59 protein-coding genes (1 of these 59 only partly in view) are annotated in these 57671 nt (G+C 48.3%); 7 read left to right on the top strand and 52 right to left on the bottom strand.

Features of this window, described 5'->3' with window-relative positions; genetic code table 11:
* Positions 1–259: 259 nt before the first annotated feature.
* From hslU to ABIA61_RS01625, 8 genes are all read right to left on the bottom strand, one after another.
* Positions 260–1660 carry an ATP-dependent protease ATPase subunit HslU gene (gene hslU / locus ABIA61_RS01660; protein ID WP_283655623.1) on the bottom strand — a complete coding sequence of 467 codons (1401 nt, stop codon included), beginning with the start codon at positions 1658–1660 and terminating at the stop codon, positions 260–262.
* Between the two features lie 36 nt (positions 1661–1696).
* Positions 1697–2239: an ATP-dependent protease subunit HslV gene (hslV, locus tag ABIA61_RS01655; protein WP_283655622.1), complete on the bottom strand. Its 543-nt coding sequence runs from the start codon at positions 2237–2239 to the stop codon at positions 1697–1699.
* 26 nt (positions 2240–2265) lie between these two features.
* Positions 2266–3606 carry an FADH(2)-oxidizing methylenetetrahydrofolate--tRNA-(uracil(54)-C(5))-methyltransferase TrmFO gene (trmFO, locus tag ABIA61_RS01650; RefSeq protein WP_283655621.1) on the bottom strand — a complete coding sequence of 447 codons (1341 nt, stop codon included), beginning with the start codon at positions 3604–3606 and terminating at the stop codon, positions 2266–2268.
* Positions 3607–3633: 27 nt separating this feature from the next.
* Complete coding sequence (gene topA, locus ABIA61_RS01645; RefSeq protein ID WP_283655620.1) at positions 3634–5736, bottom strand: type I DNA topoisomerase; 2103 nt, start codon at positions 5734–5736, stop codon at positions 3634–3636.
* Between the two features lie 217 nt (positions 5737–5953).
* On the bottom strand, positions 5954–7072 hold the full coding sequence (gene dprA, locus ABIA61_RS01640; protein ID WP_283655619.1) for a DNA-processing protein DprA: 1119 nt from the start codon (positions 7070–7072) through the stop codon (positions 5954–5956).
* A 228-nt stretch (positions 7073–7300) separates the two neighbouring features.
* On the bottom strand, positions 7301–8230 hold the full coding sequence (gene sucD, locus ABIA61_RS01635; protein WP_283655618.1) for a succinate--CoA ligase subunit alpha: 930 nt from the start codon (positions 8228–8230) through the stop codon (positions 7301–7303).
* Positions 8231–8279: 49 nt separating this feature from the next.
* On the bottom strand, positions 8280–9440 hold the full coding sequence (sucC, locus tag ABIA61_RS01630) for an ADP-forming succinate--CoA ligase subunit beta (protein WP_137062710.1): 1161 nt from the start codon (positions 9438–9440) through the stop codon (positions 8280–8282).
* Between the two features lie 325 nt (positions 9441–9765).
* Positions 9766–10239: a MarR family winged helix-turn-helix transcriptional regulator gene (locus ABIA61_RS01625; protein WP_044644881.1), complete on the bottom strand. Its 474-nt coding sequence runs from the start codon at positions 10237–10239 to the stop codon at positions 9766–9768.
* A gap of 147 nt (positions 10240–10386) precedes the next feature.
* Between ABIA61_RS01625 and ABIA61_RS01620 the strand changes: the two genes are divergently transcribed.
* Positions 10387–10815 (top strand): organic hydroperoxide resistance protein, encoded by a 429-nt coding sequence (locus tag ABIA61_RS01620; RefSeq protein ID WP_283655617.1) that lies wholly within the window; start codon positions 10387–10389, stop codon positions 10813–10815.
* A gap of 289 nt (positions 10816–11104) precedes the next feature.
* On the opposite strand, the gene ABIA61_RS01615 is transcribed toward ABIA61_RS01620, so the two are convergent.
* The 28 genes from ABIA61_RS01615 to ABIA61_RS01480 all read right to left on the bottom strand — a co-directional run bounded on the left by ABIA61_RS01615 (position 11105) and on the right by ABIA61_RS01480 (position 37508).
* Entirely contained in the window at positions 11105–12868 is a 1764-nt protein-coding gene (locus ABIA61_RS01615; protein WP_404580228.1) for a YifB family Mg chelatase-like AAA ATPase, read from the bottom strand.
* Positions 12869–13020: 152 nt separating this feature from the next.
* Positions 13021–13572, bottom strand: coding sequence for a nitroreductase family protein (locus ABIA61_RS01610; RefSeq protein WP_404580227.1), 552 nt, complete (start codon positions 13570–13572; stop codon positions 13021–13023).
* A gap of 147 nt (positions 13573–13719) precedes the next feature.
* Entirely contained in the window at positions 13720–14103 is a 384-nt protein-coding gene (locus tag ABIA61_RS01605; RefSeq protein ID WP_404580226.1) for a YraN family protein, read from the bottom strand.
* Entirely contained in the window at positions 14103–14402 is a 300-nt protein-coding gene (locus ABIA61_RS01600; RefSeq protein ID WP_044644886.1) for an EscU/YscU/HrcU family type III secretion system export apparatus switch protein, read from the bottom strand. The genes ABIA61_RS01605 and ABIA61_RS01600 overlap by 1 nt, the downstream gene beginning before the upstream one ends.
* On the bottom strand, positions 14399–16531 hold the full coding sequence (locus ABIA61_RS01595; RefSeq protein ID WP_404580225.1) for a DNA ligase: 2133 nt from the start codon (positions 16529–16531) through the stop codon (positions 14399–14401). Before ABIA61_RS01595 ends, ABIA61_RS01600 begins: the two co-directional genes overlap by 4 nt.
* 115 nt (positions 16532–16646) lie before the next feature.
* On the bottom strand, positions 16647–17315 hold the full coding sequence (locus ABIA61_RS01590; protein WP_404580405.1) for a ribonuclease HII: 669 nt from the start codon (positions 17313–17315) through the stop codon (positions 16647–16649).
* Between the two features lie 173 nt (positions 17316–17488).
* Positions 17489–18349 (bottom strand): ribosome biogenesis GTPase YlqF, encoded by an 861-nt coding sequence (ylqF, locus tag ABIA61_RS01585; RefSeq protein WP_134910182.1) that lies wholly within the window; start codon positions 18347–18349, stop codon positions 17489–17491.
* An 87-nt stretch (positions 18350–18436) separates the two neighbouring features.
* Positions 18437–19060: a signal peptidase I gene (gene lepB, locus ABIA61_RS01580; RefSeq protein ID WP_404580224.1), complete on the bottom strand. Its 624-nt coding sequence runs from the start codon at positions 19058–19060 to the stop codon at positions 18437–18439.
* A 101-nt stretch (positions 19061–19161) separates the two neighbouring features.
* Positions 19162–19506 carry a 50S ribosomal protein L19 gene (gene rplS / locus ABIA61_RS01575; RefSeq protein ID WP_010346403.1) on the bottom strand — a complete coding sequence of 115 codons (345 nt, stop codon included), beginning with the start codon at positions 19504–19506 and terminating at the stop codon, positions 19162–19164.
* A gap of 245 nt (positions 19507–19751) precedes the next feature.
* The gene (gene trmD, locus ABIA61_RS01570; RefSeq protein WP_404580223.1) at positions 19752–20555 is read right to left on the bottom strand and encodes a tRNA (guanosine(37)-N1)-methyltransferase TrmD; all 804 of its coding nucleotides are present in this window, start codon (positions 20553–20555) and stop codon (positions 19752–19754) included.
* Positions 20555–21070, bottom strand: coding sequence for a ribosome maturation factor RimM (gene rimM / locus ABIA61_RS01565; protein ID WP_283655611.1), 516 nt, complete (start codon positions 21068–21070; stop codon positions 20555–20557). The genes trmD and rimM overlap by 1 nt, the downstream gene beginning before the upstream one ends.
* Positions 21071–21167: 97 nt before the next feature.
* Positions 21168–21398, bottom strand: a complete 231-nt coding sequence (locus ABIA61_RS01560; protein WP_013309863.1) for a KH domain-containing protein — start codon at positions 21396–21398, stop codon at positions 21168–21170.
* A 23-nt stretch (positions 21399–21421) separates the two neighbouring features.
* Positions 21422–21694 carry a 30S ribosomal protein S16 gene (gene rpsP / locus ABIA61_RS01555; RefSeq protein ID WP_014281051.1) on the bottom strand — a complete coding sequence of 91 codons (273 nt, stop codon included), beginning with the start codon at positions 21692–21694 and terminating at the stop codon, positions 21422–21424.
* Positions 21695–21761: 67 nt separating this feature from the next.
* Positions 21762–23138 (bottom strand): signal recognition particle protein, encoded by a 1377-nt coding sequence (gene ffh, locus ABIA61_RS01550; RefSeq protein ID WP_404519259.1) that lies wholly within the window; start codon positions 23136–23138, stop codon positions 21762–21764.
* Positions 23139–23190: 52 nt separating this feature from the next.
* Positions 23191–23559: a putative DNA-binding protein gene (locus tag ABIA61_RS01545; protein ID WP_283655609.1), complete on the bottom strand. Its 369-nt coding sequence runs from the start codon at positions 23557–23559 to the stop codon at positions 23191–23193.
* A 166-nt stretch (positions 23560–23725) separates the two neighbouring features.
* Positions 23726–24376 carry a PAQR family membrane homeostasis protein TrhA gene (trhA, locus tag ABIA61_RS01540; RefSeq protein WP_044644895.1) on the bottom strand — a complete coding sequence of 217 codons (651 nt, stop codon included), beginning with the start codon at positions 24374–24376 and terminating at the stop codon, positions 23726–23728.
* 185 nt (positions 24377–24561) lie between these two features.
* Entirely contained in the window at positions 24562–25578 is a 1017-nt protein-coding gene (gene ftsY / locus ABIA61_RS01535) for a signal recognition particle-docking protein FtsY (RefSeq protein ID WP_283655608.1), read from the bottom strand.
* Between the two features lie 38 nt (positions 25579–25616).
* The gene (gene smc, locus ABIA61_RS01530; protein ID WP_283655607.1) at positions 25617–29186 is read right to left on the bottom strand and encodes a chromosome segregation protein SMC; all 3570 of its coding nucleotides are present in this window, start codon (positions 29184–29186) and stop codon (positions 25617–25619) included.
* A 257-nt stretch (positions 29187–29443) separates the two neighbouring features.
* Entirely contained in the window at positions 29444–30142 is a 699-nt protein-coding gene (gene rnc, locus ABIA61_RS01525; RefSeq protein WP_283655606.1) for a ribonuclease III, read from the bottom strand.
* Positions 30143–30154: 12 nt separating this feature from the next.
* Positions 30155–31393, bottom strand: coding sequence for a beta-ketoacyl-ACP synthase II (gene fabF / locus ABIA61_RS01520; protein ID WP_044644899.1), 1239 nt, complete (start codon positions 31391–31393; stop codon positions 30155–30157).
* A 225-nt stretch (positions 31394–31618) separates the two neighbouring features.
* On the bottom strand, positions 31619–31852 hold the full coding sequence (locus ABIA61_RS01515) for an acyl carrier protein (RefSeq protein WP_007429985.1): 234 nt from the start codon (positions 31850–31852) through the stop codon (positions 31619–31621).
* 109 nt (positions 31853–31961) lie between these two features.
* Entirely contained in the window at positions 31962–32711 is a 750-nt protein-coding gene (gene fabG / locus ABIA61_RS01510; RefSeq protein WP_404580222.1) for a 3-oxoacyl-[acyl-carrier-protein] reductase, read from the bottom strand.
* A gap of 52 nt (positions 32712–32763) precedes the next feature.
* On the bottom strand, positions 32764–33705 hold the full coding sequence (gene fabD, locus ABIA61_RS01505; RefSeq protein WP_404580221.1) for an ACP S-malonyltransferase: 942 nt from the start codon (positions 33703–33705) through the stop codon (positions 32764–32766).
* An 81-nt stretch (positions 33706–33786) separates the two neighbouring features.
* Positions 33787–34776: a beta-ketoacyl-ACP synthase III gene (locus ABIA61_RS01500; RefSeq protein ID WP_044644902.1), complete on the bottom strand. Its 990-nt coding sequence runs from the start codon at positions 34774–34776 to the stop codon at positions 33787–33789.
* Positions 34777–34784: 8 nt separating this feature from the next.
* Positions 34785–35777 carry a phosphate acyltransferase PlsX gene (gene plsX / locus ABIA61_RS01495; RefSeq protein WP_044644903.1) on the bottom strand — a complete coding sequence of 331 codons (993 nt, stop codon included), beginning with the start codon at positions 35775–35777 and terminating at the stop codon, positions 34785–34787.
* Positions 35761–36357: a transcription factor FapR gene (gene fapR / locus ABIA61_RS01490; RefSeq protein WP_044644904.1), complete on the bottom strand. Its 597-nt coding sequence runs from the start codon at positions 36355–36357 to the stop codon at positions 35761–35763. The genes plsX and fapR overlap by 17 nt, the downstream gene beginning before the upstream one ends.
* Positions 36358–36633: 276 nt before the next feature.
* On the bottom strand, positions 36634–36807 hold the full coding sequence (gene rpmF / locus ABIA61_RS01485; protein ID WP_007429979.1) for a 50S ribosomal protein L32: 174 nt from the start codon (positions 36805–36807) through the stop codon (positions 36634–36636).
* Positions 36808–36989: 182 nt separating this feature from the next.
* On the bottom strand, positions 36990–37508 hold the full coding sequence (locus ABIA61_RS01480; RefSeq protein WP_404519263.1) for a YceD family protein: 519 nt from the start codon (positions 37506–37508) through the stop codon (positions 36990–36992).
* A 356-nt stretch (positions 37509–37864) separates the two neighbouring features.
* Here ABIA61_RS01480 and ABIA61_RS01475 point away from each other — a divergent pair, with 356 nt between their 5' ends.
* Positions 37865–39100, top strand: coding sequence for a nucleotidyltransferase (locus ABIA61_RS01475; RefSeq protein ID WP_283655601.1), 1236 nt, complete (start codon positions 37865–37867; stop codon positions 39098–39100).
* Here ABIA61_RS01475 and ABIA61_RS01470 read toward each other — a convergent pair.
* Positions 39090–40121: a YlbL family protein gene (locus ABIA61_RS01470; RefSeq protein WP_283655600.1), complete on the bottom strand. Its 1032-nt coding sequence runs from the start codon at positions 40119–40121 to the stop codon at positions 39090–39092. The genes ABIA61_RS01475 and ABIA61_RS01470 overlap by 11 nt on opposite strands.
* Positions 40122–40325: 204 nt before the next feature.
* Between ABIA61_RS01470 and ABIA61_RS01465 the strand changes: the two genes are divergently transcribed.
* A complete protein-coding gene (locus ABIA61_RS01465) occupies positions 40326–41648 on the top strand; it encodes a nucleoside recognition protein (protein WP_404580220.1) in 1323 nt (440 codons plus the stop codon).
* Here the strand turns inward: ABIA61_RS01465 and coaD are convergent.
* From coaD to ABIA61_RS01425, 8 genes are all read right to left on the bottom strand, one after another.
* The gene (gene coaD, locus ABIA61_RS01460; RefSeq protein WP_283655599.1) at positions 41611–42132 is read right to left on the bottom strand and encodes a pantetheine-phosphate adenylyltransferase; all 522 of its coding nucleotides are present in this window, start codon (positions 42130–42132) and stop codon (positions 41611–41613) included. The genes ABIA61_RS01465 and coaD overlap by 38 nt on opposite strands.
* Positions 42125–42763 carry a 16S rRNA (guanine(966)-N(2))-methyltransferase RsmD gene (gene rsmD, locus ABIA61_RS01455; RefSeq protein WP_404519268.1) on the bottom strand — a complete coding sequence of 213 codons (639 nt, stop codon included), beginning with the start codon at positions 42761–42763 and terminating at the stop codon, positions 42125–42127. Before rsmD ends, coaD begins: the two co-directional genes overlap by 8 nt.
* Before the next feature lie 311 nt (positions 42764–43074).
* Entirely contained in the window at positions 43075–43197 is a 123-nt protein-coding gene (locus ABIA61_RS01450) for a cyclic lactone autoinducer peptide (RefSeq protein ID WP_014281032.1), read from the bottom strand.
* Positions 43198–43202: 5 nt separating this feature from the next.
* Positions 43203–43718, bottom strand: coding sequence for an accessory gene regulator ArgB-like protein (locus ABIA61_RS01445; RefSeq protein WP_404519269.1), 516 nt, complete (start codon positions 43716–43718; stop codon positions 43203–43205).
* Complete coding sequence (locus tag ABIA61_RS01440; RefSeq protein WP_404580219.1) at positions 43711–44343, bottom strand: hypothetical protein; 633 nt, start codon at positions 44341–44343, stop codon at positions 43711–43713. Before ABIA61_RS01440 ends, ABIA61_RS01445 begins: the two co-directional genes overlap by 8 nt.
* Before the next feature lie 172 nt (positions 44344–44515).
* Positions 44516–45634 carry an acyltransferase family protein gene (locus tag ABIA61_RS01435; RefSeq protein WP_404519272.1) on the bottom strand — a complete coding sequence of 373 codons (1119 nt, stop codon included), beginning with the start codon at positions 45632–45634 and terminating at the stop codon, positions 44516–44518.
* Positions 45635–45822: 188 nt separating this feature from the next.
* A complete protein-coding gene (locus ABIA61_RS01430; protein ID WP_404519273.1) occupies positions 45823–47640 on the bottom strand; it encodes an APC family permease in 1818 nt (605 codons plus the stop codon).
* Positions 47641–47832: 192 nt separating this feature from the next.
* Complete coding sequence (locus ABIA61_RS01425; RefSeq protein WP_404580218.1) at positions 47833–48669, bottom strand: AraC family transcriptional regulator; 837 nt, start codon at positions 48667–48669, stop codon at positions 47833–47835.
* A 139-nt stretch (positions 48670–48808) separates the two neighbouring features.
* Here ABIA61_RS01425 and ABIA61_RS01420 point away from each other — a divergent pair, with 139 nt between their 5' ends.
* The 3 genes from ABIA61_RS01420 to ABIA61_RS01410 all read left to right on the top strand — a co-directional run bounded on the left by ABIA61_RS01420 (position 48809) and on the right by ABIA61_RS01410 (position 53321).
* A complete protein-coding gene (locus ABIA61_RS01420) occupies positions 48809–50836 on the top strand; it encodes a beta-galactosidase (RefSeq protein ID WP_404580217.1) in 2028 nt (675 codons plus the stop codon).
* Between the two features lie 70 nt (positions 50837–50906).
* Positions 50907–52130, top strand: a complete 1224-nt coding sequence (locus ABIA61_RS01415; RefSeq protein WP_404580216.1) for an MFS transporter — start codon at positions 50907–50909, stop codon at positions 52128–52130.
* A 393-nt stretch (positions 52131–52523) separates the two neighbouring features.
* On the top strand, positions 52524–53321 hold the full coding sequence (locus ABIA61_RS01410; RefSeq protein WP_404519306.1) for a BclA C-terminal domain-containing protein: 798 nt from the start codon (positions 52524–52526) through the stop codon (positions 53319–53321).
* Here the strand turns inward: ABIA61_RS01410 and ABIA61_RS01405 are convergent.
* From ABIA61_RS01405 to ABIA61_RS01390, 4 genes are all read right to left on the bottom strand, one after another.
* Positions 53305–53475, bottom strand: coding sequence for a hypothetical protein (locus tag ABIA61_RS01405; RefSeq protein ID WP_404559545.1), 171 nt, complete (start codon positions 53473–53475; stop codon positions 53305–53307). The genes ABIA61_RS01410 and ABIA61_RS01405 overlap by 17 nt on opposite strands.
* Entirely contained in the window at positions 53465–53692 is a 228-nt protein-coding gene (locus ABIA61_RS01400) for a VOC family protein (protein WP_283655593.1), read from the bottom strand. The genes ABIA61_RS01405 and ABIA61_RS01400 overlap by 11 nt, the downstream gene beginning before the upstream one ends.
* A gap of 133 nt (positions 53693–53825) precedes the next feature.
* Positions 53826–54656 carry a DegV family protein gene (locus tag ABIA61_RS01395; protein ID WP_283655592.1) on the bottom strand — a complete coding sequence of 277 codons (831 nt, stop codon included), beginning with the start codon at positions 54654–54656 and terminating at the stop codon, positions 53826–53828.
* 16 nt (positions 54657–54672) lie between these two features.
* Positions 54673–55119 (bottom strand): MarR family winged helix-turn-helix transcriptional regulator, encoded by a 447-nt coding sequence (locus ABIA61_RS01390; protein ID WP_283655591.1) that lies wholly within the window; start codon positions 55117–55119, stop codon positions 54673–54675.
* A 127-nt stretch (positions 55120–55246) separates the two neighbouring features.
* Between ABIA61_RS01390 and ABIA61_RS01385 the strand changes: the two genes are divergently transcribed.
* Complete coding sequence (locus ABIA61_RS01385) at positions 55247–55714, top strand: GNAT family N-acetyltransferase (RefSeq protein WP_404580215.1); 468 nt, start codon at positions 55247–55249, stop codon at positions 55712–55714.
* Between the two features lie 170 nt (positions 55715–55884).
* Here ABIA61_RS01385 and ABIA61_RS01380 read toward each other — a convergent pair whose 3' ends face one another.
* From ABIA61_RS01380 to ABIA61_RS01370, 3 genes are all read right to left on the bottom strand, one after another.
* A complete protein-coding gene (locus ABIA61_RS01380) occupies positions 55885–56466 on the bottom strand; it encodes an NAD(P)H-dependent oxidoreductase (protein ID WP_404519280.1) in 582 nt (193 codons plus the stop codon).
* Positions 56467–56538: 72 nt separating this feature from the next.
* On the bottom strand, positions 56539–56961 hold the full coding sequence (locus ABIA61_RS01375; protein WP_404580214.1) for a MarR family winged helix-turn-helix transcriptional regulator: 423 nt from the start codon (positions 56959–56961) through the stop codon (positions 56539–56541).
* Positions 56962–57154: 193 nt separating this feature from the next.
* Positions 57155–57671: the 3' end of an NADH:flavin oxidoreductase gene (locus ABIA61_RS01370; protein WP_404580213.1), read on the bottom strand. The gene runs 557 nt beyond the window's last position; only the last 517 of its 1074 coding nucleotides appear in the window; its start codon lies off the right edge, out of view — the gene reads right to left on this strand; it ends in the stop codon at positions 57155–57157.

Genomic DNA, 57671 nt, shown 5'->3' with positions numbered 1-57671 from the left:
GTAGAGTTGGGACCTAATTACAATAAGAAAAAAGCCCTATCTTTTTTAAAAAAGAGGGCTTTCGATGCATAAAATGTTAAATTTTTCAGGTTTTTTTCAATGAAATGAATGTTTTCTTAGCACTTTGCACCTGTAAAAGATTATACGTCCTACTTTTGGAATAGACAGAAAAATCATCTAAGGGACACTCATCTAGGTCTATGTGACGGTGCAAGATAGTGTTATTCTAGACAACGCATCCTATTTTAAAAGCTCCCGCTCATAAAATATACTGACTAAGGTCCCTGTTTTGGGCAATATCACCCAGCTTCTCCCGAACATATTCCGGGGTAATGATCATGCGGTCCAAAGTAAGCTCCGGAGCCTCGAAGGACAAATCCTCCAACAACTTCTCCAAAATCGTATGCAATCGGCGCGCACCGATGTTTTCCGTGTTCCGGTTTACAGACTCGGCAATGCTGGCAATTTCACGGATGGCTTCCGCCGAAAATTCTACTTCAATCTCTTCGGTACGAAGCAAATCCGTGTATTGCTTGGTCAACGCATTTTTAGGCTCTGTCAGTATGGACACAAATTCATCCAATGTGAGACTGCTCAGTTCAACACGGATTGGAAAACGTCCCTGCAGCTCAGGGATCAGATCAGAAGGCTTAGCAACATGAAAAGCTCCAGCGGCGATAAAAAGAATATAATCTGTCCTTACCGGGCCGTATTTAGTCATAATGGTAGAACCCTCGACAATAGGCAAAATATCGCGCTGGACACCTTCTCTAGATACATCAGGACCACTGCCCTTGCCCTGGCTGGCAATTTTGTCGATTTCATCAATAAAAATGATACCGGATTGTTCAGCACGTTTCACGGACTCCTGAATGACATCATCCATGTCGATCAGCTTGGCAGCCTCATCCTGAATTAGCACCTTGCGGGCTTCCTTCACCGGCAACTTGCGCTTTTTGGTCCGCTTTGGCAGAAAGCTTCCGAACATTTCCTGCATGTTCATGCCCATTTGCTCATTTCCCTGCCCAGCAAACATATCCAGCATATTTGGTGCGGTATCCTCCACATCAATCTCAATAACTTCATCCTCAAGCTTGCCGGACAACAGATCGAATTTAGCCTTACGCCGTTTCTCTGCCAAGGATGCGTCCTGTTGTGGGGGTTCTTCCTCTACCGAATTCCCAGTGTTATTGCCAAACAGCATTTCAAAAGGGTTACGTTGGGATTTATTCGATTTCTCCGCAGGTACAAGAATGCTGACAATCCGTTCATTCGCCATGTCCTCGGCTTTGTCCTTCACATTCTCCGTCCGCTCCGCTTTAACGATGCGAATCGAGGTTTCCATCAAGTCACGCACCATGGATTCCACATCCCGGCCGACATAACCCACTTCTGTGAATTTAGTCGCCTCTACCTTAACAAAAGGAGCTCCCACGAGCCGGGCCAGTCTGCGTGCAATTTCGGTTTTACCCACGCCCGTCGGACCGATCATCAAAATATTTTTGGGCACAATTTCATCCCGGATATCGTCCGGCAGCTTGCTGCGCCGATAACGGTTGCGCAAGGCAACGGCAACGGATTTTTTAGCCTGCTTTTGTCCGACAATATATTTATCCAGCTCGGATACAACTTGTCTGGGCGTCAACGATTGATTATTCATTTTGCACTCCTCCACCCTTGAATACTCAGAGCCGATTTACAGTTCTTCCACGATAATCTGATTGTTCGTATACACGCATATCTCCGAGGCAACCTCCAGCGCTTCCCGGGCCATATCCTTTGCCTCCATACCGGAGCCATGACGCTTGAATGCGCGCGCCGCCGCCAATGCAAAATTACCGCCTGAGCCGATCGCAAGCACATCATCGTCCGGCTCAATAATTTCACCGCCCCCGGAAATGAGTAGCATTCCGGATTGATCCATAACAATCATCAAAGCCTCCAGCTTACGCAGGATACGGTCCTGCCGCCAGTCCTTAGCCAGCTCCACCGCAGCCCGCTGAAGGTTGCCGTGATGTTCCTCCAGCTTGTTTTCAAACTTTTCAAACAATGTGATGGCATCCGCCACTGAGCCGGCAAAACCTGCAACCACCTGACCACGGTATAATCTGCGTACTTTTTTTGCCGTCTGCTTCATGACGACACTGTTACCAAACGTTACCTGACCATCACCGGCAATAGCTCCCTTGCCATTGTGGCGTACAGCACAGATGGTGGTAGCATGAAAGGATATATCCATAACGCGCTCCTCCTTTTCCTTCATCCTTATGCCTGTACTTCGGCTGACATAACTTCCGCTTCGTTGATGTAACCACGCAAGCTTTCCAGCGCACGGTTAGCAAGCGCTTCGTTCTTTTCCTTCTTGTTGCGAATACGCGTTTCCAGCTTTGGCAGCAGACCGAAGTTCGCATTCATCGGCTGAAAATGTTTGAAATCAGCGGTTGTGATGTAACGAGCCATACTGCCGAGTGTCGTTTCCGCAGGGAACACAAACATTTCTTGTCCACGCGCCGCACGCGCTGCATTCATTCCCGCCAGCAATCCTGAGGCCGCGGATTCCACGTACCCTTCTACTCCAGTCATTTGTCCGGCAAAGAACAGATTACTTCTGCCTTTGAACTGATAGGTCGGATGAAGCTGCTGTGGAGAATTAATAAAGGTGTTGCGATGCATTACACCATAACGTACAAACTCTGCATTCTCCAGGCCCGGTATCATGGAAAATACGCGCTTTTGCTCTCCCCATTTCAGATGAGTCTGGAAGCCAACCAGGTTGTACAGTGTACCCGCCGCATTATCCTGACGAAGCTGCACAACGGCATATGGCAACTCTCCTGTATGTGGGTTCACGAGACCGACTGGTTTCATCGGCCCAAACAATGCCGTCTGCTTACCGCGCTGCATCATCACTTCAATGGGCATACAGCCTTCGAAATAAATTTCTTTTTCGAATTCCTTAACTTGTGCCACCTCAGCCGTAATCAGCGCCTCATAAAAAGCGTCAAATTCCGCTTCATTCATCGGACAGTTCAAGTAGGCTGCTTCTCCCTTATCATAACGGGAAGCCAGATAAACCTTACTCATGTCGATAGAGTCCTTCTCCACAATCGGGGCCGCCGCATCGTAAAAGTAAAAATACTCTTCTCCCATCAGCGATTTAATCTGTTCCGACAAAGCCGGAGAAGTTAAAGGCCCGGTAGCAATGACCACGATCCCATCCTGTGGAATTTCCTGAAGTTCCTCATTGACAACCTCAATAAGCGGATGTTGATGAAGGGTATCTGTAATATGGCCGGAAAATCCATCTCGATCCACCGCCAGCGCACCACCAGCCGGAACAGCATGACGATCTGCGGCATTCAAAATCAAGGAGTTCAATATTCTCATTTCTTCCTTCAGCACACCTACCGCGTTAGTCAAGCCGTTAGCCCGTAAAGAATTGCTGCACACCAGCTCGGCAAATTTATCTGTATGATGTGCCGGTGTTTTAACAACCGGTCTCATTTCATATAACTTCACAGGCACACCACGGCTTGCAATCTGCCAGGCAGCTTCGCTGCCCGCCAAACCTGCTCCGATGACCGTTACCTTTAGTGGTTCACTCACGTTTAAATCCCCCTGCTATTGTTGTTCTTATGAAGTCTCTACGCCCTCGTCGCTATCTTCCAGCATTTCACTGTGATCACAGACGGTACAGTTGAGCTTCGTTCCCTGTTTTGTACGTTTTTCAACCATTAGGCCATCACAGCTTGGACAAGGCTTAATGGATGGTTTATCCCAGGATACAAAATCGCATTCCGGATAACGGTCACACCCATAAAAGATACGTCCTTTTTTACTCCGCCGTTCCACAACATGGCCCTCACCACATGTAGGACAATTGATCCCGATATCCTTGACAATCGGCTTCGTATTGCGACAATCTGGGAACGCAGAGCAGGCTAGAAATTTACCAAAGCGGCCGAGCTTATACACCATCGGGCTGCCACATTTGTCACAAATGACATCGGATTCTTCATCCTTTATCTCAATTTCCTTCATTTCTTCCTCTGCCACTTCCAGACGTTTCTCAAACGACTCATAAAAGTCACTCAAGACCTTGACCCAGTCTCCTTCGCCTTCTTCTACGTGATCAAGGTCACCTTCCATATTGGCCGTGAATTCCACGTTCAGAATTTCAGGAAAGAATTCCTCCATCTGCTCGATGACCAGTTCTCCCAGCTCTGTAGGGAAGAACTTCTTCTCTTCAATGGCGACATAGCCACGCTTCTGAATAGTTTCCAGTGTCGGTGCATACGTACTCGGACGTCCGATACCCAGTTCTTCCAACGTTTTCACCAGCCGTGCTTCTGTATAACGAGGAGGCGGTTGCGTGAAATGCTGCTTCGGCTCAACCGATTCCTTTTTCAGCTTGTCGCCCGGTTTAAGCGGCGGCAGCAGCTTATCTTCTTCGGTTTTGCCGTCGTCATTCCCCTCCACATACACTTTCATGAAGCCTGAAAAACGAACCTTCGAGCCAGCTGCACGGAATATGGTCTCACCCGCTTCAATATCAACGGACAAGGTATCCATAATAGCTGAAGCCATCTGACTGGCCATAAAACGCTCCCATACCAGTTTGTACAAACGGAACTGGTCCCGACTCATAAACGGCTTAACCGTTTCCGGATCACGCAGCGCAGAGGTTGGACGAATCGCTTCATGTGCATCCTGGGCGTTGGCCGCTTTTTTGGAATATTGACGAGGACTTTCAGGTACAAAAGCTTCACCATATTTCTGAATAATGAATTCCTTCGCTTCCTCTTGGGCCGAGACGGCGATTCGTGTGGAATCCGTACGCATATACGTAATCAGACCCACGGTTCCTTCCTTGCCCAAGTCCACACCCTCATACAGCTGCTGGGCCACGGACATTGTTTTGGATGCACGGAAGTTGAGTTTCCGAGCCGCCTCTTGCTGCAAGGAGCTAGTCGTGAATGGTGGAGAAGGATTGCGCAAACGCTCTTTCTCTTTCACATCACGGACCTTGTAAGACGACTTGCCGATAGCCTCCAGCACTTCTTGTACATCCGCTTCGCTGGAGAGCTCTTTCTTTTCGCCACGAAGCTGATGGAATTTCGCTTCAAAGGTACTGTCCTTAATCGCTAGTTTAGCTGTGATCGTCCAATACTCTTCAGGCACAAACTCATTAATCTCGTTTTCCCGGTCTAGGATAATTTTCACGGCAACCGACTGCACGCGCCCTGCAGACAAGCCCTTCTTTACCTTTTTCCAAAGCAATGGACTGATTTTGTAGCCGACAAGCCGATCAAGAATCCGCCGTGCTTGTTGGGCATTGACCAAATCCATATTGATTTTGCGTGGTGTTTTAAAAGCATCCTTGACGGCCTGCTTTGTGATCTCATTAAATACAACGCGGCAGTCTGCTGTATCGTCCAAATCCAGCGCATGCGCCAAATGCCAAGCAATAGCTTCGCCTTCGCGATCCGGGTCAGCCGCCAGATATACTTTTTTCACTTTTTTTCTGGCATCCTTTAATTCTTTCAAAATCGAGCCTTTACCTCGAATGGTAATGTATTTGGGATTAAAATCATTTTCGACCTCTACGCCGATCTGACTCTTTGGCAAATCCCTGATATGACCCATGGAAGCCTTGACGATATATTTGCTGCCCAAGTATTTGCCGATCGTCTTCGCCTTGGAAGGCGATTCCACGATGACGAGTGAATCCGCCATAGGCTCTTCCTCCTCTCAATTACGTACAATTAGGATAGACTTCCTGAAATGTGGTGAGTTATAGCGCGGAGGCGCTCCGAGCTATAAAGTCAACACATTTCAGGAAGTGGGGAGGGAGCAGGAATCCGCTGTGCGGATAAATATCTAAACTCCCATCCCTGGATGTTTAATACTGAATTTATACAATTACTACATTAAGGATTTGCAAAATCAACTATTAAATAAGTTTGTATTTTGTACCCGCAAGCTGGGTGATCCTTTTTTTTATGATTAACGATAACAGAACTGAGTGTAAAAGTCCAAAATCCCATGCAGTCGCTTCAAGCAGTTCATCCAGTGTAAGTGTTCCCTGCTCCAGTAACAGCACGACATGTTTTTCCTCGGCAGTCTCACTCACTGGTACTTTGGAGACACCATTCACATCCAGACTCTGCTCTCTATTGTATGAAGAAACATCCCTTGTACGCAAATTAGCTACGTACTCCTCTACAATATCCGAAGCTTCGGTGACCGTTTTAGCCCCTTGCTTAATCAAACTTAACGTACCTCTGCTCTTCGGTGATGTAATCGGTCCGGGAACGGCGAACACATCTCGATCCGCCTCCAACGCAGCATCAGCTGTAATTAGGGAACCGCTTCTTACATCTGCTTCCACCACAACGGTTCCCTGTGTCAGACCAGCAATGATCCGGTTACGCTGCGGAAACATTCCCGGATGCGATCTGGTGCCAGGTGGATATTCCGATACAATCAAGCCTTTGCTCGCCATCTCTGCAAATAAAGATGCATTTTGGGGCGGGTAAATTTGATCAATCGCCGTTCCAAGAACCCCTATCGTATTGCCTCCCCGGCGCAGGGCAGCTTCGTGGCAAATACTGTCGATCCCTCTCGCCAATCCACTGACTACTGTAATGCCCGCATCACACAATCCCTCTGTCAGCATTTCGGCCGCTCTGCGTCCATAAGCCGTAGGAATGCGAGTCCCCACCATAGCTATAGAGCATGTATGCAAAAGTGAAATGTCCCCTTTCGTATACAATACCCAAGGCGCGTCAACCGTTTCTTTCATTAATAGGGGATAATCCTCATCCACATAAGTAATCACTCCGATATCGCCGGATCGAACCCGCTCATATCTTTCATGTACCCAATCTTCATCGTAACACTGCGCCGCTATACGGGCCTGAGTGGGATTTAATCCTACCTCAAGCCATTTCTGCTCGCTAAAATGCAGCAGTTCATGCAGTCGGTAGTCACTCGACCAAATACGCTGAATTGTTTTTCTACCGATACCCTCTAATTCATGCAAACCCAGCAAAAGCCATCTTTCTTCCAAACTGCGGTTCCCCCATTCTCGGGGAGAGTGAACCCTCCCTTATTTTGTGGCACAACGTATCATTTTGCAAGCGTTTCCCTGATAAGCCTGTCCTAACGCAAAAAAAGCAACCTTTTCATCCCCTGTTTAAGAAGACAAAAAGGTTGCTTACCTTTCTTTCATTATACACTAGCAAGCGGCAAATTTCGATGCCATTTTACAGCTTGTATATTAATGAAGAAACACGATTTAATGTGTTGTACATAAATTCAAAATACCACGCGCTTCCAGCACACTGACCAGCGTCGAGCCCATCTCCGAAGGAGTCGGTGCCACCTTGATACCACAGGCTTCAAGCGTAGCGATTTTTTCCTTGGCTGTTCCTTTTCCGCCGGAAATGATGGCGCCTGCATGCCCCATCCGTTTGCCCGGAGGCGCAGTCACACCGCCGATAAAACCGACCACCGGTTTCGTCATATTGTCCCGAATCCACTCTGCTGCTTCCTCCTCGGCTGTACCGCCGATTTCTCCGATCAGAATGACAGCATGCGTGTTAGAATCTTCATTGAAGCGATGCAAAATATCAATAAATTCCGAACCTTTAACTGGGTCCCCTCCGATACCAACCGCGGAAGATTGTCCGATGCCCCGGGTAGTCAGCTGATGTACCGCTTCATAGGTTAGCGTGCCGCTACGCGACACAACGCCTACATGGCCCGGCAGATGAATGTAACCTGGCATGATGCCAATTTTGCACTCTCCCGGTGTAATTACGCCTGGACAGTTAGGACCGATCAGAACGGTCTTTTTACCTTCCATAAAACGCTTTACCCTGATCATATCAAGCACCGGAATGCCCTCGGTTATACAAATCACGAGGTCTAACTCTGCATCCACAGCCTCCAAAATGGAATCCGCAGCAAAAGCAGGCGGCACATAAATAACACTCGCTGTCGCGCCTGTAGCAGTCTTCGCTTCGCTGACTGTATTAAACACGGGCAACTTGACCTGCTGTCCGTTCTCCAGCGTAATTTCCACCTCGGTGCCGCCCTTGCCTGGAGAGGTGCCTCCTACCATCTGTGTGCCATAATCAAGCGCACCCTTGGCGTGGAATAACGCCGTTTTTCCCGTAATCCCCTGTGTAATCACCTTTGTATGCTTATCGACCAAAATACTCACGATCTTCACATCCCCTATCGTTTATTCGGCATATCGGAATGCAAACAGGCTATTGAACAAGTTCGACGATTTTCTGGGCACCATCCGCCATGGAATCAGCCGCCACGATGTTCAAACCGGATTCCGCCAAAATCTGTTTACCCAACTCGACATTCGTACCTTCGAGACGGACAACAAGCGGACGTGTCAGCCCCAATTGCTTGGCAGCCTCCACCACACCGTTCGCAATGATGTCACACTGCATAATTCCGCCGAAAATGTTCACAAAAATGCCCTTTACCTTCGGATCGGACAAAATGATTTTGAACGCTTCGGTTACCTTTTCTGTCGTCGCACCGCCCCCTACGTCCAGGAAGTTGGCCGGATCGCCACCGTAATATTTGATAATGTCCATCGTCGCCATTGCAAGACCTGCGCCGTTGACCATACACCCAATATTTCCGTCCAATGCAATGTAGCTCAGATCGTATTTGGAAGCTTCGATTTCTTTCTCGTCCTCTTCGTCCAAATCACGCAGCTCCAAAATATCCTTGTGGCGGAACAACGCATTAGAGTCAAAATTCAGTTTGGCATCCAACGCCAGCACATTCCCGTCACCTGTGACGACCAACGGATTGATCTCTGCAATCGAACAATCCTTGTCCACAAAAGCTTCATAGAGCGCCTGCATGAACTTAACCGCCTTGTTTACCAGCTCATTCGGGATGTTAATGTCATACGCCAGTTTGCGCGCCTGATATACCTGAAGCCCAATCGCCGGATCAACAACCGCTTTAAAAATTTTCTCCGGAGTAGCCGCAGCTACCTCTTCGATTTCCGTACCGCCTTCTTCCGAGGCCATGATCACGACACGTCCGGTCGCACGATCCACGACAACACCGACGTAATACTCTTTACGAATATCGCAGCCTTCCTCTACCAAAAGGCGTTTAACCTCTTTGCCTTCAGGCCCGGTCTGATGTGTCACCAGCACCTTACCCAAAATTTCAGAAGCATAGGTACGCACTTCATCCAAGCTTTTGGCCACCTTCACACCGCCCGCTTTACCACGTCCACCGGCATGAATTTGCGCCTTGACCACCGTAACAGCGCTTCCAAGCGATTCTGCTGCAGCAACGGCTTCCTCCACCGTATAGGCAACCTTACCGTTCGGTACAGCCACTCCGTACTGCTTCAATACTTCTTTACCCTGATATTCATGGATATTCATTCTGGAATCCTCCTATCAACATGACTGCAACAAGGGCGGTTCACAAGGAAATCTATACTAAACCTACATCATTGTAACATGTTTTTAAAACGCTTTCCTTATAATTTAACCTTATGAATTACAGTATTTTGATATCATTATCATTCCCAAAATCGAATGCTTGGATATTAATGGATATTCATTTTAATAGAATACAAAAAAAAGCACCTCTTCAAGTTCGGGATTTATTAAATCCGTATGAGAGGTACTTTACATTGGGGCATTCCTTCATCCAGCTACGGGCGGCTACATAACAAGAGATTCGTAATGTAGCCGGAAATACCGATTATGATTTTTCAACCTGCACATTCGCTTCATGAACTCGATCCAGCAGATCGTTGAACTGAAACAGGAGCGAGCCGAATTGATCGTGGGTCATGCTTGTTTTTTCCTGAATACATCCCGGTACAGATTGCGCTTTTTCCCGCAATGCACTTCCTTCAGGAGTCAAAGAAATCAGCACCTTACGTTCATCCTGAGTCGAACGCTTCCGGTCAATGAGTCCGGCATTCTGCAATCTTTTCAATAACGGGGTCAGTGTGCCTGAGTCCAGATACAACGCCTCGCCTAATTCCTTCACTGTACATTCCTCGCGCTCCCACAACACAATGAGTACCAAATACTGTGAGTATGTCACACCAAGCTTTTCCAGATAAGGCTGGTATAGCTTCGTAATCTCTCTGGAGCACGCATATATGGCAAAGCATAACTGATTATCAAGTTTTAATGCTGTACCTTCATTATGTTTGTTGTTGTCCATGCTGTCAGATCACCTACTTTCGTCATTATTTTATCACATTATATAACAAAAAGCATGCTAATTGCACAAAATACTTTACAAATAATAATTATTTTGATAAATTAAATTGTGTAAAATACAAATTGAACGAGAGGCAGTGATTGAATTATGATGACCATTCAACAAAAAATGTATGAAACAACAGTGAAAGCAGTTGGAGGACGTAATGGTTATGTCGAGTCTTCTTCCCCTGAACTTCGTTTAAATATTGATACACCCAAAGAAATGGGAGGTGCAGGTGGCGCGGGTACGAATCCGGAGCAATTGTTCGCAGCAGGCTATTCAGCGTGTTTTGACAGTGCTTTGAATATGGTTGCCCGCATGCAACGTATTAAACATGAAGGTACCGAAGTAACAGCAACGGTCAATTTCGGTAAAGTTGAAGACGGCGGCTTTGGAATCGGAGTAAACCTCGATGTAGTGGTGAAAGGCGTTGACCATGAAACAGCGGTAAAACTGGTAGAAGGCGCACATGAACAGTGTCCTTACTCCCGCGCTACCCGCGGCAACATTGAAGTCAAGTTGAACGTGCTCTAATCCGAATTTTACAATAAAGCCTCCGAGCTGTTTCTGGTTCGGAGGCTTTGTATACTTTCAGCTACACCTTCTCAACAAAGGATTGATAGATGGTTTTTCTTCCATCAAGTAACATGGGAGATGATGCATAATCGTATATACGAAATTGATATACTTATTGTATAATAACGTTGTCATAATCTTTTTTCTTCTCCAGAACTTAAGCGTCTGGAGCTTTTTTTGTCTTACATGAGGATTTTGCAAAATCCTGACATAAAAAATATGGACATGGAGTTACTTCTATGCCGCTTTATTCTTCTGAAATATTGGCATGTGCCCTGTCCATATTCCGATATTGAATGGCTTCAGCTACATGCGACACGGTGATCTTCTCTGATTGACTCAAGTCTGCAATGGTGCGTGACAGCTTGAGAATTCGATCATACGCACGCATGCTTAAACCGAGCGCATCCATCGTCTGATCAAGCAGTTCTGCCGCATTGAGTTCTAGTACCGCATATTTCCGGAGCATTTGACCGGATAGTTCGCTATTCCATGAAAAAAGAAGCTTGCTGTACCTATCGATTTGTATCGCTTGAGCAGCTAGTACCTGTCTTCGCATTTCAGCGGACGACAGTGACTCCTTTTCCTCACGCCAGTCCTTCGGTTGCGATACCTCAAGCTGAAGATCGATCCGGTCCAGTAATGGACCAGAAATACGCGAACGATAGCGAGCTACCGCAGCAGGTGAACAGGTACAGCGCTGATGTTGCGTATCACTTCCGAAAAAGCCGCAGTGACACGGGTTCATAGAAGCTGCGAGTAAAAAGTGTGCCGGGTACTTAAAAACTGCACGTGAACGGCTAATTGTTACATTGCGATCTTCCAACGGCTGCCTCAGCACCTCTAGCACATGACGACTAAACTCAGGCAACTCATCCAGAAATAAAATCCCCCGATGGGCAAGGCTAATTTCTCCCGGCTTGGGAATGCCGCCGCCGCCCACCAATCCAGCAGCGGAAATCGTATGATGAGGTGAACGGAAGGGGCGAATGTTCATCAAATGAGGCGACGACTCCTTCCACTTCCCGGCGGCGCTGTAAATTTTGGTAACCTCCAGTGCCTCTTTTTCGGTCAAGGGCGGCAGAATGGATGGCAGCCTGCGGATAAGCATCGTTTTTCCGGCACCTGGCGGCCCGATAAGGATGATATTGTGCATTCCGGCAGCAGCGATAACCAGCGCTCGTTTGGCGTGTAGCTGGCCCAATACATCGCTGTAATCCTCCATAACGTCAATCATCTCTTTGACCTCACACATGGGTATCTGATCTGCCGAAAGCAAATGCTCATAAGAATGGATAATGACCTGCTGTCTAGCAGTAATACGCATACCATGGTCATGATTTTCGACTTGATTCGAGACGGGGTTAGGATCTGGATCAATAGCTTGCTTAATATCTTGATTAATTATTTGATTACCTGTTTGATTAGTTCCTTCACCATCCGTTGGATCAGGTAAGTAGTTAGAATTTCGATCTTTTGATTGTCCTTCAATAATGTATTGTGCGTGATCTTTTGCTGGAATGAGATCCATCAGATGGCGAACAGCGTAAATACGTATACCCGTGATCAGGCGTGCTTCCCCTGCATTTTCCTCAGGAAGCAGCACCGAATGAAATCCTTCTCGCTTGGCCAAATCAACCATAGACAATACCCCGTTCACGGGCCGAATACTGCCGTCCAACGCTAGTTCACCGATGAATAACGTCCGTTTCCCCGCAGGTAAAACGACTTGTCCGCTGGTTGTCAGCAGTCCCAAAGCGATTGCAAAGTCAAAGGATGAGCCTTCCTTACGTAAATCAGCAGGAGCCAAATTTATGGTTACACGCTGGGACGGATATTTGAAACCGCAGTTTTTGATCGCTGCTCTTACGCGCTCTACGGCTTCTCGAATTGCTGAATCCGGCAATCCGATGATCGCAGTTTGAGGTAACCCATTAGACAAATCAGTTTCCACTTCAATCAGAACACCGTCTATTCCATAAAGACAAGCTCCATGTAGTTTTCCATACATAACAAAAAAACACCTCTCCTCATATTGAAATGTCTCCTCTCGGGGAGCATTGCATATATGAAAAAAGGTGCTTCCAAATTTTCATCCGCTGCAAATATCATGTTACATTTTTAATTCATAAAGCTGTCTAATCAAGGTTATTCGACAAAAGATTATTTGTCAAACAGGGTTAGCTTATCCGTTGCTGGAATACGTGGTCTTGGTTCTGGAATGACTTCAGGATAACCCGCATACACCATGCCGATGATCTTCTCACCAGGCTGAATTCCCAAATACTTGCGGAATTTCGGTGAATAAAGAAAAGGCTTTGTGACCCAAAACGTTCCGATTCCTTTACTCCATGCGGCAAGCATAAAGTTTTGTACAAGGGCACTAACCGCTGCAAAGTCCTCATCCCAAACTGCCTGACGCGGATCTTCCTCCAAAACAACTAAAAGCTGAATCGGATTGTGCAAAATGCCGCTTTCGAACTTGTTATCCTTGCCAATATCGGCTTCAATAGCTTCAGCGAGCTTTCTCCGCCCGTCACCAGCAAACAAGAGAAAACGCCATGGCTCGCGCATTTTATGATTAGGAGCCCATACAGCAACGTCCAGCAGTTCTTTAATGGTATCTACCGAAATGGGGTCGGATTTGAAGCGTTTAATGGTCCGTCGTTCCTGAATTACATCTATGACATGTTCACTAAAGGTATGCTCTGTCACGTATATCCTCCTTCACAGGTATAGCTCGTGGATATCACTATAACTATATATTCAAAATGATAACCATTCTCAATAAAATATACCTTTAGCGTTCCTTCCTGTCAACCTATACATATGAAATTCAATCCAGTGTACTTTACTGCTCTTTTAAAATGCCTCAATTATATGCTCCGTGACGACTGCGGTTTCGTCAATCAATCGTACAGAAATCATATCAAAACGGATTGGAACATCTCCAATCCCGTTCATATGCAAATAAACAGCAGCTGTCTGGCGAACCTGGGTTATTTTACGTGCAGTGATTGATTCTGCGGGCGTTCCATAATTGGAGCTACTTCGGCTGCGTACTTCAATAAACACGAGAATATCCTCCCGGGAGGCAATCAGATCCATTTCACCACTACGACATCGCCAGTTACGCTCTATGATACGATACCCCAGATTTTCCAAAAACGAAGCCGCCGCCTGTTCACCCAAAGCTCCTTTGGCTTTTCGTTGATCCTTGCTTCCGGTCCTCACATCGTTCCTCATCAGCTATCATCCCTTGGAGCAAGCTTATCCATCTGATATATATAGGTGAGCACCTCTGCCACTAACTGATATAGCTCAGCAGGAATTTGCTCATCCAAATCAAGCTTGGACAACACCTCAACCAGTGCGGCATCCTCTTGAACGGGAACGCCGTGCTCTTTGGCTTTTTCCAAAATGCTATCCGCAATACGACCGCTTCCTTTGGCAACGACGATTGGGGCTTCGCTCTCACCGGGCGTATATTTAAGGGCGACAGCCTTCTTCCTGGAAGGAGAAGGAGCCTCCAACGGCTCTTTCATATTTTAAGATCGACTCCTTTATACGGCTGAGGCACATAGCTTTGTACCTCCGAAGAGACCAGACCTTTGCTCTCCTGTCCAGTCCTTATCGGCATCGGTTCGGTGCGCAGGGATAAAAGCTGATACCCTAGCGATTCCAGCGCCGTATGAATGGATTCACGCCCGCTGGTCAACAGCGAAGCAGCCCAATCCTGATCGTTATGGAGCTTAAGGCTCACTATCCGGTCCACGACTTGCACATCCACCAATGTTGGCCCTAGCGCCTTCATGTCCAAATCAAACCAAAGCCGGCAGTTGGATGCATCCAGTTCCCCGCGTTTACCGCGTCGAGACTGAATCTGGATCGTAGCTGTTTCACGACCATCCGGTCCGACAAACGGAATAAACATGTGTACCTGTGCAAAAGGGGCCGTACGGTCCGTATTCAGCAGCAACTGCTGACCCGTCAGGTGCTGCACGACCTGCTGCGCCGCCTCTTTCAGGGCAGGCGGCAGGTCATCGCTGCCCATCAACTGGAGCAGCGCCCCCTTTACGGTGTCGGCATCCGCTGACACCGTACCGCCCGCCGCAGCCGCTAATCCCGGCAGCGGCTGCGTTCCTTCCGGCGGCTCCATACGGGCCGCCGCCGTTCCCTGCGCGGTCTGTGCAGCCGCGCGGTGTACCTGCTGCTCGTGCTCTGCACCGAGCAGCTTCAGCACGCGGCCCACCCACGGGTCCTCCGTGGGGGTGAGCTGCGTGCTGGACGCCGCTGGCTGCGCAGCAGCTGCGTCCGTAGCCCGCAGAGCGCCAGCCGCAGGCTGCGGCGCTTCTGTTGCGGGCTGCTCCGGCGCAGCCGTGCCCAGCGCGGGCGGCACCGCCGCGCGCAGCTCTTGCAGCAGCGTACGCAGCCGCTGAAGAGGCGCCTCCGGCGTGGCCGCGTTGCCCGCAGCGGCCTGCGGCGCAGAGCCGCCAGCCAGCTGCGCGGCGGCACGGTCGGCCATAGCGGCGTTTGCAGCGGGCTTCGCCCCGGCAGGCTCTGCCATTGCCGCCGCTGGAGCGCCGTCGGCGCCCTTAGGCTGCTGTGTACCCGCTGTGGCTGCTTGCGGCTTCTCCGCTCCGGCACGTGAAGCCCTTAGTGCATCAGCGCCCGATTCAGGTGCATTTACACCAGAGTCCGCCACCACGTCCGTGGCTATGGCTCCACGCCCATTAGCTAGTGCTGGTTCCCCGGAGGCAGCACCTTTAGCTACAGATGCAGCAGTACCAGTCGGAGCATCCGTGTCTGTCGCCGAAGCGCCCGCTTCACCCACCATAGCAGCAAGATTTGCCGCCTGAGTCCCTTTCAGCGTCTCCTTGCCTCCTGCTGCCAGTGCCGCTTCTGCCTGCTTTGTAGTAACAGCAGCGGCATCTTTGGACAATACAGGAACTTGGCCTTCTGGTGCATCTGCAATCACAGCTGAAGAAGCGCCTGATGGAGCAGGGGACATTCGGTCAGCCCCCTTTACCGCTGTTGCTTCTCCCGCCATACGGTCACCAGATGCTCCTTGACCTTGCTGCTTGAATACTGCTTCAAGCTCCTGCTCCAGCGAAGACAAAAGATCATTTAAAGGAGGCCCAAACATCGCCTGTCGCAGGCCGTTTATACTTTCCGCCGTCAACGGCAATCCACGTTGAAAGGCAACCGCTGCTGCCTGCACAAACGTCTCTATTTGTACTTTTCCCGGCTGCTTCGCCAAAGCGTCTCGTAAAGAAGCCGCATTTTCCGATGTCAACGGTACGCCATTCTTTTGCATCGCCTGTATCAGCTCCCTGTTCTGCGCTGTATCCGGTAGTCCCACCGAATCCAGTACATCTGCCAGCGCTACAGTCTGCTGCCCTGTGTTGGCTGCATCGTTCAAAGGCTTAAGTACAGTCATTCCGCTGGGCGAGGCTGGCTGGACCTGGAGTAATGTGGACTGTCCAGGTTGAAGAGGGGTTTCCAGCTTGGCTCTGACCTGGGAACCTTGAATTTGCAACACAGCCTCACCGCCGTCCTCAGACACCTTTAATACGACGCCTCGTACGACCTGACCTGGCTGCATATCAAGCTTTTTAGCCTCTCCCGCCTTCACATCACCAAGTAATCCTCGAAATACAGATCCGATATTCATAGGGTCCCTCCTCTCTTCATGCCCCATATTCAAGGGGCCTATTTTATTAGGTCAGGATTTTTCAAAATCCTTAGGTATACATTATATCGGCACAGTCCCGACTCATAATAAGTATTTACAGGTCAAACAACGTCGGTTGCTCGATCAACAAATTACCAAGAAAGCTGCGTCTATGCATTGCTGTAGGTCCCAGCGTCAAAATTTGTTCCCTATGCAGCTTCGTAGCGTAACCTTTATGTATACCAATCCCATATTCCGGGTACTTTGCATCCCATTCACCTTTGCACAGTCGATCACGGGTTACCTTGGCGATAATAGAAGCCGCAGCAATAGACTGGCTGTTCGCATCCCCTTTAATAATAGAAAGCTGGGAAATAGGCAAATCCACCTTTTCTGCATCTACAAGTAAATAATCAGGAGATATATGCAGAGCCTCAACAGCCTGCTTCATAGCCAAACGAGTTGCCTGTTTAATATTGATGGCATCAATCGTTCGTGCGTCCACATATCCGACTCCTACGGCAATGGCCTTCTCCATAATCAGCTCATAGTAGGTTTCCCTCTTCTTGTCCGTCAGCTTTTTGGAATCATCCACGCCCTCCAGCAGCTCACCGTTCGGCAAAATGACCGCCGCAGCCACAACATCCCCGAATAAACATCCTCGGCCTACCTCATCAATGCCAGCGATGCGCTCATAGGATTGCTCCCAGCACTCTTTTTCATAACGCAGCATGTCCGTTACCGCTTTTTCTTCCATACTCCCTACCCGCCTATCTCTATGTATTTTAAGCTCTGCACAATTTAATTCAGCTTAACACAGACCTGTCCATCCCAAAACCCCTTTGGTTAACCTACCTTCACATACCAAAAAACCTTCCTCTCTCCGGAGAGATGGGGAAGGTTCTTCCTTGCCACACTATGCTATGCGGTGTATCCGATACATCAGGCAGAATCGAATCAGTAAGGAGCTTCCAAACTGAAACGTCCCAGCTTACCTGCACGCAGCTCACGTAAAATGATTTTTGACGACTTTTCGAGATCTACACGTCCACCACTGACAATACAGCCGCGTTTACGTCCAATCGCTTCCATGACACTGACAATTTCATCGGCATTTTCCGTATCCTCGGGACGTTCAGTCAGCTCAAAGCGCGCTGCCAGCTCATCCCAGTAATATTGAACCAAATATTTTGTCGCGAAAAAAGCGATATCCTCAACATTCAAAATCTCTTCCTTGATCGCGCCTGTAACCGCCAGACGATAACCAACATTCTGATCCTCAAATTTGGGCCACAAAATACCCGGTGTATCCAGCAGCTCAATTTCACCAATCTTGATCCATTGCTGTGCCTTCGTCACCCCAGGACGATCGCCCGTAGCTGCAATGCTACGTCCTGCCATACGGTTGATCAGGGTCGATTTACCGACATTCGGTATACCAACAATCAAAGCACGCATAGGACGAGGATTCATACCTTTAGAAATCTGCCGATCTATCTTTTCCTTAAGCAGCAACTTGGCCTGAACCGGAATTTCTTTCATCCCTGTGCCTGTTGTAGCATCCACCTGAAAAGCGATATGCCCTTGCTCCTTAAAGTAGGCAATCCACTGCTGTGATACTACCGGGTCCGCCAAATCTGCCTTATTTAAAATAATCATTCGCGGCTTGCCCTGCAAAATATCATCAATCATTGGATTTCGGCTGGAAAGCGGCAATCGAGCATCAATCAACTCAATTACCAAATCAATCAGCTTTAATTTTGCTTCAATTTGGCGGCGCGCTTTGGTCATATGACCAGGAAACCATTGTATCGTCACCGTCATCACCTCATTGATCGTAACTCCTAACGTTTCCCATAGGGTTATGCGTCAGGATTACGGCAGCTATGCTGCATATTAGTTGTTCTAGTGGTTAATCCACTTCATATCCTTCACCGGCCAGAAAATAACATCAGCACGGCCGACGACTTCTTTCAAATCAATATATCCAATCATCCGACTGTCTGTACTGTTGGAACGGTTATCCCCCATAACAAAAATATGTCCTGCGGGAACTTTACCATCCTTAAAATTTTCATTCGGGAAATTTGTAAACTTGTTGTAAAGCTCACCATTTTGATGCGCTTCCTCCAACGGAGTTTTCAAGTAAGGCTCCTGAATAGGTTTACCATTCACCGTAATCGTGTCACCTTCTACCTTAACCGTATCGCCCTCAACGGCAATGACGCGCTTAATGAAGTCTCTTCCTTCATCCGGTACATGAAACACGATTACCTCTCCCGGTTTTGGGGAACGGAAATCATACAAAATTTCATTTACAATGACACGTTCTCCGGTATGAAAGTTAGGCTGCATCGACGGGCCATCCACAATAAACGGCTTAAAAAGAAACCAACGGATTAAAAAGACCAACACTAACGCGATAACGATGGCCTTGATCCACTCAAAAATCTCATTTTTCGGTTTACGCTTGGGCGTACCATCCTGATCGGTCGGCTGCTGTATAGCTCCTTGTCCTTCTTGCTCCATAGCTCACTGTCCTCTCTTTACGGTCAATAATCCACAGTTCCCTATGTACGTAGAAAAAACGAAAGGAGCTTGTAATCAAGCCCCTTTCGTTATTCGTTGTATTAACGACGAATTTCTTTAATTCTCGCTGCTTTACCGCGCAGTTCACGAAGATAATAAAGCTTCGCACGACGCACTTTACCACGGCGAGCCACGTCGATTTTATCGATTTTCGGGGAATGAAGCGGGAAAGTTCTTTCCACACCTACACCGTAAGAAATTTTACGAACTGTAAAAGTCTCACTGATTCCGCCACCACGGCGTTTAATTACAACACCTTCAAACAACTGGATACGCTCACGAGTTCCCTCAATAACTTTCACGTGCACTTTCAAAGTGTCACCGGGACGAAAGTTAGGCAAATCTTTACGCAGTTGTTCTTCAGTGATCGCTTGGACGATATTCATCTATGACTCCCTCCTTCCGTACAGGTGTTCATGCATCTTCTGGAAACACATCCGTTTCCTTCATCATCCACAGAGGACCACCGTATTACACACAACAGATGTATTGTATCATGGAGGATACCGCATTGCAACAAGAAAAAGGGATTTGACCAAACATTATATTTAATTAATTACATTATAAAACAGGTTAGCACCTGCTTTCAAATCCCCTCATTGCTCAGCACTTTAATACACTCTTCCCATGATCAATCCGTCTTGCGCTGTTCCTCTATCCATACCCGTTCCTTGCTTGTCAATTCAGCCTGCTCCAGCAGATCCGGTCGACGTTCCATCGTACGACGCAGTGCCTCATGCCGTCTCCATACATCAATATTAACGTGATGTCCTGACAACAGCACCTCTGGTACCTTCCAGCCCCGAAACTCAGCAGGCCTGGTATAATGCGGGTACTCCAGCAGCCCCGTACTGAAAGAGTCCGTTACTGCACTCGTTTCATTGCCCAGCACTCCAGGCAGCAACCGTGCCACACTATCTATAGCGACCATGGCGGGCAGTTCCCCACCAGTCAACACATAATCTCCGATAGAAAGCTCATCCGTCACCAAATATTCGCGAATACGCTCATCATAGCCCTCATAATGCCCGCATATAAAAATAAGATGGTCCTCTTTAGCAAGCTCCTCCGCTTTCTTTTGCGTAAAAGTCTCACCTTGCGGACACATCAAAATAATACGCGGAGCTTTCAAACCTGCACTCGACCCAGCCTCATCACCTTGAACAACTTCGTCTGTGTTCCCTAATATGGTTGGACACTCTGCCTCATCCAGTAGCGCCTCCACCGCAGTGAAAATCGGGTCAGGCTTCAATACCATCCCGCCCCCGCCGCCATAGGGTGTATCATCCACTTGACCGTGCTTGTTCCCGGCATATTGGCGAAAATTAACCGCTTGCAGTGATATGATTCCCTTATCCCTTGCTTTTCCCAGAATGCTTGCATTAAATACACCGTCAAACATTTTGGGAAACAGGGTCAGCACATCCACCCGCATTACAGTAGTCCTTCCATCAACCGTACCGTAACCCGTTTTTCAGGCACGTTTACATCCAAAATGACATCTTCTATATACGGCAACAGCAGTTCCTTGCCATCAGGCATTGTGACTACCCATACATCGTTAGCTCCTGGTGTCAAAATCTCTTTCACCACACCGAGCTTTTCTCCACCTTCTGTCACTACTTCCAGGCCAACAACTTCATGAAAATAGAACTCATTTTCCTCTAGTTCGCCTAGCCGTTCAGCGGATACCTTCAATAAGCTGCCTTTATACTTTTCAACATCATTGATGTTATGATATTCCTTGAATTTGGCTACAACCATATTTTTTTGAAAACGTGCTGTTTCAATAGTTACAGGGATCGGCGCTTTACCATCCGCAGGAATGATCAACAGCTCACTGCCTTTAGCAAAACGATCCTCCGGGAAATCGGTCGTCGTTAATATTTTAAGCTCGCCGCGGATTCCGTGTGTATTCACAATTTTCCCGACATTAAACAATTGCTGCATCGTGTTCCTCCTGCATATAATCGGTCCCGCTCCATATCATCTTCATCATGTACGAAAAAGGGTTAGGACATACATCCTAACCCACTTTCGTATATCTTTAAGATATGATGTCTACGGTAACCCGTTTATCCATCTTAACGGCTGCTGATGCAACCACAGTGCGAAGCGCCTTGGCGATACGACCCTGCTTGCCAATGATTTTGCCTACATCCTCAGGATGCACGCTAAGCTCATATACGACAAGCCGATCCTTCTCCAAGGTCTTCACGGTTACATCTTCCGGATGATCGACTAAAGCCTTAGCAATGATTATCACTAATTCTTCCATGGTTGACCCTCCGCATCAGCACCTTATTTCTGTTGTTTAAGCTCATGAAACTTTTTCATTACGCCCGCTTTGCTAAGCAAGTTGCGGACTGTATCGGATGCTTGTGCACCATCTTGCAACCATTTCAACGCTTTATCTTCATCAATTTTTACAACTGCTGGTACTGTAATAGGGTTGTAATAACCGATTTCTTCGATAAAACGACCGTCACGCGGGGAACGGGAATCCGATACCACGACGCGATAGAAAGGAGCTTTATGTGCACCCATACGTTTCAGACGAATACGAACTGCCACGAAAATTCACCTCCTTCAAAAAGTAGACTGTATATTGTTATCCTATAATTCCAACGGCCTATTGGCCTTAACGGAAAGGAAACTTCATACCTTTACCCATACCCTTCAACTGCTTCAGGGCTTTGTTTTTGCCACCCTTGGGTCCCATCATGTCTGAGAACTGCTTCATCATGCGCCGCATTTCATCAAATTGCTTGATCAGGCGATTTACCTCAGCCAGTGATGTTCCACTGCCTACAGCAATCCGTTTGCGACGGCTATGATTAATCATGTCCGGGTTTTGCTTTTCTTGTGTGGTCATGGAATGAACGATAGCCTCAATCCGGCCCATCTGCTTGTCATCCACTTTGACATCTTTCATTTGCTTCATATTGCCCATGCCGGGAATCATATCGAGAATCTGGTCGATTGGGCCAAGCTTTTTAACTTGATCCATCTGCTCCAGAAAATCTTCGAAGGTAAATTCAGCATTGCGCATTTTCCGTTCCATTTCCTTCGCCTTATCGGCGTCGATATTGGATTGCGCTTTTTCAATCAGGGACAACATGTCGCCCATACCCAAAATCCGTGAAGCCATCCGTTCCGGATGAAACGGCTCCATCGCATCCAGCTTTTCACCCAATGTAGCAAACTTGATCGGGCATCCGGTCACAGCCTTAACCGACAAGGCCGCACCACCGCGGGTATCACCGTCCAGCTTCGTTAGTACAACCCCTGTTAACTCCAAGCTAGTGTTAAAGTGCTCCGCGACGTTTACCGCATCCTGACCTGTCATGCTGTCAACAACCAGCAGAACTTCGTCCGGCTTGACGTTCGCATGAATCTGACGCAACTCTTCCATAAGCTCTTCATCCACATGAAGACGACCGGCAGTATCTATAATAACGTAGTCATTACCATTATCCTTGGCATGCTGTAAGCCCTGTTTTGCAATCTCCACCGGGCTTGTCTGATCACCAAGCGTAAATACAGGAGCATTAATCTGCTCACCAAGTACCTGTAGTTGCTTGATTGCAGCCGGTCTATATATATCACCAGCTACAAGCAATGGGCGATGATTTTGCTTTTGCAGCAACTTCGCCAGCTTGCCGGATGTCGTCGTCTTACCTGCGCCCTGGAGACCCACCATCATAATGACCGTAGGCGGTTTGTTTGCCTTGGCAAGCTTGGCTTGACTGCCACCCATCAACTCGGTCAGTTCCTTGTTCACGATGTCGATGATTACCATACCTGGTGTAAAGCTGTCCATCACTTCCTTGCCAACGGATTTCTCCTTCACCTTGGCAATAAAGTCCTTTACAACCTTGAAGTTAACGTCCGCCTCCAGCAAAGCTAATCGTACTTCGCGCATCGCCTGAGCTACATCATCCTCAGACACTTTTCCTTTGCCGCGCAGTTTACTGAATACATTTTGCAAGCGGGTCGACAATCCTTCAAATGCCATATTTCCGCACCTCCTTGTCTACCAGGGTTGTTTGTTTACTAATCTATATGACCTACAATTCCTGCAGGCGATTTACAATTTGATTAACATGTTGCAGAGTGCCTTCATCGGGTTTACCGATTTTACCGAACGCCTCATACAACGCTGTATTCAATTCTTCCAGATCTCGGCTTCTGCGCTCATGTTTACTGAGCAACCCGAGCTTTTCCTCATACATTTCCAGTACCTGCTCGGCACGTTTGATATGCTCATACACGGCCTGACGGCTAATTTGAAACTCCGAAGCAATCTCTCCCAGAGAAAAATCATCATGGAAGTAATATTTCAAAAACATCTGTTGCTTCTCCGTAAGCAGAGGTTCATAGAAGTCAAACAGTCGGTTAATCCGGTTTGTCTTTTCCAGCCGATTCTCCTGACTCATCGCGTATACCTCCATCGTCAAGGAAAAACACTTTACAGTTCTTTTCAACGATCCTTATCATACATAAAAGAAAAGAAGATGTCAAGCGTTATCCCTTGTCAACCAAAAAAAAGCCGATTAACTGCCCTTAAACGGAAGTACGAATCGGCTTTTTGCCTACTAGGGTTTAAACTCTTACCGGGGTAAGATACAGCAGAACAGCCAGAAAATGAAGTATGCTGCCTGCCAGAACAAACAGATGCCAGATCGCGTGATGATACGGAAACGCCCGCCACACATAGAAGATTGTGCCCAGCGTATACATTAGACCGCCCAGGAACAATAGCGTCATGCCTCCGGCGGGAACAGCCGCCACCAGCGGGTTCCAGGCAATCGTGATGAGCCAGCCCATCACGATGTAGAACACGGTAGACATGAACAGAAAGCGCTTGGTGAAGAATGCCTTGAATAGCACACCAAACAGGGCGATTCCCCAAATAACGCCAAACAGCGTCCAACCTAATGTCCCGCGCAGTGCAACGAGCATAAACGGGGTGTAGCTGCCTGCAATGAACAGGTAAATGCAAGAATGATCGAATATCTCGAACAAATCCTTCAATTTTCCTTCGCGCAGACTATGAAGCAACGTGGAATTGGTGTACAACAGCAGCATCGTAATTCCGTAAATCGTGAAACTGACGACATGCCAAGTGGTCCCTTTCAAGCTTGCAAAAACAATGAGCAGCACAAGTGCCGCGACACTTAAAACGGCTCCAATTCCGTGTGTGATCGCATTGGCTATTTCTTCCCGGCGGGAATAAGTATAGGTATTCGCCATTGGTTCTTCACCCGGCTTCCTGTGAAATATTTTTTTACATCCAAAAAATTCATATCCGGCGCCGACAGACCCTTTTCTTTCATTATACATCCCTGTGATCTCACGCAGCAACCGGACCCTACTTAGCCCAGACCTGGCAGGTCTTAAGATCAAAAAAGCCTCGTCCAACCTTGCAACAAACCTGATTAAGCCTGTTCTTCCTCACCCAGAGCGGTTTCATCTACGCCTTCTTCCTGAATCAACCCAGCGAACAACGCATGAACGAATTGCTCGGAATCAAATGGCTGGAGATCATTCACCTTTTCACCCAAGCCTACCAGCTTCACCGGCAAATTCAGCTCTTGGCGGATCGCCACGACAATACCACCCTTCGCTGTACCATCCAGCTTCGTCAGCACCAGCCCGGTTACGCCACTTTTCTCGCCAAACATTTTGGCTTGATTGAGCGCGTTTTGTCCAGTCGTCGCATCGAGTACCAGCAGTACTTCATGGGGAGCATCGGGAATTTCACGCTGGATTACGCGGAAAATTTTGTTCAGTTCCTCCATCAGATTGCTTTTATTCTGGAGACGTCCTGCGGTATCACACAGTAACACATCCACCTGACGCTGCTTGGCAGCCTGTACCGCATCAAACATAACCGCGGCTGGATCAGAACCAGATTGCTGTTTAATGACCTCTACACCAGCCCTTTCGCCCCATACCTCCAGCTGTTCAATCGCGCCAGCACGGAACGTATCCCCGGCGGCCAGCAACACTTTTTTACCCTCTTGTTTAAAACGGTGCGCCAGCTTGCCAATTGTTGTTGTTTTACCGACACCATTGACACCGACGAACAGAATGACCGTAATCCCGTCAGGGCTCATTTGAAGCTGACTGTTGTCATTGCCCCGCAGCAACTCAGACAGCTTTTCCGATAATACAGGCTGTAGCTCGGATGCGTCCTCGATTTTGCGTTTTTTCACTTCTCCTCGCAGGTCTTCAATGAGGTTCATAACGGTGTTGACGCCAACATCGGCACCGATCAGAATTTCTTCCAGCTCCTCATAGAACTCCTCATCAATCTTCTTGCGGCGAATCATCAGATCCGATACTTTTTCAACAAATCCTTTGCGTGTTTTTTCTAAACCGTCCTTGAACTGTTTGGTGACGGATTCGGTTTTGCTTGCAATGCTTTCCTTTAATTTCCTAAAGAAACTCATAGGTTCCCTCCGTTGATCTGAAAGTATGTTATTTTATGTCAGGCAATCTCAGCTTCATCATTGTCCAGCTTGACGGATACGAGCTTGGAAACCCCGCCTTCTTCCATCGTAACCCCATACAACACATCGGCTTCTTCCATCGTTCCCTTGCGATGTGTAACTACAATGAATTGTGTCTGCTCGGAGAATTCCCGCAAATATTGGGCAAAACGTACCACATTAGCTTCGTCCAATGCGGCCTCCACTTCATCCAGCACACAGAATGGGACAGGCTTGACATGTAAAATGGCAAACAATAGCGCCATCGCCGTTAACGCCCGCTCGCCTCCTGACAGTAGCTGCAAGTTTTGCAGTTTTTTTCCTGGCGGCTGGGCTACGATGTCAATTCCCGTCTCTAACATGCGTTCCGGGTCAATTAGCACCAGATCAGCACGTCCGCCTCCGAACAACTTGGAGAACACCGTACCAAATTCGCGCCGGATGGCATCGAAAGTGGCTTTGAAGCGTTTGGACATTTCATCATCCATTTCTCGAATAACCTGATAGAGCGTTGTCTTGGCCTCGACCAGATCAGACTTCTGCTCATCGAGAAACGTATAACGCTCATGCACACGCTGGTATTCCTCAATGGCACCCAGGTTTACTTCGCCCAATGCGGAAATACCGCGTTTGAGCCTTTGCACCTCGGCCTGCGTACCTTCTATATCTTCTGGTATCGGATAACGCTGCTTGGCCAGCTCATAGCTGAGTTCATAGTCATCACTCAATTTTTTCAGGACGTTCTCCAGCTCTACATCAAGCCGATTCACTCCAATTTCTGTCTGGCGAAGCTGTTCTTCGACAGACTTGAGCTGAACGCGTTGCTCTTTCGTCTCGTTTTCGGCCACTTCCAGCTTTTTGGACAAGCTACTGCGTGCAGCACGCTTAAATTCCAATTGCTGCGAAGCCTCTTCCTTTTTAAGCCGATACTGATTGAGATTTTCAATCTGCTTCACGCTTTCCTGCTCATTGGTCAGCAGATCAGCTTCGATGGAAGCAAGCAAGGTCTTGTTCTGTCTCGAATCCTTGCCAAGGGTATCATAATCTCCCCGTAATCTACGCAGCTGTTCTTCCAGTGAAAAACGCTCCTGATCCAGCTTTCCTTCTCTTACCTTGAGATTCGTAAGTTCTCCCTGTAACTGTTCTTTCGCAGATTCGTTGGCCTTACGGGCAAATTCAGCGGCATGGATAGCCTGGTGGGTTTTCTTCTCTTCATCCTCCAGCGCAGCTAATTTCAGCAACGCCTCTTCACGGGAAGCTTCCAGTTCCTTGATCTCCTGATCAAAACCCTTCTTCTCCTGACCAGATGCAGCCACCTGCTCCAGAACATGACGAAGCTCATGCTCCAGTTGCTTGAGTTCCATTGCTGCCTGCTGCTCTTCGCCGCGCTTCACATCGCCGCCCTGACGCAGCTCGTCCAAACGGGTCTGTGTCTCTTCCAACTGACGTTTTGCATCTACCGCGCTCTGACGCAGCCTTGCAATTTGTTGCTCCGTATCGATAATATCCTGATCAAGCTGATCCAGCTGACGTTTACGTCCAAGCAAATTGGCATTTTTCTTGAATTGGCTACCACCTGTCATGGAACCACCTGCATTGACGACATCGCCTTCCAGCGTCACGACGCGATATCTATATTGGCAACGAGCCGCAATACGGTTCGCATCTTCCAGCGTACGGGCAATAACCACATTTCCCAGAAGGCTGCCTACAATGCCAGCATACCGTTCATCATACTGAACAAGATCCGCACCAATTCCGACAAAACCCTCGGCGCCTTCCACGATTTGGCGTTCACCCGCCCCAATTTGACGCGGACGGATAACATCCATAGGCAAAAACGTCGCTCTGCCCAGCTGACGCTGCTTCAAAAAGCTGATCGCCTGTCTGGACACCGATTCATTTTCCATCACGATATGCTGCATCGAAGCGCCCAAAGCCGTTTCCATCGCCTGCTCCAAATGCTCAGGTACCCGGATCAGCTCTGCTACAGCTCCATGCACGCCATGCAGGGTTTCTTTGCGTGCCGCCTTCAGCACTTCTTTAACGCCCAGCATAAAGCCGTCGAAGTCATCCTGCATTTCCTTCATCGTATCTCGGCGTGAAATTTGGGCCTCACGTTTTTGTTCCCATTTGCGGACAGTACCCTGGCTTTCTTCCAGCAGCTTTTGCAGCGCCTGGTATTTTTCGCTTCCCTGAATATATCCGCTGCGCAGACTGCTGATTTCCTGACCAAGCTTCTGAACAGCCGTTTCCAAACCCTTTTTACGCTGTTCCAGTTCAGCTTTCTGGGCTTCCCATTTGCCGGATTCGTCACTTACGCGAGTCACCCGCCGTTCCAACGCTTCCTTCTGCTGGTCGGTATAACGGATTTCGTTACGGGCCTGTGCCATCTGATTCATCAGCTCCAGCAGTCCGCCCTTCAGGCTTTCCTCCTGCTCCTGGCTGATTCCACCTGTGACACCAATCAGCTTCGCCTCTTCGTCGGATAGCCGTTCACGCAGCTCGTCAAGCTCAACAGTCAATGCAGACAGTTTTTCGTTCAGTAGATCCAGCTCACTTTTGCGCTCGGAATGACGTGATTCGCTTGTGCTGAGCGATAAAATGAGCTGCTCCCGGTTTGCCTCCAGATTGCGTGTGCGCTCTTTTAACAGTTCGCCGTAGCCTTCGCTCTTTTCCGTAGCTTCACTGTATTGCAACAGATCCCTTTGCAGCCGTTCCACTTGCTCCTCCAGCTGACGCAGCTCGTTACGATCGCTCTCCAGCATCGCATCATGACGTGACACCACCGTAGACAGCTGTAGCTGCTCCTGCTGCAACAAAGCCAGCTTGGAAGTCGCATCGCTCCACGAGGTATGAATCTGTTCAATCTGATGGACATACATCGAAATTTCCTTCGATTTCAGTTCACCCCGCAGCTCCTTAAAGTGGATTGCCTTTTCAGACTGCTCCTTGAGCGGTCCGATCTGATCCTCCAGCTCACTGACCAAATCATGAATCCGAAGCAAATTTTGCTCCGTGTCATCCAACTTGCGAACCGCATCTTTTTTACGTGATTTATATTTCACGATACCGGACGCTTCCTCAAAAATCCCCCGGCGGTCCTCGGAACGGGTACTCAAAATCTCTTCAATGCGCCCCTGTCCGATAATGGAATAAGCTTCTTTACCAATACCTGTATCCATAAACAGCTCGGTAATATCACGGAGTCTGCATGATTGTCGGTTAATAAAATATTCACTATCTCCACTGCGATGCACACGCCGCGTGACCGTGACTTCTCCAAAATCAAGAGGCAACGCCTGATCCTCATTATCCAGCGTAAGCGACACTTCGCCGTAATTAACAGCCTTACGTGCATCACTACCCGCAAAAATAATGTCCTCCATTTTACCGCCGCGCAGTGATTTGGCGCTCTGTTCACCCAGCACCCAGCGAATACCGTCGGATATATTACTCTTTCCGCTTCCATTGGGTCCGACGACCGCTGTAATGCCGCGGACAAATTCCATCTCCGTTTTATCTGCAAACGATTTGAAGCCCGCCAGCTCAATGCGCTTTAAAAACATACTCAATCTCACCTCTAACATTTAAATATGCTTGTACAACACCGTTTACCTGGTTAACAAGAATTATCCCTATTGTAGCACAAGACTACCGCGGATAAAGCGCGGCAAAGACATACAAAGCTACAGTAGCAAAGCCACGAAAAAAGAGCAAAACGCAGTCCATTCGCCATTGCGGGCCGGGACTCCCCGCGGACTGCCCTTTGCTCTTACTTTGTGTCCCCTGCTCGTGTAACCCGTCCGGGCCGCTCAGGTACCGATTACGATTCTGCCAGCTTCAAACGGTTTAAGGCTACTGCCGCCGCCTGCTGCTCAGCTTCTTTTTTGGAGCGTCCTGTACCTGTACCCAGCCGTTCGCTGCCCATATATACCTCAGCTACAAACTCGCGCTCATGGGCAGGTCCGCGCTCCTCCACAATCTTGTATTCAAGCATCCCCATGTTATGATGCTGCGTCAGTTCCTGAAGCTCTGTTTTGAAATCACTCATCTGAAGCTTACCGTTTAACACAATTTGAGGAAAAATATAACGTTCCAGAAACGACCGGACGGCATCCAGACCCTGATCCAAATAAAGCGCGCCTACGAACGCTTCGAATACATCGGCCAACAGAGCCGGACGAGTACGTCCGCCTGTCAGCTCTTCACCTTTGCCAAGCAGTACATATTGCCCGAACTCAAGTCCGACAGCAAATTTCACCAGAGAAGGCTCACAGACAATGGCTGCACGCAGCTTGGTCAGCTCGCCTTCCGGCCGGTTAGGGTACTGATTGTACAATTGCTCGGATACGGTCAGCTCCAGAACTGCGTCGCCTAAAAATTCAAGCCGCTCATTGTCTGCATGCTGACTGAACCGATGTTCGTTTACGTAGGAAGCGTGCGTAAAGGCCTGCTTCAGAAGCTGCCGGTTGTTGAATTGAATATGAAGTTTCTGCTGTAATTGCTTCAAGTCTCCACTCAACGAACTGACCCCTTACGCTTCATATTTTTTTAGAATAACCGTAGCATTGTGACCACCAAAACCGAAGGAATTGGACATCACTACATTCAGTTTCGCTTTTCTCGGCTCGTTAGGTACATAATCAAGATCGCAAGCCGGGTCCTGATTATCCAGATTAATCGTCGGCGGAATGGTCTGATGCTGGAGAGCCAATCCGCAAATCACGGCTTCAACACCGCCAGCTGCACCCAACAAGTGCCCCGTCATTGACTTGGTTGAGCTAATCGCCACTTTATAGGCGTGGTCTCCAAGCGTTTTCTTAACCGCTTCTGTTTCCGATTTGTCACCGACTGGCGTGGATGTACCATGCGCATTGATATAATCAATATCTTCAGGATTCAACCCTGCGTCGCGGATCGCCATTTTAATACAGCGTGCTGCACCATCCGGATCTGGCTCTGTCATATGATGTGCATCGCCGGACAGACCGTAGCCGATCACTTCGCCGTAAATACGTGCGCCGCGCTTCAATGCGTGCTCCAACGATTCCAGAATCAGAACACCGGAGCCTTCGCCCATAACAAATCCGTCTCTATCTGTATCAAAAGGACGGCTTGCCTTCTCAGGCTCATCATTACGAGTGGACATCGCCCGCATCGAACAAAAGCCAGCCATTCCAATCGGACGAATAGTTGCCTCAGCTCCGCCGCAAATCATAGCGTCAGCATCACCACGCTGAATCATGCGGAACGAATCGCCGATCGCATGACTACCCGTTGCACAAGCCGTAACCGGTGATGTATTAGGTCCTTTAGCGCCGAGTGAAATCGACACTTGACCGGAACCCATATTAGCAATCATCATCGGGATAAAGAAAGGGCTTACGCGTTTAGGTCCTTTTTCAATCAGCGCATTGTGCTGATCCTCCCAGGTACCCAATCCGCCAATACCGGAGCCAACGGATACACCAACACGCTCGGCATCGGCGTTCTCTCCGATTACGAGTCCGCTATCCTTGAGTGCCAATTTACTGGCGGCAACTGCAAATTGTACAAAACGATCCATTTTTCGAGCATCCTTGCGCTCTATATAATCCTCAGGATTAAAATCCTTAATAGAAGCCGCAATTTTCGTTGTATATTCACTGGTATCGAAAGCTTCGATTTCACTGACGCCAGATTTTCCAGCCATCAGATTATCCCACAGTGTGTTCAAATCCTGTCCCAGCGAAGTGATTACACCCATTCCTGTTATGACAACACGTTGTTTCAAAGATAATCACCTCTATGTCTACTGCATATTGTATTTCAAGGCCGTACGCTCTTGTGTGCAAAAATAATATAGAATCAACTAAAGTTAGTAATGCCGCTTACTCCCACCCTTGACTAAGTCATGCCGAGCCAAGCTCAAGAACACGCGGCAATTCCGTCTTTAGTTCAATCTGTATGATTAGGAGAAAGTCCCGCCTGTAACAGAACGGGACTTTGTTGACTTGAATTAGGTATGAGATTGTATGTACTTTACAACTTCACCTACGGTTGTAATTTTCTCTGCATCTTCATCAGAGATTTCCATATCAAACTCATCTTCCAATTCCATAACCAATTCAACTACATCGAGAGAATCAGCACCTAAATCATCTTTGAAAGATGCTTCAAGTGTAACTTCGGCTTCGTCGGCTCCCAAACGGTCAACGACAATGCGCTTTACGCGCTCCAATACGTCGGACATCCGGCTCACCTCCTCCTTAGGTATTATACGAAAATTACAATTAAAATGCCATAGAAGAGAGTTTTCAATCACTACTCTTCTTCGGGGCATGCGGATTAGCTACATGTAGCTACATGTACATGCCGCCATCCACATGCAAAGTCTGGCCCGTCATGTATGAGGAAGCATCAGAGGCCAAAAATAGCACCACATCCGCAATTTCCTCAGGCCGTCCGAGACGGGCCAGCGGAATACCGCTGAGCATATTGTCACGCAAATCATCAGCAAGCACCTGTGTCATTTCGGTATCAATGAATCCTGGGGCTACGCAGTTGACTGTAATACTTCTCGAAGCAAGCTCCCTCGCGGACGATTTGGTAAGACCGATCACTCCTGCTTTGGCAGCCACATAGTTGGCTTGTCCTGCATTGCCGAGTACGCCGACAACGGAAGAAATATTGATGATCCGACCGGAACGCTGCTTCATCATCGGACGAGTCGCTGCCTTGAGGCAATTAAACACACCTTTCAGATTCGTTTCGATCACCTGATCGAACTCCTCTTCCTTCATACGCATGATTAAATTATCTCTTGTTATTCCGGCATTATTCACCAGAATATCGATCTTGCCCCAAGCGCCGATCACATCCTTGATTAACCGATCTGCCTCGTCGGCGCGACCGACATTAGCCTGAACCGTAATAGCTTCCACGCCTTTGGCACGAATTTGCTCCGCAACCTCTGCCGCAGCCGCTTCACTACCAGCGTAGTTTACCGCTACATTAGCGCCTGCTTCAGCCAACGCCAATGCGATACTACGGCCGATCCCCCGTGACGCCCCTGTAACGAGCGCCGTTTTTCCACTTAATGGCTTAGACATCATCCAGCCTCCCCTTGCAAGTATATAACCGTTAAGGCGATAATTGCTACTTTTAACGGGCCTCCAAGGCTTCCGTTACCGAAACAAGCGATTCCAGGCTGCTTATATTATACAGCTTAACCGTTTTGTCGATCTTTTTAACCAGTCCGGTCAAAACACTGCCCGGTCCGAACTCGACAAAAGTGTCAACTCCCTGCTCCAGCAGCCATGCTACACTGTCTTCCCACAATACCGGGGAATAGACCTGCTCGACCAGTAGCTGGCGAATTTCGCCACCCTCACGCACAGGTTTCGCTGTGACATTGGCTACAACCGGAACCTGAGCTTTGGAGAAAGCTACGTCTTCCAGCTTGCCGGACAACTTAATCGCTGCTTCCTTCATCAACGAAGAATGAAAAGGACCACTGACCTCCAAAGTAATAGCACGTTTGCCACCCGCTTCCTTCACGCGTTCAGCGACAGCGGCTACGCCCTCCTTCGCACCGGATACGACAATCTGCCCCGGGCAGTTGATGTTCGCCAATTCGACCAGTTGACCAGATTCCGTAATATCACGGCATAGTGTCGCCAGCGCTTCACGGTCGGCTCCCAGTACAGCAGCCATCCCGCCTTGTCCGTCAGGAATGGCTTGCTCCATGAACTCCCCACGAGTACGAACGATCTCAACTGCATCTTCAAATGCAAGTACGCCAGAAGCAACGAGCGCGCTGTATTCTCCAAGACTGTGTCCAGCCACGTAATCAGGGCGAATGCCCTTTTCCTTGAACGCTTCATACAACGCAATGCTCGCCGTCAACAGCGCAGGTTGCGTATTGGATGTTTGCTTCAAGGCTGTATCTGGACCTTCAAAAATCAGTGAGCTTAGCGCAAAACCCAACCGTTCGTCCGCTTGGCGGAACACTTCTCTTGCTGCAGGAACCGCTTCATAAACATCTTTAGCCATACCTACAGCTTGTGAACCCTGACCGGGAAATATAAATGCCGTTTTGCCCATCGTGTATGCACCTCTCTGTATCCAATGCTTGTCCTGTAAAGTACCAGACAAATTCAATATTGTATCAAACCCGCCGCTTTCTTACCAGACAAGAACCGACGCGCCCCAAGTCAAACCACCGCCGAAGCCCACCATTAATACCCGGTCGCCTTCCTTCATGCGACCTTCCTCGGCTGCTTCTACAAGCGCAAGAGGAATTGATGCAGCTGATGTATTCGCATATTTATGAACATTAATGATAACCTTTTCTTCCGGTAGATCCAAACGCTGCATCGCCGATTGAATAATGCGAATATTGGCTTGATGCGGAACGAACAAATCAATATCATCTTTGGAAAGCCCCGCTTTTTCAAGCACATCGACAGTTGCCGTTCCCATAACACGTACCGCGAACTTGAATACTTCGCGTCCGTTCATATAAATATAGTGTTGCTTGTTTTCCACAGTATCCGCACTCGCAGGCAAACGTGAACCGCCAGCTTCCAGCTTAAGCAATCCGCCTCCTGCTCCTTCGGCACCAAGATCAAAGGATTGGAATCCTCTACCCTCAGGTACTTCACCAATTACTACAGCTCCTGCACCGTCTCCGAAAAGAACACAAGTATTGCGGTCTGTATAATCCGTGATCCGGGAAAGACAGTCTGCCCCAATGATTAACGCATTATTATAAATGCCCGTCTTAATAAAGCTCGTCGCAGTTGCTAGCCCATATACAAACCCTGAGCATGCCGCAGACAAATCAAAAGCCGCTGCGCCTTTGGCTCCGAGCTTGTCCTGTAGAATGCAGGCAGTCGAAGGAAACGCCATGTCCGGCGTAACCGTAGCCACAATGATCAGATCCAAATCCTGTGCGGTCATACCTGCGGATGCCAATGCCTTAATCGCTGCTTCATAAGCCAGATCGGATGTGGCCTGCTCTGGAGCCGCAATGTGGCGCTCCTGAATTCCTGTACGACTGACAATCCATTCGTCACTTGTTTCCACAATTGCTTCCAAATCTTTGTTCGTCAATATTTTTTCAGGCACGTATTTCCCTGTTCCGATAACACCAACCGACCGCAAATTATTCATATCGTCACTCACTTCCTGCTGATTTCCTTGGATATACTTTCCACCAACTGGTTTTGCAAGGCCGTACGGGCCTGTCTTACCGCGTTTTTGACGGCAATGCCGTCAGATGAACCGTGACCCTTCAAGACGAGCCCGCTCAGCCCCAGCAATGGAGCGCCACCATGCTCTTTGTAGTCCAGCTTATCTTTCAAACCGCGAAGCTCACGCATAATCAGGGCCGCTGCCAGCTTGGTCTTTAAAGATTTACTAAACTGCTCCTTTAAGAGAGAAAATATCGCACCCGCCGTACCCTCCAGCGATTTCAGCATGATGTTTCCGGCGAATCCGTCACACACCAGCACATCGCAATTCCCGGTCAGAACGTCTCTGGACTCTACATTACCTACAAAATTAACAGGCAACTGCTCAATCAGAGGGAAAGCCAGTTTCGTCAGTTCATTGCCCTTCCCGGCTTCCGTCCCAACATTCAGCAAACCCACTCTGGGGGAAGCCACACCATGAACCTTTTGGCGGTACAAGCTACCCATCAGCGCATATTGGGCAAGATGTTCAGGCTTGGCGTCCATATTAGCTCCCAAGTCCAGCGCCAGCACACCCTGATCGTCAATCGTCGGAATCATCGGTGCGAGAGCAGGACGCTCAATGCCTTCCATTCTCCCGACCACCAGCAGCCCTGTCGTCATCAGCGCACCTGTATTACCTGCCGATATCATGGCATCCGCTTCGCCTTCTTTGACCATTCGGCCAGCTACGACCATCGAGGCATCCTTTTTACGTCGTACTGCCTTCACAGGCTCATCCTGCGCATCTATCGTTTCAGATGTATGGCGAATGCTGAGATTCGCAGGCAACACTCTGCCGTTCAGCACCGATTCGATTCGTTCCCGGTCACCAACCAGCGTAATGTCTGTATCCTTCCATTCCGCCGCCGCAGATAACGCGCCCTCTACTGTCGCCTCGGGAGCATTGTCTCCCCCCATGGCATCAATGGCGATCCGCATGCTGACTTCCTCCTTCGCTATACTCTTCCTCTGTGGAGCGGTAAATGATAAAGTTCCCCTGGAACACCATTTCTTCTCCCACGTAAGCAAACACTTCCACTTTGGCTTTTCCCTTTTGCTCGGGATTTGAACGCACATATGCTTTGGCAATGCACTTTTCTCCCAAATGAACGGGGCGGACAAAGCGAATATCTGCTGAAGCGGTCAACGCTATCTCATCATTAATCACGGCAACAGCCAATGAATTGGCCTGGGCAAACACATAATGCCCCCGCGCAATGCCGGTACGTGAAAAGATATGCTCTTCTTTAATTTCAAAAATGGAAATACCGCTTCTGTCCAACTGGAGATCAACGATATCCCCGATCACTTCATGTAAAGGCAGGGAGCGAACCTGATCGTAAGAACGCTCAGCCATCAGCTTCAGTCGCTCCCGCAGCTCCGGGATACCCAATTCCATCCGATCCAGCCGAATCGTCTGAATGCTCACCTTAAGCTGTCTCGTCAGTTCCTGATCCGTTACGAACGGATTCTCATCAATTAATTGAGTCAGCCGTTGCTGTCTCTGTCTCTTTGGCAAACGTTCGATATCTGTGGCGCCTCCTTTCCCTGCAATAAACTACCGTTCAGCCGACAGTTCGGGTTACTTCACGTGCTAGCGGCGAATGCTTCATGCCGATTTGTCATCTTGTATGTATAAAGAACCCCTTCGGCCCTTCTTTCTTAGAACCTGGTACTAAAACAGTATATAGCATGCCGCCGCAAAAAGAAAGTACGAAGACAAAAAAAGTAGCGCCTCACTAGAGTGAAGCGCTACTTTTCCTGCGAAGATTCCAAAGAATCCGCTTATCGGACATTATTGAGAGATAATCTCTCTAGCTTTGTACGTTCCGCAAACTTTGCACACATGGTGAGCAAGTTTCAATTCGCCGCATTCGGAGCATTTCACCATACCTGGTACTGCCAGTTTAAAGTGAGTACGACGTTTGTCGCGACGAGTTTTGGATGTTCTCCGTTGAGGTACTGCCATTATTCCCACCTCCTTAACCAGATCAACCCGTATAACGGGTGTGACTTCTTATCTCATTCAAGACTGAAGGAAACTGCCGGAAGCAGCTAACTCACAGCCGGTGAATCAAGCCTGCAACATCCATGCGTCGATTAACTCCTCCGCACAAGTGGATGATGATTTGTCAGAATTGAACTCAATTCTCATTTAAAAAAATCCTTAAGCCCTGCCAGACGCGGATCAATCTTTTGCGTATCATCATCGGTACTGTCATCGGAGCCAACGCTCCAGTTTTGTCCGGCCGCAGGAGCGATCCCCTGACAATCCTCACTGCACACAGGCGCAAATGGCACGTGCAGTACAAACAGCTCTTCACAATACGGTGCAATATCGAAGGAATCCCCCGTCACTGCGATAAATTCGCCATCTTCATCCTCCTCTTCGCCAACCGAAGAGGTTTGCTTGAACCGTTCACGGAATTCAATCTTCAAATCCTCGTGCATCGGACTCAAACAGCGTGAGCACAGCATGTCCAGACCTGCGGTCAACGTGCCTTCCACGCTCATCAAGCCTTGACCCAGACTAACGGCGACCAAATCGGTCTCCAGCGGGGAAACGGCCGTAACATCAGGACGATCATCCACCAATTCACTCACATTAAGAGCTTCACGGATCGGAAAAGGACCATCACTTGTTGCTACTTTGCGAAAAAATAGTTGCATCACTATCACTCCAAACAAACAAAAATTATTATACCGACTGATCGAGTCGTTTGTCAACACCTTTCACTTTACACCTCTCACAAATCTCATCGGTTTTCCAATGGTTTCGCAAGTTTTATGCGAAAGCGAAAATACGTTGCGGATCATGTACCTGTGAGTATTCGTACCCCCGCCACTCTTCGTGTACAATAATGCGAGTATAAAGCTTTTTTCTCCAGGTCTCAATGGCCTTGTTCATTTCCGATCACGAAAAAGCAGCATCGCTGCCCCTAAGAACAATCATTAGCTGATGGATAACCATCATTTCTAGGATAGTCACCAGACTAGCAACAAAAGAAAGGAGCCGACGTACAGCCTTGAAAACCCTCGGTATTATTGTAGAATACAACCCGCTGCATAACGGTCACACTCATCACTGGAAGGAGTCTCTTCGCATCACTGGCGCACAGCGCACGGTGGCTGTGATGAGCGGTCCCTTCCTCCAGCGGGGGGAACCCGCGATTGTGGACAAATGGTCCCGCACCGAAATGGCACTTGCCATGGGTGTGGACCTGGTTTTGGAGCTGCCTGTGGCCTATGCCGTCCAGCCCGCAGAATGGTTCGCCCACGGGGCGGTCGCCCTGCTCCGCGCCACTGGCGTCGTCGACGCGCTCTGCTTCGGCAGCGAGAGCGGCGACATCGCCCCGCTGCGAGCGCTGGCCCGCGTGCTGGCGGCGGAGCCTGCCGAGCTCAAGGCCGGCATCGCGCAGCGCCTGAGCAGCGGCGCAAGCTATCCCGCCGCTTACGCGGGGGCCGCAGCCGCGCTCGCGGCTGAAGGGACGGACGGCGCTGCGCTAGCCGCCCTCATGCAGCAGCCCAACAATACGTTGGGGCTGCATTACTTGATTGCGCTGGAACGGCTGGACAGCGCAATCAAGCCCTTCACCGTAGCCCGCACGGGATCGGGCTACCACGAAGCCGTGGCCCCCGCGGACGGAGTCATCGCCAGCGCCACGGCCATCCGCCGTCTGCTGCTGGACGGCGGGCCGGAGGCCGCGTCGCCGTACATGCCTGCGGCGACGCTGGAGATTTTACGGCGCGAATGGCAAGCCGGACGCGCGCCGCTGCAATGGGAAGCGTTCAGCCAGCCGTTGCTGAACGCTCTCATCACGCGCAGCCCTCAGCAGCTGGCGGAGCTGCACGAAGTTACCGAAGGGCTGGAGCATCGCCTGCGGCAATCGCTGTACACGCTGCCCCAGCCCTCCGTAGAGGCATTACTAGCCGCCGTCAAGACAAAGCGCTACACGCGTACGAAGCTTCAACGTATGTTCACACATATTTTACTGAATCATGCCAAGGCGGATATGGCTCCCTCCGAGTTGGCGAAAGCCCCCGGCTATATCCGCGTGCTCGGCTTTAACGGTGCCGGACGCGAGCTGCTGGCCCGGATGAAGCAGACAGCCACCCTTCCGGTATGGGTCAAGCTGTCAGCCGGATCGCATCCCCATCTGGACTGGGATACAGCCGCAGCCGCCATACACGCGGCCGGAATGCCACGTCCCGCCATCCGTGACATGTATGCCGATTACTTGCGGCCGCCCGTCATGGTTTGATCGGGAGCTTTTCCATATAAGTTAACGCATCGTCAAGCTTGCGAACCGGAACGAGCTTCATCTTGGTTCCGATTTGCTCGGCTTTGGCCTTGGCTTCCTTATAATTGTCCGCCGGGACGAAAAACAATTCAGCACCCTGACGGTCAGCGGCGACAATTTTATACTTTGCACCGCCGATCGCTCCAACTTTACCGCTCTTATCAATCGTACCCGTACCGGCAACACGATATCCCTTGCTCAGATCACCCGGTGTCAGTTGGTTATAGATCTCCATCGTAAACATCAAACCAGCCGAGGGTCCGCCTACATCTGTTGACGTAAAATGAATCGTTTTACGTTCATCCTTCGGCTCTACTTTCTGAACCGTGGCAATGCTGACTCCAAAACCGGGTCGTTGCTTGCCCGTCTCGCTGTCTGTGATGGTCATTAATGGAGCTTGCACCGTCAGCAGCTTGCCATCACGTTTTAGCTTCACTTTGGCCATGGTTCCTGCCTTTTCATCCTCCAAGGCGTTTCGGATGGAACGATTATCCGCCACCTTCACCCCGTTCAGCTCCAGAATTTCATCTCCGGGATGGAACATACTATTTGAGCCGGGCACCTTAAATACATACACATAATCCGGCACAATGCGATAAGGAATATCGGCCCGGGCATAAGCAGCCTCCATCGCAGAAGACTGGGAATCTCCCATATACCACACCTGCTCTGCTGCATATTCGTCTTCGCTCCTGCCGTGCAGTCGATCCTCCTTGCGCTGAATCTCCGAATTGGCATCCAGCTTCGATATACCCAGCATAATGACATTAGCGTAACGCGCAGATACCGTCGTCATCATAAAGGTCCCCCGTTCGCTTCGGTCGCCTTCCTGAATGGTTACCATCGGCTTGATTTCATTTGCCCCACCGGGTCCATAGATCAGATATGGGGTTGGCATATATACCAGCACATAGACCATAGCGGCCAGGATCAGAACATATCCGGTTGTAAAAAAAGCTCTATTCTGGTTTATTCGCTTCATCGGTTCTCCCCCCTCACAGCCTTAACTTCTCCTATCTCATCGAAACCAACTCTGCGCCGCCTGTTCTCAATTCTTACAAAAAAGCATATTGTTTACCGACAGCGTGTACGAGCACCCTGCGGCGATTACAAACGCGAACAAGCGCTAGAAACAACATACGATGCACTCTAATATATTTATGCACGATGAGATTCGTTTTTTAAAATGTTAAATCATATCACTTCCAGAGAGGTGAAACCTTTGCTACAAAAGGAAGCACATTCCGCTCCCTATTGGACAACCCTGTTGCTTGGCCTTGGGGCCATTCTGCTTGTGCTGGCTGTTGTCGCCTCACCGGAAGAGGTGTTCCAAGCCTCTGCCCAAGGGCTTAAGCTATGGTGGAGCATTATTTTTCCGGCCATGCTCCCTTTTTTGATGCTGTCCGAAATGTTTGTAGCCTTCGGTCTGGTGCATGGGCTTGGCGTCATTCTGGAGCCGTTCATGCGCTCCTGGTTCCGTCTTCCGGGGCGAAGCGGCTGGGTGCTGGCCCTAGGCCTGACCGCCGGATTTCCGGCTACTGCGGAAGCTGTGCGCCAATGGGCACAGCAGGAGGATATGACCAAGCGCCAGCTTAGACGACTGACCGCTATCGCTCATTTCTGCAATCCGATTACCATCCTGCTCGTTATCGGAACAGGATTGTTGCATAATGCTGCTGTAGGCGTCATGCTGCTTGCCGTTCACTGGATCTCCGGCCTATTGGCGGGATGGATTACAGTCAGACTGACTGCATCCTCAAAAGAATCGCAAAAACGGGAAACGCCAGTCGCCCTCCGGCGAACCTCTGTTTCCCGTACTTCTACCACTCTCATCCGGTCCGCATGGGACGCCACACGTTCTGCCAGAGAACGGGACGGCCGCAGCTTCGGAAAGCTGCTGGGCGAAACCGTATCCCATGCTGTACAGACGCTTATGGTGACAGGTGGATTCATTATTTTCTTTTCCGTGCTGATTCGGTTGCTATCCATATACTCAGGCCAAGGAATATTTTCTTTCATATGGCCCGCCTGGATGGAACTTCATCTCGGTTCCTATGAAATCAGCCGCCTGCCGTATGATCTCCGCACACAAGCGGCTCTGATCAGCGCCGTACTAGGTTGGGGAGGGCTATGCGGCTGGCTCCAAATCACAGCTGTCACCAAACCATCGGACAAAGGCATCACGTTCACCATATCCAGGGTGCTTCATAGCATCATCGCCTTTGTGCTTACACTCGTCGCATGGACGCCTCTTAGCCGTATGACAAGCAATACACTTCCCGCTTATGTTAGCCGTAGCTCTGTTTCTTCCTTCGCGGAAGGCGGTTATGATCCCGCCGCGCATTCCGTCATGGCGGAGAGCAGCAACCTGTGGACACAGTTGGAAAGTCCGTCGCTGTATCCCTGGCAACTAACCGTGTTGTCTATTGCGCTTCTGGGCGCGATTATACTTACACTGCTTGTCATTTCCTTTATTGCTTCATGGTGGAGCCGCCGCGCTTGGCGTTGACCTTGGCACGCAGCGCATCCTCGACCTCAGGAGCCACCAGATCTACGACCTTGCCGTCAAAATGGGCGATTTCCTTCACCATACTGGAACTCAGATATGAATAAGTCGGGTTCGTCATCATAAAGATCGTTTCTGCATCCGGGTTCAGCTTATGGTTTGTGGAAGCCAATTGCAGCTCGTATTCAAAATCTGTCACTGACCGGATTCCTCTGACGATAACCTGAGCCCCTTTTTCACGTACATAATTGGCTGTCAGGTCACGGAAGCTGTCCACCTCAATGTTCGGAATATCGCGGGTTACCGTCCGCAGCAGCTCCATTCGCTCCTCCAGAGAAAACAGTGGATTTTTACTAATATTGTTAAGTACCGCGACAATCAGCAGATCAAACTGCCTCGCCGCTCTTTGAATAATATCCTGATGCCCCATCGTCACGGGATCAAAGGTCCCCGGATATACGGCAATACGTGGTTTGTGCTCAGTCATGATGGTCCTCCCCGCCTGATTCGGTTATGCCGGATTTTTCCATTCCGGCCTCAGTATGTTCTGTATCGTCCTGTTGCTTTGCTGCAAAGCGGTAGATAGATAACGTTGTTTCGCCATAGACCGCTTTTCTGACCTGTTCGAACGGCCCAAAGCTTTCCGGGTACTCATGTCCCGATTCATACTCCAGCACAATGACTGCCTCAGAACGAAGCAAGTCCAGTTCAGCCATACGGCTCATCAATTCATCACCATGCTTGAGACGATAGGGCGGGTCCAGAAAAACAGCATCAAAAAGAGCTCCACGTTTTGCCAGCGCTTTGAGCGCTCGTCCGGCATCATTGCGGAACACTTCAGCCTGTCCTTCCAATCCGGTTTTTCGCAAATTTTCTTTAATGACATCAATACTTTTCGATTCCATATCAATAAAGACTGCCTTGTCCATTCCTCGGCTAAGCGCCTCTATACCCAGGCCGCCGCTGCCTGCAAACAGATCAAGCGCGACTCCCCCCTCAAAATAAGGACCTATCATGCTAAATAGCGCTTCCTTGACCTTATCCGTGGTCGGCCGCGTCCCTGTGCCGGGAACTGCCTTTAACGGCCTTCCTTTGGCACTACCCGATACCACTCTCACGCTGAAACTCACCTATTTTCTATATGTGTTCATAACCATATAAAGATTATGACGTTATCGTACCACATGGATCGCCGTTTGAAAAACGCAGGATTTGAGGAGGTATAAAAAACCATATCGTGGGCATCCTTAGGATATCGGCATTCAACCAATGTCGTAGACAACCGCGGAGAAGACTTACGTTTCCCCATAAGCTCTTCGTCCGGTTTCTCCTCTCCCATTCGGGCGCTCTTATTGGAGCGCCTGATTTTTTTTGCAAAAAAAAGAAGCTGCTCACTGGCAGCCTATGTATATAAGGGAATGAAGTTATACTATTTAAGCAGCTCCTCGGGCGTATCTCCCTGATAGACATACACATAACTCGCTACCGATACAGCAAATGCAGCAAACATAGACAACGAGGTAGCCAGACCATATACGATTTTTTTCACCATTTTCCTCACCTCCTTTTCCGAATCAACGTCAGGCTCTGGACTAGAAAAGCAACAGCCACTACAGAGGAACCGATTACAAAATTAGTACATACAAGCAGGGAAGATAACAGTCGCAGGAGGGGATAAAACCGGGATGGAATGCGAGACTGCTTTTCAATTCTGGACGGGGCAAACCATAGGACAAGAAGCAGGGATAATCCGGTGAAGAGGTTTGTCCACCAATCATGTAAAGAGATACAGGATATGGCTGTAAAAGCTACAGAGGTCGCCACAACACATGCCATCCCTGTTTTTAGATGGATCCCTCCTGATATTTGGCGCAACAAGGCAAAAACCACCAGAATCATCACAGCTTCTGCCGTCCGCCCGGTAACGAACGAGGCAACTAAGGTCAGCACAATAATCATGGAAGCATTAATAATGAGAGCTAGCGCATATTTAAGCACCGGGATGGAGGCCGGATGATCCGGCACAGTCCGTTTGATCTGGTTAGCAAGCTTGAAAGCCATGGTTTCAATCATCCCGATACTCCTTTCCAATCGCATAATAGATGAAGAATCCCGATACCAGTGCAAAAAACATCATATTTAACCATACCTCGTTGTAGTACAGCACGATAGAGGTGGATATGAGAGATAAAATAATGAGCGTAATCACAATGCCGTATTCAGCTTTAAATTTAAGCTTTTTGAAATTAGCGGCAAACCCGATGCCTTTTCGATACAAAATAAATGTAATGAGCAGTCCTGCCACCGCACTTATCGTTTGCAGCAGATAGCCCTTCAAGGAACCGCCCTGTAGCTCAGAGACTGGCAGGCTCCCGAACATCACTTTTAAAAGCACCGACTGAATAACCGCATAAGCAAAATAACCGGTAACCGTCATAATGCCTGACCACACAATCGGAATTTTCACCACCGTAGCGAGCAAAAAAATAAAAAGCAGCATGTTAATGACAGGCACCAGATAAGCGAGGGAAAATTCCTCTCTCAGCAAATAACTTTGCAGGTTCATAAACAGGTTCACAAAAATCGCTTGCCATACATAAGGGGTCATTTTAACTTTAAAAATACTAAGAATGAGCGTAAACACCGCCACTCCTTCAAGCGTGGAAAAAAGCAAAAAGCCGACAGGCTTCTCAAGCATACGTGCATCTCCTTTTCAATTCCAACAAATCTCATCGGTGTATTCAAAAAACTTGGATGTACATCGAATATAAAGGGCTGTGACCTACTTTTCAAGAGGTCTTTTCAATGATTTGATAGATTTCTTTAAGCACTTCAACGAAATGTTATCGGATGCAGAAGGAAGTTACAGCTCAAGCAACACTTTCCTTGACCGAATCTTCCTGTGAGCGCACAGACTTCATACGTGATATGATCTTTTTTCCCCAACGGATGCCGGGTTGCTCGATCCATGAATAGGTGAGCCAGGACAAACCTGTGGTCAACAGCAGTGTCATAACAAACATAAGGGTCAAATTAACAACGGGGGAAAATGGTAGCTCAATCTGGCTTACAATCTCCAAAGCAAGCATATGCGTCAAATACATACTGTAGCTAAGGCAGCCGATCCATGACCATCCCCGGTTTAACAGCCAAAATGGCTGCCAGTGATACAAAGCATAGGCTCCCAGCAGCAACAGGACACCGATGAGATAATCCGTCATACCTGTACAAAGAGCAAACAGTATGGAGCCAAGCAGCAATACGCCGCTGAACCGGTCCACACTTTTCCAATGCCGCTCGTCTTTCCATATCAGGAACAACAATATACCCAGTCCGAAGACAGGCAGTTGGTTCGGAAACCATAAATACAGATAATGCCCCCACAACGGGTGATCACTGATCCATGGAGCATTCGCAAACACCGTGTTCAGCCCAAAACTCAGTAGGAGCGTGCCCATCACAAACCAGGCAGCATGCCGGATCGATCGGATCAGTTTAAATAATAACGGCACGCACAGATAAAACATACATTCCACCGCAATGGACCATTCCACACCGATGATGCTGTTGATCCAGTACGGATTCAGGCCATTCAGAAACAAGATATGAGCTGCGATATTCGCGACAGTGACTCCTTCCTGATCCCCAAGCCAGAAACGGGGCCCTGTCCCGTTCACAACCAAATAGATGATTAACATAACGTAATACAAGGGAGCAATTCGAAAAAAACGACGCACCAGATACGCCGAGATACGTTCTTTTCTGTCACCCGAACGTCTGCTCAAAGACAGAAAGAGTGTAAAAGCACTGGCCAGATAAAATAAAGCGACCCCTTTCGCTCCCAAGCTCAAACCCTTTTGCAACCATCCGTTTAATCCATCCACGTGCTGGCTGACATGTACAAGCAACACGCCCATAATTGCCAGCGCTCTCAGCGTATCTACAAATTGCAGCTTGTTATGTTCCGTTTCACCCTTGGTTCCTGGCATCGTAACCCTCCATATCCATTCTCTCAGGATACATTTTGTATCTATAATACACAAAACGTATCGTTAAAGTAAATATGTCGGTATGAAAAAAAAACACCCTCCAGCCGCAATGACATGCGGCCAGAAGATGTTCATTTTTCATGCTATAAACGCCTGTTTCCTTCCCTTGCAAGGACTATTATAACGATTTATTTGTTTAAATGAAATGGCACAGTCGTTACGATGACGTCTTTATAATTGATCAGATAAGCTCTCATCAGCAAGCTGGTCTGGTTGTGCAAAATATTTTCCCACCAGTGCTTCGTGATGAATTGCGGAATAAGGACGGTAATATGATCTTCGTCCGCTTTTTTCCACTCCACCGTATCAATGAACTTGCGAAGCGGATTGATAATGCTCCGATAACGGGATTTCAGCACCACCAATCGGATACCTACATCCCACTCTTCCCATTTTTGCTCCATCTTGCGGATCGCTTCATCATCAACACCTACATATACTGCAACCACATTATCCGACAAGGTCTTGGCATAGCTGATGGTATTCATCACGACCCGTGTAATACCAGCTACCGGAATAATGATTGTATTGCCTTTGACCATAGGTTTATCCTTCGTAATATCTATCCGCAATTGCTCGGCTGTATTTTTATAATGTCCATTGATCTTCATAAAGAAATACAGTACCAGAGGCAGGAAGATAAACACCATCCACACCTGACTAAACTTGGTGAAAATAAAGATAAGCGTAATGGACAGCGTGGTCAGCATTCCAATGGTATTAATAGCAAGCTTGACGACCCAGCCTGACGGCTTGAGACGAATCCAGCGAATCATCATTCCCAACTGGGAAAGCGTAAACGGGATAAATACCCCTACTGCATACAGCGGGATCAGATTTCCTGTATTGCCGCCAAATACGATGACCAGCAAGGCTGAGAAAATACTCAGAAACAGGATCCCGTTCGAGTAACCGAGCCGATCTCCGCGAACCATGAACATATGCGGCATGTATTTGTCTTTAGCCAGCATAAATGCGAGCAACGGAAAAGCCGAATAGGCTGTATTCGCCGCCAAAAACAGGATCAGCGCCGTCACGCCCTGAATGATGTAATACATCACACCACGCCCGAAAGTGGCGTTCGCAATTTGCGAAATGACCGTTTCATGCGGATTTGGACGAACACCATACCAATAAGCCAGCAGGCTGATTCCGATGAACATACACCCGAGAATCAAGCCCATCATCATCAGCGTAGTTGCCGCATTTTTGGCAGCAGGCTTGCGGAAGTTCGGAATGGCATTCGAGACAGCCTCTACCCCGGTTAGCGCCGAGCAACCTGAGCTGAACGCCTTCAGCAGCAGAAACAGACTGACGTTGGATACCGTAGCTCCAAATTGCGGTGCCGCAGCATGGGCTCCTCCTGCCACGTAATGGATGATACCGCTAATAATCAGGACAAAGATCGAAACCACAAACAAATAAATCGGTGCAGCCAGCACCGAGGCCGATTCCGTTACCCCGCGCAAGTTCATAATAGTCAAAAAGATGATCATGATCAGTGCAATCGCAATCCGATGATCATGCAATGATGGAAACGCCGATGTAATGGCATCTGTACCCGCCGACGAGCTAACTGCAACCGTTAGAATATAATCGACCAGCAAAGATCCGCCTGCAATCAGACTCGGTGCCCTGCCCAAATTGTCCTGAGCGACGATATAGGCACCACCACCACCGGGATAGGAAAAAATAGTCTGTCTGTAGGACAGGATCAGAATAACCAGCAATCCCAATACCGCAATGGATATAGGAATGGAATACCATAGGGCAGCGAAGCCCGCTGTAATCAAAACAAGCAGAATTTGCTCCGTTCCGTAAGCTACAGAGGACAACGCATCCGAGGACAGGATGGCCAGAGCCTTAAGCTTGTTTAGTTTCTCATCTTCAAGAGCCGTCGATTTTCGTGGACGACCGATTAGTAATCTTTTGACTTTACTCAGCATTTCGTTAACTCCTTCTTTGGATGAGGGTTTTGCAGAAGAACTTTGGATCATATGTTATTATGTCACCTGAACCTCAGATTGATGAAACAAATGAACTATTATTTTATACTCCCTCATCCGAAAAAAAACAATAAGGAATGCTCCCTAAAAAGAGCATTCCCGCGTAAGAAAGAGTATTTCGATTAAATACCCTTATAAATACAATAATTTGAACCTTTCAGGGGTAATTCCTTCGGCCTTGCGGAAAGTCGCCACAAAATGACTGACATCACGGAACCCTACGCGCTCGGCGACCTCTTTGACCGTTAAGTGCGGGAAATCAGTCATCATTTCCTTAGCCTTGCGCAGACGTATGACGATCAGATAAGCGTAAGAGGTCACACCGAATGCCTGCTTGAATAATGTATTCAAATGACGGGCGCTGACATTCATCATCACCGCCATATCGGACAGGCCGATATCCGGGCTGGCATAATTTTCTTCCATAAAAGCCAGCACAGGCCCCAAACGTTCTACATTATGAGACAAGGAAGGCATAGAGCTGTATTGACCATGTTTGCGCAGCAAAGTTAGAAAGCGGTACATATTGGCCGAAGCGTCCAGCCCTGATAAATCCCGTTCACTCACCATAGAATGAAGCATACTTTCTCCAAAGCTGTGCAGTTCACTATGGGCGTCCCAATGATACCCGCGTGTATGCTTCAACCCTAGCTCAGTCAGTACAGCAGTGGCTATCGGTCCGTCAAACGTAATGTACAGCGTTCGCCATACTTTCGTCGCCCGGCTGTAAGCGTGGGACTCGCCCGGCAGCAGCAGAACTCCAGCATGTTCTCCCAAACGGAAAGAGCCCCCCTTGAAAGTGAATACCCCCTCCCCGGACACGGTCTGTATCCAGTGAAAGCAGGGATAGCCCTCCGGCCGGGATACATCCTCCTGCCTGCTGTTAAATCCGATACTTTCGATAAAAAGCGGTAAAGAATGCTCACGCGTAGTTAGAAAAAATCGCAAATGATGGGGAGTTAAAATCATACAAGGCACCTCCGGCGCACGCGGTTATGTATTCCTTAATGCAGATCCATATTGTTATATCCATGTTCATTTTATTATATTTAAAAGCGTTTACTTGTATTATAAGATAGAATTATTCTTATATATAGAGGTGATTGGCATGATAAGCGGTAAACTGCCTAAAGTATTTTACGGCGGAGATTACAATCCTGAGCAGTGGGATGACACCACACATCAGGAGGACTTACAGATGTTCCAGCTGGCAGGAATTGATATCGCCACAGTCAACGTATTTTCCTGGGCTAAAATTCAGTCGGATGAAATCACATATCATTTTGAATGGCTGGATCAATTCATCGATAGTTTACATGAAAGCGGTGTCTTTGTGTGTCTTGCCACCAGCACTGCGGCTCACCCTGCCTGGATGGCGACCCGATATCCGGATATTCTCAGGGTCGATGCCGACGGGCGCAAACGAAAATTCGGCGGACGCCACAATTCCTGTCCGAACAGTCCCACCTACCGCAAATATGCGGAGAGCATGGCTGACCGACTAGCAGAACGCTACAAAAATCATCCTGCGATCCTCGTGTGGCACGTGTCCAATGAGTACGGCGGGGATTGCTATTGCGATAACTGTGCTGCTGCATTCCGGGTGTGGCTCAAACAAAAATATGGAACACTGGAAAAAGTGAACAGGGTATGGAATACTTCGTTCTGGGGACACACCTTCTATGATTGGAATGAAATTGTACCTCCAAATAATCTGAGCGAGCATTGGGGCGAGAATCACTCCACCTTTCAGGGCATTTCCCTTGATTACGCACGCTTTAATTCAGACAGTATGCTGGAATGCTATTTGCTGGAGTATAACGCGATCAAAAAGCATATCCCCGAAGCTGTCATAACGACTAATCTGATGGGCTTTTTCAAGCAACTGGACTATTTCAAATGGGCAAAGCACATGGATATTGTATCTTGGGACAGCTATCCGCGGGCTAATACCCCACCGAGCTATACCGCGATGACCCACGATCTGATGCGCGGTCTTAAGGATGGGCAGCCGTTTATGCTGATGGAGCAAACACCGAGTCAGCAAAACTGGCAAGCGTACAATTCACTCAAGCGGCCTGGCGTCATGCGGTTATGGAGTTATCAGGCGGTAGCACATGGCGCAGACACGGTCATGTTCTTCCAGCTTCGCCGTTCCATCGGAGCCTGTGAGAAATTCCATGGGGCCGTGATTGAGCATGTCGGTCATGAGAATACACGCGTATTCCGGGAGGTGGCACAGCTCGGCAGCGAGCTTGGCACATTAGGTAATACACTGCTGGATGCAACCGTAAACGCAAAAGTAGCCATTTTGTTCGATTGGGATAATTGGTGGGCACTGGAGAAATCAAGCGGTCCTTCTGTAGCGCTGAATTACGTCGATCAGGTGCATAAATATTATGCCGCCCTCTTCCGCCGTAACGTCCAGGTAGACTTGATTTCCGTGGAATCAGATTTCCAGAAATATGATCTCATTATCGCGCCTGTACTCTACATGGTCAAGCCGGGTACAGCGGAAAAACTGGAACAATTTACTGAACATGGCGGCACCTTTGTCACCACCTTTTTCAGCGGAATTGTAAATGAAAACGATCTGGTCACAACCGGAGGATATCCGGGTAAGCTGCGTAAGCTTCTTGGAGTTTGGGTAGAAGAAATTGACGCGCTTTTGCCGGAGTCACGCAATCGGATCGTATTGAAGGAACAGGTAGGAGCATTACAAGGGGAATATGAATGCGGCTTGCTCTGCGACCTGCTGCATAGCGAAGGTGCCGAGGTGCTGGCGGAGTATGGCGATGACTTTTATCAGGGAATGCCCGTACTGACACGCAATCGTTTTGGTCAAGGCGAAGCATGGTATGTTGCTTCAGACCCTGAAGAAGCTTTCCTGGACGGCCTGCTGGGCTATATTTGTGAGGAAAAAGGGATTCCGTCCTTGCTGCGTGCTCCTGCGGGTGTGGAGGCCAGCGTGCGCTCCAAGGATGGAAAATCGTATTTGTTCATCCTGAACCATAACGCCCAGAAACAGAATTATCATCTGGATGAACAAAAAGGACATGAGCTGCTCAGCGGCGAATTCCTGGAAGGAGATGTTACCATCGAAGGCTATGGCTTTCATGTGCTGGAATTATCATAAATATTTAATACCTCACATTATCGTTCACTTTACGGTATAAGTGCAATTTCAGGTATCAAAGGAGTTCATCATGAAACGACTGCTATGGATTGGCAGCTTGTCTTATTTTTTAATTGGCCTGGCGCACGTGGTTGTAGGGTCTCTGCTGCCCGTGCTGCTGGACCACTATGACCGGAATTATACGGAGGGCGGAAGTCTGATCTTCGCCCAATTTTCCGGTTTTCTGGCTGGCGTCCTGCTGTCGCCATGGCTTGCAAGGCAATTAGGCAAACGCCGGACGCTGGTATTCGCCTTGCTACTGCTGTGTGCAGCAGAAGGGCTCTACTCATTGCTGCCCCCATGGGGTTGGCTATATGCCGTCGGAGCGGCAGCCGGCTTTGGCTTCGGTATGGTGGAAGCGGTCATCGGCACCATCGTGATTAGCGGTATTACCGAAGGAACGGGCGCAGCTATGAGCCGTCTGGAAGTCTTCTTCGGGATCGGCGCGTTAGCAATGCCCGCGGTTGCCAGCCAGTTGATCGCCCTTGGCTGGTGGCGGCTGGCCTTCCCTGTTATCTCCGTCTGTGGAGCGGTGGCAGTCGTAGCCTGGCTACGGGGATCCTTCGGCAAGCTGGATGCCGTATTGGACGAATATGAGCGTCGTGGGGAAAAGCATATGCATTCCGGCTCGGCCCCACATTCTCCATCCACGGGAGCTTCTAAAGGGGGCCCTGCGGGAAATTGGCTGCTGCTGGCACTGTTTATCATCTTTTTCTTTATCTATGTAGGGACAGAAATGAGCTTGGCCAATTTCCTGCCTTCTATGTTCATTGAACGGCTGGGCCTTACACAAGCTGAGGCGGCACTCAGTGTTACCTGCTTCTGGCTGGCAATGGCGGCCGGGCGGCTGTTCGCAGGCAACATTGCCGATCGTTACGGCTATGGTGTCTTTGTCGCCCTAAGCTCACTGGCGGCGACCATGCTGCTGTGCGTGTTCCCGCTGATCAAGGGCACTGCTGTTACCTTTGTCCTTATTGCGCTCCTGGGGCTGGGCATGTCCGGCATATTTTCCATCGCACTCGTTTTTGCCAGCAAAATGATGCCAGGCACAGAAGAATCCACCACCAGCCTGCTGATTGGTGCAGGTGGAGTCGGGGGTGCTCTGCTGCCCTTATGGCTCGGAAACAGCATGGATCGTGGCGGAGCAGTCGCTTCAGCCTGGTTGCTGGCAGGCTTCGCTTGTATCTTGTGCCTGCTTGGCGGCATTCTGTACGCTATATACATGCGCAAAAAACGGCTTCAAACTGCTTCATAATTACGGCACGTTTCTTCTGGCGCCTTCGGCTGTTCCTTGGTGTGAACCAAGGTAACAGCCGGGGGCGCTATTTTTATATAACTAGATGAATGTACCTGTACAAAGACCCATTTTTATCCAAAATTAGATCATTGCCTATCAACCACAGGACAGATGTCCATGCCTGCCTTGGATGAATGGAGTAGTATACAACAAATCGATATGGAGGTGTTTGTATTGGGTCGTCCCGAATTGAAACGAAAGAAAGGCCGTAAAAAAGACGTTTTTATCCGCTCTTGGTTTAGTAAAAAACGTCCGAAGAGAAAATGCCATTCGAAACGAAAGTGCTTTTGCAAGGAAATCGTCGTCAGAAAGCAAATCGTCCGTGTAAATATACCTCAAAATGTTTTAGGTATAACAGGCGCAACTGGAGCTATAGGTGTAGCAGGTAACGTAGGTGCAGCGGGCACTGTGGGTGCTGCTGGAGCCGTCGGAACTGCGGGAAATGTCGGGGCTGCCGGTAATGTGGGTACTGCGGGCACCGTTGGGACTGCCGGAAATGTAGGCGCAGCGGGGGCTGTGGGCACTGCGGGCGCTGTTGGAGCTGCGGGTGCGGTAGGACCAGTAGGTCCCGTAGGTCCTGCGGGCATTCCAGGGGCAGTCGGTCCAGCAGGTCCTGCGGGCGTTGCAGGGGCGGTCGGTCCTGTAGGTCCTGCGGGTGCGGTAGGTGCCACTGGGGCTACGGGTACCGCAGGAGCGACGGGGTCCACCGGGGCTACGGGAGCTACAGGAACCGCAGGTGGAATAGCTCAGTTTGGTTATATCTACAACTTAGGATCCCGAGTCGTTCCAATAGAAGCGGATGTCATTTTCGATACGAACGGTATACTTACACCTGGAATTACCCACGCTCCCGGCACTACGCAGATTGCAGTTACCGATGCGGGGAACTATGAAGTTAACTTTTCAGTATCGGGTGTAGAGCCAGGCCAATTTGCCATATTTATCAATGGCACTCTGGCAGCAGGAACCATATACGGCTCAGGAGCTGGTACGCAGCAAAACACAGGGCAGGCCATCCTCGCTCTAGCATCCGGTGATGTTCTTACCCTGCGAAATCATAGCTCTGCCGCTGCGGTTACCCTGCAAACCTTGGCTGGAGGTACCCAAGCCAACGTAAACGCTTCTGTCGTTATCAAAAAATTAAGTTAGACATGGATACATCCGGTTTAACGTATGGCTGACCTGCCTGCTCATCTGCTAATATCAAACACCAGCTTGTTTCCGCTTGGGTCATGGCAGAAAATCCATTCTCTTCTCCATGGGTTGCATGGCCGTCAAGCTCTATGTGTTTTTTAGCTTCCACAAAGATCCATCGTCAGGAAGCAGCAGTATAATTTCCTTAACCCCTGTCGCATGAGCGGGAGGATGGGGGTTACCTTCTCCATTCCAACATTGCCGCCAATATGGTGATAATACCCGCCTGCGGACACAAATAACCGGGTATCAAACTTTCCTTGTACTTCAAACCCCATGGTATTCACATAAAAACGTAACGAATCTTCGATATTCGTATGAGTCATATTTTTTCCCCTGCTCCATATTTTTCATAGTATTTCAATGTGTTTATCAGTATATCAAAAAGGCTTACCCCAACTCAGGCTCGAATTGGCATAAACCTTGATTTAATAAGTGAGTATCATTCACTCCAATAGCTTAAAACGCCATAATAATTCCTTTGTCATTGGCATACATCGAACTGATTCCTCTGGTGGACACAATCAGAATATCCTTAAATTGATAGCGGTTCTTCAACGCATTCATTAGCTTCTCCGCAAGCCCGGGATTATTACAATGGGTAATTACAATGCTTTCCCCCTCCGTAGCCCGACCACTTCTTTCAATTGTATCTGCCAGCTTTTCAATGATTTGATTTTGACCACGCGCTTGGGTAAACAATGCGATATTTCCGTCACCGTCTGAACCCAAAATGGGTCTGATATGCAGGAATGAAAGTATCTTTCCCGTAATTTTATTCATTCGTCCGTTCTTCACCAGATTGTCCAGGTTCTCTAGCACAAAATAGGTTTTCATCTTCGTGATAAAGCTTTCCAGTGAAGAAATAATCTCTCCTTTATGATACCCCTCGTCGATCAGCTTGCGTAATTTTAGAGCTAACAATATTTGTCCAGCCGATGCGCTTTTCGAATCGAATACATGAACATCAGCCCCTTCTTCCTCCGCCATATCCTTACCAACCAATGCACTTGAATACGAACTGGACAGATTGCTGGATATTGTAATGGCAAAAGAAGTATGCTCACCTTGAAATGCTTCCTTATACAGCATAGGTGACGGTGAAGCCGATCCGATCTTGGTTGTACAGGCTTTCATTTCTTCCATAAACTGAGGTAAATCTAGCGTTTCATCATCTATAAAGCATTTTTCTCCCAAAGTCATGTTTAACGGGATCGTCGTGATTTTCATTTCTTCTCTAAGCTCTGGCGTTAAGTCACAGCAGCTATCTGCTACTATTTTATACCTCATCCTGTACACCCTCACATTATGTTATTTTTCCAGTAGAAGAATCCGCATTCATGATACTTATGGAAAGCTCGATCAATCGTATAAATTCCTTGACATCGTCCTCACCCAAACCCTCTACCAGTGCTTCAAAATAGCCTTCAATTCTCTCTTGTTTTTGTTTAATCAGGGATGCACCTTCTGATGTGAGCCTTACACACATTCGTCGTCTGTCATGCTCAGACATTTCCATGGTCACATAGCCTTTTTTTCTTAAGGCCGTAAGCGCTGCCGTAATTCTTGATCTGGATACATGCAGGTGGTCACTGAGTAAGGATGGATTAATTTCATCATCTTGATGCTGAACTAAATATTGAAGCACATGGTTTTCCCCTTGGATAAGCTCCGTCAGGCTGCTGAATAATTCCATGTCATAAATCCGGTTAACGGATTCTCTCAAATCATCCCTTAATTCATAATCTTTCATAGTGAACCTCCGTAAAACGCATAATACATATAGTTAACTATTAATACTATGTACTATAATGAATTACTGACGATAATAACAATGAATTATTTGTGAATTTTAACACATAGAGGAGTTGTTACATTAGATGAAACCATTTACTCTTCGCCAATCCCAAAATTCCGATGTTGAAACCATTGCTAATTTACGGGCCATTGTACTGCGTAACGATTTAACCAGGTTAGGAAGATTTGATGAAGAAAAAGTTCGTCAACGCTTCCGTGATGCATTCGACTCTGTACATACCTGGATCATCGAAGTAGATTCTTCTTTTGTTGGTTGCATAGCTTTTAAACCGACGTTAGACGGTTATTTATTGGAGCATTTTTATATTCACCCCAATTACCAAGGTAAAGGGGTCGGCAGTCAAGTATTAAGAAATCTACTTGAACAAAATGATGTAAAAGGAAACCGCGTAACCTTAAATGTCCTGCAAGGAAGCTCTGCCAGACGTCTTTATGAACGGTTTGGTTTTAAAGTTGAAAGTGAGGATCCTATTGACGTTTACATGTCCTTAATCGTAGAGGGACATTCCAAAACCGTCGAAGGATATTAGCATCTATATAAACTGAACTTAAAGGTTTCATGTATTGCCACTGCGCATTCGGAGTCAGCTTATATAGAAGAAAAGGCCAACCAGTAAATGCTGGTTGACCTCATCATTTGAAGACTGCCGTACATTTCTTAACGGTAAGAACAGCCTTTTAAGGTGATAATATAGTTTCGTTATAACACCGATTTGACGGTGTCTTGGACTTGCTTCAACAGTCCTTTATAGCCATCTTCATCAAGGTAGCCGATACTTCCAAGCAGTAAATGACCAACGGATTCAATTCCAACGAAATCAAAAATACCCGTATCTGAAGTGATCTTCAATCCTGCGCTCATTCCGATTTCATCGTAGATCGCGTTGGGGGTACCGTGTGTATTCACAATAAAACCTTTTTTACCTGAAAGGAGCTTATTAATCCCTTCCGGACCAGCCGTATATGCAAAGCCGTAGGCAAATACACGATCAACGTAACCTTTCAGGATTGCAGGAAGACCTGTCCACCAAATGGGAGAAATAAAGGTGATCGTATCGGACTGCGAGATAAATTCCTGCTCTACTTTGATATCAGTTGGAGCTTGCCCAGCTCTCATAGCGGCAGTATCCTCAGGTTTTAATACAGGTTGAAAATCAAGGGCATATAGATCGCGTACAACGACTTCGTCACCTTTTTCTTTCAAGGTATTTATAACAGTTTCCAGTATCGCGTGATTGAAACTTTCAGCGTTAGAGTGAGCATAGATGATGAGATGTTTCATTTCAATAACCTCCAGATGTTTTATTGTTATTTCAGAAAACATATAGATATCTATGCATTTACTCAAAAAAATTTATAATCTGTTTTTTACATGTTCCAGCAGATATTCCAGTTGTTCTTTTTCTTCGTCTTTGAGACCACCATAAATGGTTTCTTTTAATCTATTGGAGATCGCCTCAAATACAGGCTCCAGCTCTTTCCCCTTATCGGTCAGATATATCAGGGTAACTCTGCTATCCTCCCTTTCTTTTTTTCTTTCGACATACCCCAACTTCACTAGCTTGTCGATCAGAACAGTGACTGTGGGCTGCTGACGAGAAATTTTTTGCGTCAATTCTTTGATAGAAAGCCCGTCCTTTTGATAGAGGAACATTAATATTCCACCATGGGAAGGAACAATCCCTTCAACTCCATTTGATTCAAGCTCAGACACGATCAATTTATTGATCGAGTCTCTAATGGTTCCTATCAGTGCAGCTGCATTATTTTTTAACATACAAGCATTATTACATAGACATCTATATATATCAAGTATTTGTGTCAGTCTGATTTGGTTCTAATGTATGAATGCTCTCATCTCACAGACGCATTAAAAAGCCAAAATACCCGAAGTTCCTTACATGACTTTGAGTATTTTGGCTTACATTGTTTATTTTATGAAATGAAGAGGGTCCGAAGCGTGAGATATTTTAGTTGAGCATTTTAAGTGCCTCAGGTGTGAAGGTTTGAAGATCATGAATTCGACCTTCACGTATTTTCGTAGCCCATGCAGGATCGCCCAGAAGCGCACGCCCAACAGCTACCAAATCAAATTCATTGTTGTCCAGCCGTTCCAGAAGTTCATTAATATCTTGGTGTCCTGCCTCTTTCCCTTCCGTATAGAGACTTACAAAATCCTCATCCAGGCCTACAGAGCCAACCGTAATCGTGGTTTTTCCAGTCAGCTTCTTCACCCATCCGGCAAAACTCAGATCGGAGCCTTCAAATTCAGGAACCCAAAAGCGACGTGTCGAGCAATGGAAGATGTCCACGCCCGCTTGTACTAATACATTGAGGAATTGCTCCAGTTTATCCGGTGTATCGAACGGCTTTGCGTTGTAATCATTCATTTTCCATTGGGATAGGCGCATGACAATAGGGTAGTCAGGGCCAACCTCAGCACGAATAGCTTCCACAAGCTCAATGGCGAATTGAGCACGCTTTATG

Source organism: Paenibacillus sp. RC21 (assembly GCF_044907935.1).
Lineage (GTDB): Bacteria > Bacillota > Bacilli > Paenibacillales > Paenibacillaceae > Paenibacillus > Paenibacillus terrae_A.
Note: the sequence above shows the minus strand (reverse complement) of the source record. Positions and strands in the feature narration are given on the sequence as shown.

What these genes read in the sequence shown, in the direction of transcription:
- hslU (WP_283655623.1), bottom strand. Translation starts at nt 1,660, where the DNA reads ATGAATAATCAATCGTTGACGCCCAGACAAGTTGTATCCGAGCTGGAT.
- hslV (WP_283655622.1), bottom strand. Translation starts at nt 2,239, where the DNA reads ATGGATATATCCTTTCATGCTACCACCATCTGTGCTGTACGCCACAAT.
- topA (WP_283655620.1), bottom strand. Translation starts at nt 5,736, where the DNA reads ATGGCGGATTCACTCGTCATCGTGGAATCGCCTTCCAAGGCGAAGACG.
- sucC (WP_137062710.1), bottom strand. Translation starts at nt 9,440, where the DNA reads ATGAATATCCATGAATATCAGGGTAAAGAAGTATTGAAGCAGTACGGA.
- ABIA61_RS01625 (WP_044644881.1), bottom strand. Translation starts at nt 10,239, where the DNA reads ATGGACAACAACAAACATAATGAAGGTACAGCATTAAAACTTGATAAT.
- ABIA61_RS01620 (WP_283655617.1), top strand. Translation starts at nt 10,387, where the DNA reads ATGATGACCATTCAACAAAAAATGTATGAAACAACAGTGAAAGCAGTT.
- ABIA61_RS01615 (WP_404580228.1), bottom strand. Translation starts at nt 12,868, where the DNA reads ATGTATGGAAAACTACATGGAGCTTGTCTTTATGGAATAGACGGTGTT.
- ABIA61_RS01605 (WP_404580226.1), bottom strand. Translation starts at nt 14,103, where the DNA reads ATGAGGAACGATGTGAGGACCGGAAGCAAGGATCAACGAAAAGCCAAA.
- ABIA61_RS01600 (WP_044644886.1), bottom strand. Translation starts at nt 14,402, where the DNA reads ATGAAAGAGCCGTTGGAGGCTCCTTCTCCTTCCAGGAAGAAGGCTGTC.
- ABIA61_RS01595 (WP_404580225.1), bottom strand. Translation starts at nt 16,531, where the DNA reads ATGAATATCGGATCTGTATTTCGAGGATTACTTGGTGATGTGAAGGCG.
- lepB (WP_404580224.1), bottom strand. Translation starts at nt 19,060, where the DNA reads ATGGAGCAAGAAGGACAAGGAGCTATACAGCAGCCGACCGATCAGGAT.
- rplS (WP_010346403.1), bottom strand. Translation starts at nt 19,506, where the DNA reads ATGAATATCGTCCAAGCGATCACTGAAGAACAACTGCGTAAAGATTTG.
- trmD (WP_404580223.1), bottom strand. Translation starts at nt 20,555, where the DNA reads ATGCGGGTGGATGTGCTGACCCTGTTTCCCAAAATGTTTGACGGTGTA.
- rimM (WP_283655611.1), bottom strand. Translation starts at nt 21,070, where the DNA reads ATGCAGCAATTGTTTAATGTCGGGAAAATTGTGAATACACACGGAATC.
- ABIA61_RS01560 (WP_013309863.1), bottom strand. Translation starts at nt 21,398, where the DNA reads ATGGAAGAATTAGTGATAATCATTGCTAAGGCTTTAGTCGATCATCCG.
- ffh (WP_404519259.1), bottom strand. Translation starts at nt 23,138, where the DNA reads ATGGCATTTGAAGGATTGTCGACCCGCTTGCAAAATGTATTCAGTAAA.
- ABIA61_RS01545 (WP_283655609.1), bottom strand. Translation starts at nt 23,559, where the DNA reads ATGAGTCAGGAGAATCGGCTGGAAAAGACAAACCGGATTAACCGACTG.
- trhA (WP_044644895.1), bottom strand. Translation starts at nt 24,376, where the DNA reads ATGGCGAATACCTATACTTATTCCCGCCGGGAAGAAATAGCCAATGCG.
- ftsY (WP_283655608.1), bottom strand. Translation starts at nt 25,578, where the DNA reads ATGAGTTTCTTTAGGAAATTAAAGGAAAGCATTGCAAGCAAAACCGAA.
- smc (WP_283655607.1), bottom strand. Translation starts at nt 29,186, where the DNA reads ATGTTTTTAAAGCGCATTGAGCTGGCGGGCTTCAAATCGTTTGCAGAT.
- ABIA61_RS01515 (WP_007429985.1), bottom strand. Translation starts at nt 31,852, where the DNA reads ATGTCCGACGTATTGGAGCGCGTAAAGCGCATTGTCGTTGACCGTTTG.
- fabG (WP_404580222.1), bottom strand. Translation starts at nt 32,711, where the DNA reads ATGTCTAAGCCATTAAGTGGAAAAACGGCGCTCGTTACAGGGGCGTCA.
- fabD (WP_404580221.1), bottom strand. Translation starts at nt 33,705, where the DNA reads ATGGGCAAAACGGCATTTATATTTCCCGGTCAGGGTTCACAAGCTGTA.
- ABIA61_RS01500 (WP_044644902.1), bottom strand. Translation starts at nt 34,776, where the DNA reads ATGAATAATTTGCGGTCGGTTGGTGTTATCGGAACAGGGAAATACGTG.
- plsX (WP_044644903.1), bottom strand. Translation starts at nt 35,777, where the DNA reads ATGCGGATCGCCATTGATGCCATGGGGGGAGACAATGCTCCCGAGGCG.
- rpmF (WP_007429979.1), bottom strand. Translation starts at nt 36,807, where the DNA reads ATGGCAGTACCTCAACGGAGAACATCCAAAACTCGTCGCGACAAACGT.
- ABIA61_RS01480 (WP_404519263.1), bottom strand. Translation starts at nt 37,508, where the DNA reads ATGCAACTATTTTTTCGCAAAGTAGCAACAAGTGATGGTCCTTTTCCG.
- ABIA61_RS01470 (WP_283655600.1), bottom strand. Translation starts at nt 40,121, where the DNA reads ATGAAGCGAATAAACCAGAATAGAGCTTTTTTTACAACCGGATATGTT.
- ABIA61_RS01465 (WP_404580220.1), top strand. Translation starts at nt 40,326, where the DNA reads ATGTTAAATCATATCACTTCCAGAGAGGTGAAACCTTTGCTACAAAAG.
- coaD (WP_283655599.1), bottom strand. Translation starts at nt 42,132, where the DNA reads ATGACTGAGCACAAACCACGTATTGCCGTATATCCGGGGACCTTTGAT.
- ABIA61_RS01450 (WP_014281032.1), bottom strand. Translation starts at nt 43,197, where the DNA reads ATGGTGAAAAAAATCGTATATGGTCTGGCTACCTCGTTGTCTATGTTT.
- ABIA61_RS01445 (WP_404519269.1), bottom strand. Translation starts at nt 43,718, where the DNA reads ATGATTGAAACCATGGCTTTCAAGCTTGCTAACCAGATCAAACGGACT.
- ABIA61_RS01440 (WP_404580219.1), bottom strand. Translation starts at nt 44,343, where the DNA reads ATGCTTGAGAAGCCTGTCGGCTTTTTGCTTTTTTCCACGCTTGAAGGA.
- ABIA61_RS01435 (WP_404519272.1), bottom strand. Translation starts at nt 45,634, where the DNA reads ATGCCAGGAACCAAGGGTGAAACGGAACATAACAAGCTGCAATTTGTA.
- ABIA61_RS01430 (WP_404519273.1), bottom strand. Translation starts at nt 47,640, where the DNA reads ATGCTGAGTAAAGTCAAAAGATTACTAATCGGTCGTCCACGAAAATCG.
- ABIA61_RS01425 (WP_404580218.1), bottom strand. Translation starts at nt 48,669, where the DNA reads ATGATTTTAACTCCCCATCATTTGCGATTTTTTCTAACTACGCGTGAG.
- ABIA61_RS01420 (WP_404580217.1), top strand. Translation starts at nt 48,809, where the DNA reads ATGATAAGCGGTAAACTGCCTAAAGTATTTTACGGCGGAGATTACAAT.
- ABIA61_RS01415 (WP_404580216.1), top strand. Translation starts at nt 50,907, where the DNA reads ATGAAACGACTGCTATGGATTGGCAGCTTGTCTTATTTTTTAATTGGC.
- ABIA61_RS01400 (WP_283655593.1), bottom strand. Translation starts at nt 53,692, where the DNA reads ATGACTCATACGAATATCGAAGATTCGTTACGTTTTTATGTGAATACC.
- ABIA61_RS01395 (WP_283655592.1), bottom strand. Translation starts at nt 54,656, where the DNA reads ATGAGGTATAAAATAGTAGCAGATAGCTGCTGTGACTTAACGCCAGAG.
- ABIA61_RS01390 (WP_283655591.1), bottom strand. Translation starts at nt 55,119, where the DNA reads ATGAAAGATTATGAATTAAGGGATGATTTGAGAGAATCCGTTAACCGG.
- ABIA61_RS01385 (WP_404580215.1), top strand. Translation starts at nt 55,247, where the DNA reads ATGAAACCATTTACTCTTCGCCAATCCCAAAATTCCGATGTTGAAACC.
- ABIA61_RS01380 (WP_404519280.1), bottom strand. Translation starts at nt 56,466, where the DNA reads ATGAAACATCTCATCATCTATGCTCACTCTAACGCTGAAAGTTTCAAT.
- ABIA61_RS01375 (WP_404580214.1), bottom strand. Translation starts at nt 56,961, where the DNA reads ATGTTAAAAAATAATGCAGCTGCACTGATAGGAACCATTAGAGACTCG.